Source organism: Aeromonas sp. s6 (assembly GCF_040907815.1).
GTDB lineage: Bacteria > Pseudomonadota > Gammaproteobacteria > Enterobacterales > Aeromonadaceae > Aeromonas > Aeromonas caviae.
On sequence record NZ_JBFOCN010000078.1, the window covers coordinates 1 to 52,070 of the forward strand.

The following is a 52,070-nucleotide window of genomic DNA, read 5'->3' on the forward strand; positions in this document are numbered from 1 at the left end:
GGTGTGGCTTGTTTTGTTTAGCGACTAATCAGATCGCACAAACTGGACTGAGTTCCCTTCCTCCGGTGATCTACTATTCGGAACAGCTATTTAGGGCGGAATACATCCCACCAGCACATCGACCTGTCGATTCATCAGTTCAATGTCACACCACACCACGATGGCCCCGAGATGACCAACAAGATGACAACTGTCACTCGATCTGTCCCCTCTCCCTCTGGGGAGAGGGCCAGGGTGAGGGGACGCCACCCACTCAGTCACCAGACCGGGGAATGGCTATATCTAATAGGGTCAAACAGCTCTGGATAGGCACCAAGAGAACCCATCCGTTTGCCAAGCGCATGAGGCGAGAAGCCACCCTTGCCGAACAGAAGCTGTGGCTGCAATTGCGCGACCGCCGTCTGGCCGGGGTGAAATTCCGTCGCCAGATGCCCATCGGGCCCTACATTGTCGATTTCATCTCTCTTGAGCAGAGGTTGATCATCGAGGTAGACGGGTCACAGCACAACGAACCGGCCGGACGGCAACATGATGGCGCAAGAACGGCCTACCTCAATCAGCAGGGCTTTCGGGTGATCCGGGTGTGGAATAACGATGTGTTGAGTCGGATGGAGGCCGTACTGAAACTTCTTTTGCTCTCTTTGCGCTGAGCACGAGCCCTCCACCTCATCCCCAGCCCTTCTCCCATTCTTTTGTAAATAAGTGGGAGAAGGGAGCAAACAACCCAGCGGCGTGTGGCTTCCCCCAGAAACAGCCATGGCTCCCGCAAGGGGAGAAGGGAACAAACAACCAAGCGGCGTGCGACCTCCCCCAGAAACAACCATGGCTCCCGCAAGGGGAGAAGGGGGCAAAATCCCTGCTGCGAGGGGAGTTCCCAGCAACAACAAAGGCTCCCGCGGGAGCCTTTGTTGTTTCCATCCTCGCCATCACGCCCGCAGGGCGCTCATCATCCGGGCGACGACACCGGCCAGCAGAGGGCGGTCGGGGTGGCACTGGGCGAAGGTGACCAGTCCCTGGATATGGACCTGCAAGAAGGCGGTCAGGGTGGGGATGTCCCCCTCTTTTGCCAGCTCTCCCTTCGCCTTTGCCAGGGCCAGCTGCCCGGCCAGATCTTGTTCCAGCTCGCCGTAGATGGCCTTGAAGCGAAGGTGCAGCTCCTCATCCTGCTCCGCCAGCTCCATCAGGGTGCGGGTCAGCAGGCAGGAGCCCTGCAGGGCATCGTCCACCACCTGCTCGAGGTAGGCGTGCAGCCCCGCCAGCGGGCTGGGCTGTGCCAGGCAGCGGCGGCGCAGGGCCCCCTTCTCTGCCACATAGTGATCGACCGCCGCCAGCAGCAGGCCGCGCTTGTTGCCAAAGGCGGCATAGAGGCTGCCCGGGTGCAGGCCGGTTGCGGCCACCAGCTCCTGCATGGTGGTCTTGGCATAGCCTTTGGCGCGAAAGGCTTCCATGGCGTTTCGCAAGACGGCATCCCGATCGTATTCGGCGCTGCGCATGGGGTCTCCGGTGGCAAGGTCCCGCGGGACGGAAAAAACAGGGCGGCAAGTTTACCCCAGCCTCCCCCGTCAATCCATGTTGAATGCTTGCTCAAAAAATACTTGCACACAAACCAAAAAACGTCTTGAATGCCCGTTCAAGAATCACTCCCTCAGGACAGACGATCATGAATACCCTGTTTCAGCCCTATCGCCTCAACGACACCCTCACCCTCGCGAACCGTTTCATGATGGCCCCCCTCACCCGCTGCATGGCGGGCCCGGGTCTGGTGCCCACCGAACAGATGGCCGCCTACTACGGCCGCCGCGCCGACATCGGCCTCATCATCTCCGAAGCCACCATCATCCGTCCGGACGGGCAGGGCTACCCCAATACCCCGGGGCTCTACAGCGCCGAACAGATCGCCGGCTGGAAGAAAGTGACCAGCGCCGTGCATGCCAACGGCGGCAAGATCTTCGCCCAGCTGTGGCACGTGGGCCGTCTCTCCCACCCCTTCTTCCACCACGCCGAAGTGCTGGCCCCCTCCGCCGTCGCCCATGAGGGCACGGTGCCGCGCATGCGCGAGCTGGTCTATCAGGTGCCGCGCGCCCTGACCGGGAGCGAAATCGCCCAGCTGGTCGAGGATTACGCCCAGGCCGCCGCCAACGCCATCGAAGCGGGCTTTGACGGGGTGGAGATCCACGGTGCCAACGGCTACCTCATCGATCAGTTCCTGCACCACGCCAGCAACCTGCGCACCGACAACTACGGCGGCAGCCCCGAGAACATGAGCCGCTTCGCGCTGGAGGTGGTGGATGCCATCGCCGCCCGCATCGGCGGGGATCGCACCGGCCTTCGTCTCTCCCCCGGCGCCTATGTGCACCTGGAGGGGGATGCCCGGGATCGCGCCGTGTTCGACCACCTGCTGGCCGAGCTGAACCAGCGCACTCTGGCCTATCTGCACTTGGGCATCTTCGATGACAGCCTCACCTTCGACTACCTGGACGGCCGCGCCTCCGACTACCTGCGTGCCCGCTACGACGGCCACCTGGTGGGGGTCGGCAACTACAGCGCAGAGACCGCGCTCGAGGCCATCGAGGCGGACCGCTTCGACCTCGTCGCCATCGGTCGCCCCCTCATCGCCAACCCGGACTACTTCGCCAAGGTGAAACAGGGCGACGCCCTGGTGCCCTATGCCGACACCATGCTGGCCGAGCTGGTCTAACCCTCGCCGGCGCCTTGCCTGACCAAGGATGGGATCCGCGCCCCCCGCGCGGGTTTCCAATGTTTGGGCCCTCTCCCGGGCCCTTTTTTCTGCCTGCCTTTCACCCTTTTTCACGCAAATGGTTGTCACCAACAACCAAACGATGCTATTGGTTGCGTACAACAACCAAATACCATCACTAGGAGACAACCCCATGGATCCCCGCCCCCTGCGCGCCCTGTCAAGGGAACTGGTACGCGAACTCGGCATGCTCTCCCAGCAGTGCGGCTCGCTGGCCCTGAGCCCCCTGGAGGCCCACCTGCTCATCGAGCTGGAGAACGGTCCCGCCACCAACCAGCAGCTTGCCGAGCGCCTTCGCATCGACAAATCCAACGCCAGCCGCCCCCTGGCCCGCCTCGCCGAGCGGGAGCTTATCGCCTGGCAACCCCACCCCTCTGACGGGCGCAGCAAGGAGGCGAGCCTCACCGAGCCGGGCAAGGCACAGCTTGAGGAGCTGCACCGGCAGATGGACGAGACCATGGCGGGGGCCCTGGCCCAGCTCTCCCCCGCCGAGTGCGAGCAGATCTGGGAGGGCATGCGGCTCTATCGCAGCGCCCTCTCCCGCGCCCGCCGCCAGCAGGGCTTCGTCATCCGCCCCATCACCCCGGCCGACAATCCCCGGATCGCCGCCGTGGTGCGCGCCGTCTCCGCCGAATACGGCCTCACCGCCGACAAGGGGTACGGGGTGGCGGATCCCAACCTCGATTTTCTCCACGAGACCTATCAGGGGGAGCGCAGCCGCTACTGGGTGATTGAGGGACCGGACGGCGCCATTCTCGGCGGGGGTGGCATAGCGCCGCTGGCGGGGGCAGCGGATGTGTGCGAGCTGCAGAAGATGTACTTCCTGCCCGCCCTGCGAGGGCTGGGGCTGGGACGGCGGCTGGTGTTGCAGGCGCTGGCCGAGGCTCGCGCCCTGGGTTACCAGCGCTGCTATCTGGAGACCACCGCCGTGCTGCGGGAAGCCACCGCCCTCTATGAATCCCTGGGCTTCGAACACCTGCCTGGGCCCCTTGGCTGCACGGGCCACGACGCCTGCGAGATCTGCATGGTACTGGCGCTCGACGGGAAGGAGGGGAGATGAGTGAACCAACCCGACTCTCTGTCGGCATACGAGATGTCAGCTTCGGTGAAAGGGTGAAGCTGGTTGAGCCTGTCAATCTCTACGGCTGTACCCTGGCTGACGATGTCTTTGTCGGCCCCTTCGTGGAGATACAGTCGAACGTCTCCATAGGTCGCGCAACCCGCATCCAGTCCCACAGCTTTATCTGTGAGCATGTGACCATAGGTGAGCGCTGTTTTATCGGTCACGGCGTCATGTTTGCCAATGACCTCTTTCAAAGCGGCGCCCCCGACCCGGATCCCGCCAGTTGGGGCCGAACCCACATTGGGGATGGGGTATCCATCGGTTCAAACGCCACCATTTTGCCGGTACGGATATGCCAGGGAGCCGTCATCGGTGCCGGCGCAGTGGTGACCCGGGACATCACTGTACCTGGCACCTATGCCGGCAACCCCGCCAGATTGCTGCGTACTTTCTAGCCAGAAGCGCCAATTCCCCCCTCACCCCCCCTTCTCCCGCAAGGGTAGAAGGGGGGACGGACAGGCAATCTGTCGATACCCCGCGAGCCCGATCACCCCGTATCACGACCCCAGGCTGACACCGCGCCTCCCCAGAAGAGCGCTTGCCATTCATCTCATGGACAGTGACACATAACGCCTGTCAGGCTCCAACCCGTTGGGTATAGTGATCAAAGGCGATTACCTTTTGATACCCTTCTGATTCATAAAGTAATTTTGCAGGTTGATTGGAGACAGCCGTCGCCAGTTTGACGGTCAGGGCATCTGTCTCCCTAGCAAAGCTGGCCACCCGTTTCAGCAGCGCTCTTGCCACCCCCTGCTGGCGAGCTGACTCGACGACATAAAGATCATTGAGGTACCACATCCTCTTCATCGCGACGGAAGAGAATGCCGGATACAACTGGACAAAGCCTGCACACTCTCCCGCCTCGTTGCGTGCCAGAAAGATAACTGAATCCGCCCCCTGAAGGCGTTCCCCAATGAATCGGGTTGCCTCATCACTGTCCGGCGCTTGCCCATAAAACTGCCGATAGGCATCAAACAGACGGCTGGTTTCTTCAATGTGGGCCAACGTGGCCTTGAATATCTGCATGGCATCTCCTTGTCACCCTTCCCTGCACAGCGGTGCAATAGGATGGGGCCGTATGGCAAATACAGTGTCGGGTTTAAGAGGGGAAATAGAACCAGGCGGTCTGGATAAGACCCTCCTTCACCTCGAACACCGCCACGCTCTCGATGGGCTCGGGGGAGAGGCCGTGGATCAGCTCGTGATCGAACACCTTGTTGCCCATGACAGTGCGTGACAGCAGCTCGGCCTTGAGCAGCGGGTTGTTGAATCTGTGCTGTGCATAGAAGGCCCGCAGCGCCCCCTTGCCGACTGTGCTCGGCGTCTCGGTCGGCATGCGATAGCCTTTGAAATCCGGGGCAAAGCAGGCCACGAAGGCGTCGAGATCGTGGGCATTGTAGGCGGCAAACTGCGCCTCTACGGGTTGGGTGACGGACATGTCTCTCTCCATGAGTGAAATTTAAATCACTTATCCTTTATTTTTATTCACTCATCAAGCCCCGGATGGGGATCTACGCCCCTTCCAATGAAACGCCCCATAACAAAAAACCCCGCCGAAGCGGGGTCTCTCTGGTCATCAGCCACCCGCTGGGTGCGGGCGGAGTGATCAGTGTTCGCGGGTCTGGCGGAAGTGAACGTCCGGGTGACGCTCCTGGGCCAGGCGCAGGTTGACCATGGTCGGCGCGATGTAGGTGAGGTTGTCACCGCCATCGAGGGCCAGGTTGACCTCGTTCTTGCGCTTGAACTCCTCGAACTTCTTGACGTCGCTCCCTTCCACCCAGCGGGCGGTGGCGACGTTGACCGCCTCGTAGATGGCCTCGACGTTGTACTCGCTCTTCAGACGAGAAACCACCACGTCGAACTGCAGCACACCGACCGCACCGACGATGAGATCGTTGCTGATGAGCGGACGGAACACCTGCACCGCCCCCTCCTCGGAGAGCTGCACCAACCCCTTGAGCAGTTGCTTCTGCTTGAGGGGGTCACGCAGGCGGATGCGGCGGAACAGTTCAGGTGCGAAGTTCGGGATGCCGGTGAACTTGAGATCTTCACCCTGGGTGAAGGTGTCGCCGATCTGGATGGTGCCGTGGTTGTGCAGACCGATGATGTCGCCGGCACAGGCCTCGACCGCCTGTTCGCGGTCACCGGCCATGAAGGTGACGGCGTCGGAGATGTTCACGTCCTTGCCGATGCGCACGTGGCGCATCTTCATGCCCTTGCTGTAAGTACCTGACACGATACGCATAAAGGCGATACGGTCGCGGTGTTTCGGGTCCATGTTCGCCTGGATCTTGAACACGAAACCGGAGAACTTCTCCTCGGTGGCCACCACTTCGCGGCTCTCGGCCTTGCGCGGCATGGGGGCTGGCGCCCAGTCGGTCAGGCCATCCAGCATGTGGTCGACACCGAAGTTGCCGAGGGCGGTCCCGAAGAAGACCGGGGTCATCTCGCCGGCGATGAAGGCGTCGTGATCGAACTCGGGAGAGGCGCCCTGCACCAGCTCCAGCTCGCCACGCAGCTGGGCAGCCAGATCGTCGCCGATGGCGGCATCCAGCTCGGGGTTGTTCAACCCCTTGACCACCCGCTTCTCCTGGATGGTGTGGCCCTGACCGCTCTGATAGAGATAGGTCTCGTCCTTGTAGAGGTGATAGACACCCTTGAAGGATTTGCCACAGCCAATAGGCCAGGTGATGGGGGCGCACATGATGTTGAGCTCGCGCTCCACCTCGTCCATGACCTCCATCGGGTCGCGCACTTCGCGGTCCAGCTTGTTCATGAAGGTGAGGATGGGGGTGTCGCGCAGCCGGGTCACTTCCATCAGCTTGCGGGTCCGGTCTTCAACACCCTTGGCGGCGTCGATGACCATCAGGCAGCAGTCGACCGCCGTGAGGGTACGGTAGGTATCTTCGGAGAAGTCCTCGTGACCCGGGGTATCGAGCAGGTTGACCAGGCAGTCGGCGTAGGGGAACTGCATCACGGAAGTGGTGATGGAGATACCGCGCTGCTTCTCCATCTCCATCCAGTCGGATTTGGCGTGCTGGCCCGAGCCACGGCCCTTGACGGTACCGGCGCGCTGAATGGCCTGTCCGAACAGCAGGACCTTTTCGGTGATGGTGGTTTTACCCGCATCCGGGTGCGAGATGATCGCAAAAGTGCGTCTCTTGGAGACTTCACTCAGAAATTCAGCTGACATAATTCGACGTTCTTCTATTGAGCGGCGGCCTGGAGCCACCGTGGGAAAAATGCGGGACAGCACCTTGGAATCAGGGCGCCCATGCAGACAACGACACCACGCGGGCGGGTCAGTGACCGCCGGTGGAGACAGGAGAAGCGCGTTGCATTACATGGGTCTGGCCCCGGGTCAAAGCAAAATTGCGCGGCATTATACCCGCGCGAGTGAAAAATACCCAGCCCGCTATCACGGGGGCCCGGGGTCGACCTCACCGGGCCGTCATCACCCGGTTGCGCCCCGCCAGCTTGGCCTGGTACATGGCCTCGTCGGCCCGGCGTACCAGCTCGCCCAGGTTGTCATCCTCGGGTTTGTACTGGGCGCAGCCGATGCTGATGTGGATGGGGTGATCCGCAGGCACCCCCTCAATCTCGAGGCAGGCGACGGCGAGGCGGATCCGCTCCGCCACCTCGACGGCCTCGCCCAGGAGGGTATCCGGCAGCAGCACCAGAAACTCCTCGCCGCCGTTGCGCCCCACCCTGTCGAGGCTGCGCAACTGCTCCTCGATGCACTGGGCCACGGCGGTGAGCACCCTGTCCCCCACGTGGTGGCCCAGCTGGTCGTTCACCTTCTTGAAGTGATCCACATCCAGCAGCAGCACGCACAGGGGTTTGCCCTCCTCCCGGGCCTGGGTGAACCATTTGCGCCCCTTGGCCTGGATCTGGCGCCGGTTGTGGATGCCGGTCAGTTCGTCCGTCATGGCGAGGCGCTGCATCTTGCGGGTGCGCCCGCGCTGGTGCACCACCAGGGTGCCCATCACCACCAGCAGCAGGGCCACCACCAGGTATTGCCAGTAGCGCCGCTCCTGCAACTGCTTGAGTTTCTCCGCCTGCAACTGCTGCTGGGACCTGAGGGTCTGGTTTTCCAGCTCCTTGCGGGCGAGATCGAACTCGAAACGCATCTGCAAGGAGCGCTGTTCCCGCAATCTGAGCTCGAGGGCCTGGCGGGTCTCGACATAGGTCTTGAGGCTGGTGAGGGCCGACTGGATATGCCCCTGACGCTCCAGCACCCGGGCCCGTGTCTCATGCACCCGGGCGAGGAAACGCAGGTTCTGCTCCCGGGTAAAGATGGGCTCGGCCTCGTCCAGGTGCCGCAGCGCCTCGCCGGGTCGGTTCAGGGCCTCGAGGACCTCGGCCATGACGAGGTGCCAGTGGCCCAGGGTGACGCTGTCCGCCCCCTCCCCCTGATGAAGGGAGGCTGCCGCCTGATCGAGCTTGGTCATGGCCTGGTCCGGCTTGCCCTGTTTCTGCAGGATGGTGGCCAGCTCTATCCGGCTCCAGGCCAGGACCCCTTCCTGGTTTGATCCCAGATAGTAACGCTCCGCTTCGGCCATCAGGGGCAGCGCCTTGTCGTACTCTTCGGTGTCGATGTAGAGGAGCCCCTGCTGGCTGTGAATGTCCACCAGGTACTCCTCGACCCCGAGCTGCCGGTAGTCGTGCTCCAGCTCCTTGAAATAGCTCTCGGCCCGCTCATAGAGCCCCATCCTGCGATAGGCATTGGCAATATTGGCGAGCACCTCGCGCCCCTTGGCCTCCAGCCCGAGCGCCTCGTATCGCTGGTGGGCATCGATGAGATCCATCAGCCCCTCCGCCAGCTCCCCCTGGTAGGAGTACATCTCCCCCCGCAGGCTCAGGATGTCGGCACGCTGACGCTCATCCCCGAGTCGGCGAGCCAGGGTCAGGGCGGCGTCGTAATCCTCCCCCGCCCCGGCCATGTTGCCGAGCAGTTGCCGGTGATACCCGCGGCAGGCGAGCAACCCCACCTCGGTGACCCTGTCCTTGCGGGCACGGGCCTGCGCCAGCCCCTGCTCGGCAAACGCCACCGCGCGGCGAAACTCCTCGTCTCGTTCACTCGGCTGGGCCCAGCACTGCAGCCGGGCAAGGCGGCCCTGCACCTCGGGCGGATAGTGTGCCTGTTCGGCAGTCAGGGCGGCGACGCGCTCGCGAAATACCTGCACCGGCATCGTCGACTCTTCCAGTCGCTGCAACGCCAGTTGCAACTCGTACCCAGCCAGTGGCGTCGCCTGGGCCAGGGCAACCCCCAGCAACAGACCACCTCCCATCAGGATCTTCATGCGGACATTTTCTCCTCTTCACTGGCCGGACGCCGCGCTCACCGCTGTCATCATATCCCCACAGACTCTGGGCGCACAGCCGTCAGAGGGTGGGAAAACGCCTCATATCGGACGAGAGCCTCCCCTATCCCCTTCTTTACAGAAGGAGAGAGTGCATCGACTATATATGCTTTCGAACAGGGGAAGGGATGAGGAATGACCTACGAGGAGCTGAGGGAGGCTTACGACAGGTTGTTGCTGGAGAACGAGCGTCTCAAACGCATCGCGGATGACGCGCGGGAGAAGCTGGACGCCGCTATGGACGGCACCGGCCTGTGCATCTGGCAGAACCATGTGCCCACCGGCAAACTCATCATCTTCAACCGCCGCTGGGGCTCCATGCTCGGTTACCAGCCCAAGGAGCTGTCGGCCCACTTCGACGTCTGGCGCGCCCACCTGCACCCGGAGGACAGGGAGCAGGTGCTGCAGGCCTTCTTCGACCATCTGGAGGGCAAGAGCCCGTTTTATCAGGCGATGCACCGGATGATCGGCAAGGATGGCAAGACCACCTGGGTGCTGGACCGGGGCCGGGTGGTGGAGCGGGATGATCAGGGCAACCCCGTCCGGGTGATGGGCACCCACATCGACATCACCCACGAGAAGGAGTACGAGCAGCAGCTCGCTCAGCTTGCCCACCGGGATCCCCTCACCGGCCTGTTCAACCGCACCGCGCTGCACCGCCACTTTCCCGGGGAGTACCAGGCCATCTGTTTCATCGATCTCGATGACTTCAAGCTGGTGAACGACAACCTGGGCCACCGGGCAGGTGACGAACTGCTGGTCTCCCTTGCCCAGCGCCTTCGCCACTGCTGCGCCGAGGAGGTACGGCTGGGGCGCATCGGCGGGGACGAGTTCGTGCTGCTGCTGCCCTGGGCGTGCGACGATCCCCGCACCAGCCACCTCGCCCGCCAGTGCATCGATGCCATCGCCACCCCCTTCGAGCTGCCCAACGGGGACGCCTCGGTGGGACTGAGCATGGGAATTGCGGCCATCCGGCCCCAGGACGATTTCGGCGCGGCACTGGCCCGGGCGGATCAGGCCATGTACAGGGTCAAGCGCAGCGGCAAGCGGGGTTTTTATATTGCCCAGCCAAGCGGTCAGCCGCTGCTGGATCAGGAGCAGGTCAACGAACGGGGCCTCTACCACAGGCCCACTCTCTGAGCCTGAGCACCCTCAATGGCGCTGCCAGCGCCGCAGCAGGCGTCCACGCAGGCCGCAATCGAGCAGCCAGCTGTTGTCGAACACCCGCAAAATAGCCGCCTTGGCGTGACGGGACATGGCGACCGCATGGAAGCGTGTCTGCTGCGCCCGTCGCCGGTTCATCCGCTCGAGCAGGGCGTGGGGCAGGTTCTGGGCGATGAAGTCGGAGATCACCAGCACGTCGGCCTTGGCAAAGGCGGGTTGTTCGAGCTGGGTCAGGGCCTGCTCCAGGCAGGGCACCAGATCGGTCCCCCCGTGAAAACTCATGGAGAGAAAGCGCTCCGCCTTCTCAAGCCCGGTGTCGGCGGTGATCTCCAGGGTCGCCACCTCGGTGGAGAAGAGCATCAGATAGCAGCCCCGCTTCTCCTCCATCGCCCCCTTGAGCAGGGCGAGAAACAGCGCCTTGGCACACTCCTCCGGATAGCCCCCCATGGAACCTGACGTATCGACGCAGACGATGAAAGGGCCACGCGGCTGCACCTCCTGCCCTCCCTGCTCGGGGGAGCGCAGCATCAGACGCTGGCGCGGCAGGGTGCCCCGCGACTGGTAGCTCAGCAGGCGCCGCTCCAGATAACGGCGATAGAACTCCAGTTCCAGCTCCGGCAGCGCCAGCATCACCGCCTCGCTCGGCAGGAGGCGCATCAGATCGCTGGCCGGGTGCACCCCCACCAGATCGTCGGGCACATCGTCACTTTGCACCTCCTCCAGCTCGTGCACAGGTACCGGCGGCAGCGTCCTGTCCTCGCTGCGCCGCTCCCGCTCGCTGCGCCCAAGCAGGGCGGCGATCTCCGCGAGCAGAGGCTCCTGCTGCAACATGCGGGCGTACTGCTTCACCAGCGCCAGGCTGCGCTTGTGCCAGCTCCCCTGGGCCAGATCCCAGAGCCCCCCGGCGGAGATCTGGTGCGGATCCAGGGCATCGGCCAGGGTCCGGTTGGCCAGCAGTTGATCCTCTATCTCCTGGCGCTGCTTCTCCCGCTCCGCCTCCGCTATCTGCTGCTGCAACTGCAACAGGCTGCCCACCAGGCTGGCACGCCACTTCTCGATGAAGAGCTGGCGCAGCCCCTCGGTGGGCTGGGCCACTATCTGGCGCACCAGGCTGCGGGCATCCCCCGCAAAGGGGCTGTGCTGCTCAAGGGCTTCCAGCAAGGCGGGCAGGCGCCCCACCAGCTCCGGCAGGGGCAGTTGCCGGTGGGCCTGATAGAGCAGGTATTCCCGCTCGAGGGCCACCGGCCCCGGCTTGTGACGCATCTCCTCCCCAAGCTGTTCGCTCCAGGTTTGGATGCGCTTTCTGAGCAGCTTCCCCTGCAGGGGCGAGCGCTTGAGGAACTCGGAGATCTTGGGGGTGGAGGCAAGCAGCAGCGCCATCTCCCCCGCCAGCTCCCCCTCCCCCATGAGCAGCCCCAGGTCCATCATGCCGATCTCTAGCATGGGCCACCCCGGACGTTGAGATGTGATGGAGTATCATGCTGACGAAACATGTTTTTCATCCTGTTTATTTCACCAATCCCACGTCAGGCGCGACGTCACCCCTGTGCATCGAGAAGAGGCAGACGATCCCGCCACTGCTGCAGCTCGGCCCCCAGCCGCTCAAGGTCCCGGCTCAGCACGAAGAAGCTGTCCTCCACCTGACGCAGCCAGTGGTCCCCCACGAACAGATGGGGCTGGTGACGGTCGAACAGGTTGCGCTGGCCCTTGAGGTTTTGCAGCACCCGGTTCACCTGGCCCGTCAGGTCGTCCAGGGCCGACAGCCAGGGGGCCATCACCACCTCGGGGATGGGGGTGCGCTCCACCAGCATCAAGGGCACGGGCTGGCGCTGGATATCCAGCACGTGCAGCCGCAACTGCTCGTCCAGCACCAGCTCGTAGTGCCCCTCCTTGGGGTTGCCGAGGGGCCAGCCCACCAGCGCCTCCCCGGTGGGGTGCCAGTGAGAGAGCAAGGTGCGATCGAAGGTGAGGGTGCCGGTGAGGCGTTCGGGATCACTGCCATCCAGGGGCGCCGGGGTGAGCAGCTGGAAGTGCACCAGCTTGCCGAACGGCCTGGCGTTGGCCAGCGGCAGTTCGGTGCCGCGGGCGCGGCGGCCGAACCACTGCTTGCGCTTGACAGCCTTGCAGCCGATGCGCAGGGCGACCGCCCCCTGCAACTGCTTGAACTGCTCGCGCAGGGAGAGCAGCTCCCGGGTCAGCGCCAGTTGCTGGTAACCGTAGAGGCGGGAAAACTCGCCGATCATCTCCAGCAGCGCGGTGCGGGAAGCCTCGTCGTGCCAGAGGCAATCCTTGAACAGCAGCAGATCCAGGGGAGCCACCTCGTCGCGGCCATTGAAGAAGGCGCTCGCCTTGATGAGCCGCACCGCCTTCTTCCAGCGCCGATCCGAGACATAGCAGCCGTGCCCGAGTAGACTGTCGAGCTGCTGGCGCAGCTGGTAGATGAGTTCGAAACAGGCGTCCGGCAGGCGCACCTGCTCGATGGCATCCTGCCAGGCGTCGTACTCTTCCCCCCGAATCTGCACCGAGGGGGTCAGGTTCTGATGGGACTGGCCATCGCTCGCCAGCATGGCCTGGAAGTTGGATTTCTCCTGCACCCTGTCCATCCAGACCCGCACCAGCATGCGGTCGTAGAGCGCCTCCAGCCCGCTGTCCGGGGCCGGCAGCTCGTTCGAGGCGGTGACCAGCAGCCGCATGGGAATGGGGTGCTGGCTGTCGCCGTTGCGAAACTGCCGCTCGTTGATGGCGGTGAGCAGGGTGTTGAGGATGGCGGGGCCCGCCTTCCAGATCTCGTCGAGGAAGACCACCTCGGCCTCCGGCAGGTAGCCGCTGGTCAACCGCAGGTACTTGCCATCCTCCTTGAGCGCCTGGATGGAGAGGGGGCCGAACACCTCCTCCGGCGTACTGAAACGGGTCATCAGGTATTCGAAATGGCGGGCATCCTGAAACGCCAGCTTGAGGCGCCGCGCGATCAGGCTCTTGGCGATGCCCGGGGGGCCCAGCAGAAAGACGCTCTCGCCACTCAGGGCCGCCAGCAGGCCGAGCCGCAGGGCATCCTGGCGCTCATACAGTCCCTCGCCAAGGGCGGAAAGGAGCCGTGGCAGGCGCTCATGAATGGGGGTGGCACGAACAGTATTCTGGGCTAAAGGCGGCATAGGCACAGTTCCGAAGCTGATAGGTCATCCGTGGTGACGGGGTCCGGCCTCTGGCCCCGCTCCACTCTCATTGTCTGTCATCTCTGCCCCCGGGGAGGCGCTCGTTTGCCATCGCCACAGGGCGAAAAGCGCACGTCCGGGGTGCAGCAAATCCCGCGAGAGTGTACTCTGCGCATCATTATTTACCCCAACGCAGATCAAGAGTGAGCCTTCGCCATGCAAGATCCCCTGCTGGACCCGCTGCGCCAGCGCATCCTGGCCCGCATGGGCATCCCCCTCTGGCAACAAAGAGGCCGACTCCTGGCGGGAGGCACCAGCCCCGACGGCGCCGCGCAGCCGGCAAACACGCCCGCCGACGAGGTGCTGGCCCCGCAGGAGACTGCCCCTCTGCCGACCGGCAAGCTCTGGCTGCTGGCCGAGACGCTGCCCGCGCCCTCCCTGCTCGGGGACATCTGCCGCTGGCTCGGCCTTGGCACAGACGAGGTCTCCCTGCTGTCCGAGATGCCTTCCCTGCCCGCGGGGGCCACTTCGCCCCTGCTCTGGCTGACGGCGCCGGACCCTCGCTGGCCCGATGCCCTGGTCTGCCCGCTCAAGCCCGATGGGGCGCACAAGCGCGCCCTCTGGCAGCAGTGCCGGCAGCGCCACACCCCTTGATGCTCACGACCATGGCACGGCCATGGTGTCCATCGCAAGCCTGAATCCCGTCCGGAGTGACCATGTCTGACCTCTTGCCCCACTTTCGCCCCCTGCTCGAATCGGACTTCGAAGCCATCTACCCCATCGAGCAGGCCGCCCACCAGGAGCCCTGGAGCCAGGCCAACCTGCTCTCCTGCTTCGGGCCGCGCTATCTCAACGGCCTGATGCTGGTGGACGGACGACCGGCCGGTTTCTACATCTCGGATCTGGTGGCGGGAGACAGCTCCCTGATGAACATCTGCGTGCATCCCGATTTTCAGGGCAAGGGGCTGGGGCGGGCGCTGCTCAGGGAGTACCTGGCCCGCAGCAAGGCCGGCAAGGCCGAGGCCTGGTTCCTGGAGGTCAGGGCCGGCAACCGCACCGCCATCAACCTCTACGAGAGCGAGGGGTTTGCCGAATATTGCCGCCGCGCCGACTACTATGGCACCGGGCAGGAGAGGGAGGATGCCGTGCTGATGTCCCGTCTGTTCGACTTCGGCTGACAACCCGCAGCAGACCGCCGTCAGCGGGCGCCCCCCTCTGACCTCCCTGACTCCCCCGCTTCGCTTCCCCCCTCAGGGCAGGGGCGCGTTGTCGATGGAGGGGTCTTCCAGGCTCAGGGTCACCCTCAGCACGGCCTCGAAGGCGGCTCCCGAGAGGGGCATGAAGAAGCCGCGACCATAGGTGACGCCGGGCATCCAGATCTGTTCGATATCCACCGCGATCTTGATGGGGCGAAGCGGCTCACCCGGTCGCTGGACATAGATGCCAGGGGCCGTCGCAACCTGGGGGAAGCGGCGCAGAATGTGCTCGCTGCCATCCCCCGCATCCGGGTTGAGTCGCACCTTCACCAACTTCGCCAGGGCGGATTGCATCTCGGGGGCACGCCACAGCCTGGTATTCAGCGCCTTGCAGCGTCGGCACTTGGCGCGCTCGATCACGTAGAGCAAGGGGTATCCTTCCCTCAGCGCCAGCCGCTGCGCCTGCTCATAGCCCTCGGCGCCACTCAGCCAGGGATTATCCTGCTCCCCCGCGCCCCCCAGCAAATACCAGAGGGCGCCAGCCCCCGCCAACAGCAGCAACACGCCGGTGAACAGGCTCTTGATCCCGATATTCATGGTGCAACTCCCTGAATGAATCCGATCCCTGCCCCCTATCATGCCTCACTCTCATCTGGTTGACGACTTTGTGATCCAGGACAAATGGCGCACACTTGTAAGCTGTAATGTTAGAGTTTAAACTCCAGCCCCGATTTTGGTGCCCCTGCGGGCGCACAACTGTTACTTGAGGATGCGTGAGATGTCGCAGTTTCATCTGGTTAGAGTGATGCGTGAGCGTATTGCCCGCCTTGGCAACAAGGCCGCCCTGCGCGTCCAGCAGGATGGCCAGTGGCGCGCCATCGGCTGGCGAACCCTGGGTCAGGCCATGGATTATTGCGCCCAGGGCCTGATCCGGGCGGGCCACCAGTCCGGCGAGATGGTCGGCATCTATGCCCGCAACATGCCCGAGTGGACCCAGGCCGACCTCGGCATCCTGGCCGCCCGCGGCGTCAGCGTGCCCATCTACCCCACCAGCACCCTCGATCAGCTGCGCTACATCGTCAAGGATGCCGGCATCAGGATGCTGTTCGTGGGGGAGCAGCCCCAGTTCGATCAGGCGCTGCACCTCATCGACAGCGGCGAGATAAGCCACATCGTCGCCCTGGACGGCACCGTCGATCTGCGCGGCTGCGCCTCGGCCAGCCACTTCCAGACCTTCCTCGTCTCCGGCAACCACCAACCCAGCGAGCTGGTGCTGCGCGAGCGCGAGCGCCACTACCGCATGGACGACCTGCTGACCCTCATCTACACCTCGGGCACCACGGGCGAACCCAAGGGGGTCATGCTCGATTTCGCCAACATGGCCGCCTGCTTCGAGATGCATGACGCTCGCCTCGACCTCAGCGAGCAGGATGTCTCCCTCTGCATGCTGCCGCTGAGCCATGTGTTCGAGCGAGCCTGGAGCTACTACGTGCTCTATTGCGGCGCCGAGAACGTCTACATTCGCGACCCGCAGAAGGTGATGGATGTCATCGGCGAGGTGAAGCCCACCGTGATGTGCGCCGTGCCCCGCCTCTACGAGAAGGCCTACGCCATGATCCAGGCCAAGGTCGCCCAGGCGCCGCGCCTGCGCCGCGCCCTGTTCGGCTGGGCCACCCGGGTGGGCAAACAGATGGTCGCCACCCGTCAGGCGGGCAAGTCCGCCTCTCCCCTGCTCTATGGCCAGCTCTGGCTTGCCGAGCGCCTGGTGTTTCGCAATCTGCGCGCCCGTTTCGGCGGTCGCACCCGCTTCCTGCCGGTGGCGGGCGCCCGTCTCGCGGACGAGGTGAATCTCTTCTTCCAGGCCATGGGGCTCAACCTCAAGTACGGCTACGGCATGACCGAGACCACCGCCACCGTCTGCTGCTATGAAGACACCCAGTTCAGGCTGGGCTCCATTGGCACGGCGCTAAACGGCATCGAGGTGAGACTCGGCGAGAACAACGAACTGCTGGTGCGCGCCCCCACCGTGATGCGTGGCTACTACAACAAGCCGGAGGCCACCGCCGAGGTGATGACCGAGGATGGCTTCCTGCGCACCGGCGATGCAGGCGAGCTGGATGACGAGGGCAACATCTACTTCACCGAGCGCTTGAAGGAGCTGATGAAGACCTCCAACGGCAAGTACGTGGCGCCGCAACTGGTCGAAGGGACCCTCGGCAAGGATCGCTTCATCGAGCAGATTGCCATCGTCGCCGATGCCCGCCACTTCGTGTCGGCGCTCATCGTGCCCTGCTTCGAGTCCCTGGAGGAGTACGCCCGCTCCATCAACCTGCAGTACCAGTGCAAGACCGAGCTGCTGCGCCACTCCCGAGTGATGGAGTTCTTCGAGGCTCGCATTCAGGATCTGCAAAAGGAGCTGGCCAAGTTCGAGCAGGTGAAGAAGTTCACCCTGCTGCCGAGCGCCTTCTCCATGGAGCTCGGGGAGATCACCCCCACCATGAAGCTGCGCCGCAAGATCATCGAGGCCAAGTACCAGCGCGAGATAGAAGCCATGTACAGCCACGTCTGATCGACGGGCCTGATATGAAAAAGCCGCTCATGGAGCGGCTTTTTGCTGGGCGTCTCTCCCTTATGGCAGCTTGACCAGGGGTTGCGCGCGCAGCTCGGTGGCCCGACCGCCCTGGATCTTCTCCACCTGGGCCAGGGCCTGCTTCACCTCGTCGGCATTTTGCAGCAGGCGATAGGTCAGATCGAAGGTCTTGGTCTCCCCCGGCTGGATCTTGGGGACCAGCCCGAGCGGGCGCTGGTACTTGGTGCTGTAGGCATAGCTGGTACCGGGTTCGATGCCGGTCACATAGCCCTGGGCCCGGGTGTCGGTGTTCTTCCACAGGGTCAGCACCGGCAGCTGTCTGGTGTTGTAGCCCACCGCCACTCCGGCGTTGCCGGCCCGGTTGTTCAGCACTGCCAGGGTATTGCCGTCGGCGTCGCTGTAGGGCACCAGGTTGAACACCATCTCGTCGAAGCCCTTGGTGGGCCCCAGATAGGTTTGCCAGCCCTTGAGTCCGGCCTTGGCGTAGTCATTGAACGGGGAGATCTGCTTCACCGGCGTGCTCACCCTGGCTCCCTCCTCCAGAATGGGGGCCCCGAAGTTGCCGTGATAGATGATCTGGTACTCGTTCTCGTAGTCCGCGTGGTTGGTCAGCTTGTCCTGCAGGGCAAACTCCGCCTGACCGGGCACCACGCTCAGCTGGGTCCAGGTGACCAGTTCGCTCATCTTGAAGGTGCGCTCGTCCACCCGGCCCAGCACGTGGATGGCATAGGGCGGCTCTTCGTCCACGGTCACGCTGACCACGGAGGCGGGAATGTTCTGCACCCGGCCATGCAGGCTCTTGAGGCGGCCGTCGTCATCCACCCCGGGATGACCCGTCCACTCGTAGCCGCAGCGCACCAGCATCTCGTTGAAGCCGTCGAGCCAGCCGAGGCCGCCACGGCTCTCGAGATCGATGAAGGCGGGATTGACCACCTCCTTGACCGGTGAATCCCAGCCGAGGCGCAGATCCGCCGCCTTGACCTCCTTGATCCCCATGCCGCGGGTCGGCACCAGGGTGATCTTCATGACGCCGTTGTCGACGATGAGCAGATCCACCCCTTCCTGGCGGCCGCCGTGCAGGCGTTTCTTCTCGATGGTGAAGGGAACCGGGCTCTTGATACCGAGCTTCTCGCTGGTGATCTTCCAGTCACCCACATCCAGCCCTTGCTGGGAGTCGGTCAGCAGAAATTCGGCGGCGTGACCCGCGGTGGCGCCCAGGGCGAGCAGCACGGCAATGGAGAGTTTCTTCAACATGGATTTATCCTCGTGTCTCTTGTTTTTGTGAAAGCTGAATCGTTTCAGTGATCGAAAACTAGGCGTCTGATGCCCCGGACTCAAGAGACAAAAAGAGGAAATGTGAGCCGATTGACAATAAAAACGGCTTCAGCCCTGCTGAAATGAAGGCTGACTCACAGTTATGAAAGGAGGAAAAAACAGGCGGGGCGCCGAGAGGGGCGCCCCCTCACCCCGCCCGCACCACATCAGGCAAGGGCCAGCGTCACCGCGGCTTCGGCGTGGATGGCGGTGGTGTCATAGAGAGGCACGGCGGCCTGGCACGCCCCCACCAGCAGGGCGATCTCGGTGCAACCCAGGATCACCGCCTGGGCACCGGTCTGTGCCAGATCGGCGATGATGGCCAGATACTCGGCCTGAGACGACTCGCGAATATCGCCGAGGCAGAGCTCGTCATAGATGATGCGGTGCACCCGCTCCCGTGCAGCGTCATCAGGCACCAGCACCTCCAGCCCGAAGCGCTCCTGGAGCCGCCCCTTGTAGAAATCCTGCTCCATGGTGAAGCGGGTGCCGAGCAAGCCTACCCGGGTCACCCCGTCGGCCTGGAGGCGATGGGCCGTGGCATCGGCGATGTGGAGCAGGGGAATGTCGATGGCGGCCTCGATCTCCGGCGCCACCTTGTGCATGGTGTTGGTCCCGATCAGCAGAAAATCGGCGCCACCGGCCTGGATGGCCCTGGCCTCGGCCGCCAGCAGACGGGCGGTGGCGGGCCAGTCACCGGCGTGCTGCAACCGCTCTATCCCGGCAAAATCCACGCTGCTCAGCAGCACCCGCGCCGAGTGCAGACCGCCGAGCCGCTCGCGTACCCCCCGGTTGAGGGCCTGGTAATAGCTGACGGTGGACTCCCAGCTCATGCCACCCAGCAGACCGATACATTTCATGGGATCTCCTTATGTAACCCGATGGTGCAAACCAATGCTGCAATCCCTCAGGGGGCGCGTTTGATCGCACCGCCCCGGCAATAAAAAAGGCCCCGAAGGGCCAACAAGACAGCCGGTAAAGGCTCAGGCCGAGGCCTAAACCCAGATCATCAGCACGCAGGCCGCCGTGGCGAGCCCCATGCCCAGATTGAAACGACGCCAGCCGGTGGCGGTGCGGATGAGGCGGCGCACCTGGGCACCGAACAGCACCCAGAAGGCGCCGGTATAGAGGCCGGTCACGAAGAAAATGCCGAGCACCCAGCCTGCGGACGGCCAGTAAGCCTCCCCCGCCAGGGTGAAGCCGCTGATGGCGGAGAGCGCCATCATCCAGGCCTTGGGATTGAGCAGTTGCAGCATGGCCCCCTGATGGGCCGGGATGAGCGGCCGGTTCCCCTCCGCCGGGCCACTGGCGTTGGCCACCTTCCAGGCCAGCCAGAGCAGGTAGGCCGACCCCACCAGCTTGAGGCCGTCGTGCAGCAGGGGCAGACGCTCGAACACCACCCCAAGCCCCAGGGCCGTGGCCAGGATCATCAGGTTGATGCCCCCCACCACCCCCACCAGCAGAGGCACGGAGCGGCGAAACCCCTGGGCGGCCCCGGCACTGGTGAGCAGCATGTTGTTGGGGCCCGGCGTGCCACAGGTGATAAGGGCAAAGCCCGCCAGGGGGAGCAACCAGTTCAGATCCATCTCAACCTCGTTCAGATACGGCAAGCCTCCTAATATGCAGAGCCGACGCCCTGACGACAAGGTCAGCAATGCATTTTCTTTGCATGAATAATCAAGACGCTGTTAATACCAGAGCATCACCACGCACAGGGCGGTCAAGGCACCCAGGCTGCCGTTGAGACGACGCCACCCCTTGTCCGAGTTGATCCAGCGACTGAGCTGATGGCCAAACATCACCCAGGCGAAGCAGACCGGGAACCCCGCCATGGGGAAGACACTCATGATGCCCCACATGCTCGGCCAGTAGTCGCTCCCCGGCAGGCTGAACAGACTGATGGCCGAGATCCCCATCATCCACGCCTTGGGATTGAGGAACTGGAAGCCCAATCCTTCAAGCAGAGTCAAGGGGCGGGCACGGCTGGCGGGATCTCCGGGGGCGCCTGCCACCGCGATGCGCCACGCCAGCCAGAGCAGGTAGAGGCTGCCCAGCACCTGCAGGCTCAGCTTGAGCAGGGGCCAGCGCTCGAACAGCGGATAGAAGCCGAGCGCCAGCACCAGTTGCAACACAGGCTGGCCCACCGCCACCCCGATGAGATGGGGCAGGGTGCGCCGCACGCCGAAGTTGGCGCCGGACGCCGTCAACATCAGGTTGTTCGGCCCGGGCGTGCCGCAGGTGAGCAGGGCGAAGCCAAACAGGGTGGCATACCATTCGATGGTCATGGGGAGACTCCTTTCTCGCCACATTGTACCGATACAATGTGTGCTTGTTGGTTGTGTAAAGACTGATAATCACGCTATATTGCGGACAATCTTGGATCAATGGATTTATTGTCACCATGACAATCTGGACGCCCGACCTCACCCCTTTCGAGGGGCCCCTCTACCTCAAACTGGTCAAAGCCATCGAGCAGGCCATCGCCACCGGCACCCTCTCACCCGAGACCCGGCTGCCGACCCACAGGGCTCTGGCAGACAAGCTGGGGGTCACCGTGGGCACCGTCACCCGCGCCTACACCGAGGCGGAGCGACGGGGCCTGCTGGCGGCCCGGGTCGGGCACGGCACCTGGGTCAGGGGAGCGGCGGATCCCGCCAACGAATGGGTGATCCGCAATGAAGACAGCCAGCGCATCGAGTTGTGGCAGAACCTCCCGGTCCAGCTGGACAGGGGCGCCATCATCAGGCCCCTGCTCACCGATCTGGCGCAGGGGGATCTCAACGGCCTGCTCGGTTATGACAAGGAGGCCGGACGCCCCGCACAGCGCCAGCTGTTCGTCGACTGGCTCGCCGAGCAGGGCATCACGGCGAGCGAAGATCGCCTGCTGTTCAGCCATGGTGCCCAGCACGGCATCATGCTGGCCCTGCTGGCCACCGGCTGCGTGGGAGAGACCCTGTTTTGCGAGGGACTGAGCTACCCCGGCATGCTGGGTAATGCACGCCAGCTCAAGAATCAGGTGGTGGGGCTGGCGATGGATGAGGAGGGACTGCTGCCAGAGGCGCTGGATGCCGCGTGCCGTACCCGCCGGGCCAAGCTGCTCTACCTCACCCCCACCCTGCAAAACCCCACCACGGCCACCATGAGCCTGGCGCGGCGCGACGCCATCGTCGCCATCGCCCGTCGCCACGATCTGCTGATCGTCGAGGATGACGTCAACGGCCTGCTGCCCGAAAGTGCGATCCCTCCCCTGGTCAACCTGGCACCGGAGCGGGTCATCTACCTTGGCAGTCTCGCCAAGATCGCCTGCGGCGGCCTGCGGGTCGGCTTCGTGTTGTCCCCTCCCGCCCTTCGCAACGGCTTCGCCCAGGCGATGCGGCTGTCGAGCTGGATGGTGAGTCCGCTGCTCATCGAACTGGCCTGCAAGCTGGTGAGCCAGCGCCAGATCATGCCGCTCATCGAACACCAGCGAAAAATCCTGGCGCGCCGGGGTGAGCTACTGCGCCACCTGCTGCCGGGAGCGCGCTGGCAGGCGGGGTCCATGCACGCCTGGCTGCCGCTGCCCGAGCCCTGGCGCAGCCAGGAGTTTGCGGAGGCCGCCAACGCCCTTGACGTGGGGGTCGCCAGCGGAGAACACTTCGCCGCCGGCCAGTTTGCCGCCCCGCAGGGAGTACGCCTCAGCCTGAGCCAGCCCGCCACCGACGCCCGCGTCGCCGAAGGGCTGGAGCGCCTCGCCGGGCTGCTGAGGGGCACGCCGCCCACCAATCCCCTGCTATAGTCATTGACCCTGGCACCCGAGGAGCCTTCATGTCTGCCGCCCGTCCCGCCCTGCTGATCACAACCCTGCTGCTGGGAGGCTGCGCCTCCCCGGCCCATCAACAGCTTGGCGCCGCCCTGAGCGGACTGGAGGGGGAGCTGACGCGGCTGGAGGAGGAGTTGGCAGCCATGAACGGCCTTCACTATCAAAAAGCCATCGACGCCCCGGTGGCGCTGCGCCGCTATCTCAAGGCCCCCGCACCGACGGCGGAGGGGCTGGTGCCCGTGCAGAGCCGACTGCAAGATGGCCCCCAGCTGCGCTACGACTACCGGCTGCCCGCCGGGATGACACGGCTGCCCACCGACAACCCCTGCCTGCGCTACGAGTTCGAGCTGCGCCGCCTCGGGCGCCTGGGCCAGCTCGAGCTCACCTGGCAGGGAAAGGCGGGAGCCGGGGAGCTGCGTGTCCCCCAGCGGGACTGCCCCTTCTCGGCCAGGGGGCCCGGCCTTCAGTGATGCTATCTTTGCCCCGCCCAAGGCCGGCACTGAGCCATCCCTGACCCAGGTGGGGTATTGACCCCCTCTGGCTCTCGCGGGAGAGTGGAGGCTAACTTTGAATCCAACCTCGCCACCCCCGACCGGCGAAGGAGCGTCAAAGATGCAGATCCTCCTCATCGAAGACGATGCCATGATGGGCTCGACCCTCACCCAGGGACTGAGTGATCTGGGGCTGCCCCCCACCGAGCTGTTCCACTGCAAAGAGATTGCAAGCCTGCCCGCCCTGCTGCGCCAGCACGCCTTCGATGCCATTCTTTGCCGCCAGTATCACCACCAGGCCCACGAGGGAGTCAGGCTGCTGCATGAAGCACACCACCTGGGCCTGCTCGCGCCCGGCTGCGTGCTCCTGCTGCTGGAGCAGGACGAGGACACCGGCCAGTTCCCCCCCTCCGACCTCTATTTCGCCCTGCGTCTGGCCGTGCCCTTCACCACGGAGCAGCTGGCGCACAGCCTGCAAGCGCTGCTGGCACTGACCACGGTGACCCGCCCCCTGGCCACCCCCATGGCGCTCAGGGAGTGGCGCAGCGCCTGCGCCCAGTGCGAGGATCTGCTTTACCGGCACGCCAGCCACAAGGGGCTGGAAGCACAGATGGACAGGGTAAAGGGCTACATGCTGCTGCAAGCCGGGGAACGGGTGCAGGCCGCCCAGCACTACGCCATCTGCACCACGGAGCACGATGCCTGGTGGCCACGCCAGGGACTGAACCAGGCTCTGCTCGGGCTGAACCGGGTGGAGAGCGCCCACAAGGATCTGGCCCGCAACCGGGAGCGACTGCCCCCCGTCATCCATCAGGCGCTGGTTCTCGCCTGCCAACTGCACGAGGCGCAGTGGGATCCGGCCTGGGAAACCTTGTCAGGCTTGCTGCACCGCTGCCCCTGGCAGCCGCAGTGGCGCCAGGTGGCCATTTTGCTGGCCTTGCTGCGAAGGGATGAAGGTCAGGTGCTGGCGCAGGCCAGCGATTTCATCCTGCGCTACTTCCCCAAACAGACGTTTCGCCACTCCGTTGAACGCTGCCTGCTGGATGCGACCCTGGCGGTGCTCTGGCATCCACCGGGAGAGGCCAGAGTTCATGGGCTGCAGCAGGCTCTGGAGGAGCTCGGTCAGCAGGCCGTGACCCTGCGTGCCCACGAGGAGGGGCTGCTGCGCGCCCTGATGCTGGGTCTGGATTATCGATTCGATGGCGCCTTGATGCTGCTGGCCAAGCACCCGCCGGAGGCGGCGCGGGACAATCACCTCAACCAGCTGCTCGGGGTGGCCGTCAGCCAGTTCTGCGGGCTTCCCCACCATGCCCAGCGTTATCTGGCCCAGCTCGGCCAGTATCAGGGGCCGGTGGCACAGACCCCGCTGTTGCAGGGGCTCATTTTGCAGGTGGTCGACGATCTGGCGCGGCAACTGGCGCAGCGGGAGCAGCAGCTGACCCAGCTGCGCGAGGAGCGGCAACGGGCCATGACCACGGGTCAGCTCCAGCTCGCCGTGCAGAGCGCTCTGACCCTGCAGGAGCGATTCCCGGCCCAGGCGGGGGATGCCTGGCAACTGCTGGTATTGCTGACCCAGTGCTGGCCCGCTGGCATGGCGGCCCCGGCGGTGGCCCGCCTGGTGGACAGGCTGGAGCAGCGTCTCAACCACAGTGCCGCCTTCCTGGAACACCATGGGAACGCCTATCGGGAAACCCTGCAACAGGTGAGATCTCACCTGGCCCCCAAACTGCCGCCCCTCGGTCCCCATCAGGGCCTATAGCCATCCAGGGCGGTGCATGCCGCCCTGGCAGGTGCATGCCGCCCTGGCAGGTGCATGCCGCCCTGGCAGGTGTGTTACAACAAGCCCCGCACCAGGATCCCCGCGATCAGCAGGGGGGCGACCAGCCGCCAGCACCAGAGCAGCGCACCACGCATCAGCGGCGAGAGATCCGCAGGCACAATACTGTCCCCCAGCTTCCAGCCAAGCAGCAGGGTCAGCACCAGACCGAACAGGGGCATCATCAGGTTGGAGGTGAGGTAATCCAGCAGATCGAACAGGGTTTTGCCAAACAGGGTGTAGTCCGCCCAGGGCCCGAATGACAGACTGACCGGAATGCCGCAGGCCATGATGAGCAGGGTCAGCACCCGGCAGGCATTGCGGCGCGACCAGCCCCACTCCTCGGTGGTGAAGCGCACCAGGTGCTCCAGCATGGAGATGGAGGAGGAGAGCGCCGCCACCAGCAGCAGCAGGAAGAAGATCACCGCCAGCCCCTGACCGAACGGCAGGTGGTTGAACACCGCCGGCATGGTCATGAAGGTGAGGCCGGGGCCGGCGGCAGGATCGATGCCGGTGGAGGCCAGCACCGGGAAGATCATCAGCCCCGCCAGCACCGAGATGCAGCTCGCCAGGGTGACCACCCAGACCCCGGAGCGCAGCGCCCCGTCACTGCTCGGCAGGTAGGCGCCATAGGTGGTGTGTACCCCGAGGCCAATGGAGAGGGAGAAGAACGCCAGCCCCAGGGCGTCGAGCACCCCCTGCCCCGTCAGGTGGGAAAAGTCGGGCATCAGGAACTGGCGTACCCCGGCCATGGCCCCCGGCATGGAGAGCCCGGTCACCACCAGGAGCAGCATCATCACGAACAGGGCCGGCATCATCCAGCGCAGCGCCCGCTCCACCCCTTGTTGCAGCCCTCCCTGCACGAACCACCAGGTGAGCCCGGCGAAGACGAGATGGGTGAGGGCCGGCCAGAGGGGATCGCTCACATAACCGGTAAAGAGTGCGGTGAGGGTGCTCGCCTCACTCAGGTTGAGCTCACCGCCCACGGCCAGGGCCGCATAGCCCACGGTCCAGCCCCCCACCACGCTGTAGAAGCTGTAGATGAAGAAGCCACACAGGATCCCCATGTAACCCATCCAGCGCCAGTTCGGCCCCACCAACTTGTGGAAGGCGCCGAGCACGCCGCGCTGGCTGCGGCTGCCGAGCAGGGTCTCCCCCACCAGCACCGCGACCCCCAGGGTGAAGCTGAAGAGCAGGAACACCAGCAGGAAGGCACCGCCCCCGTTGGTGGCTGTCACATAGGGAAACTTCCAGATGGCGCCAAGGCCGATCGCCGAGCCGGCGGCCGCCAGCACATGACCAATACGGGAAGACCACTGAACCTGGCTCATACAACCTCCGGGCAAGACAACATCAGTTCGATACTCCATGGCTAGACGCGGTGTGCGCCGCAACAAAAAAGGCCGCCTGAGGGCGACCTTTGCAATGAACAGTCAGACAAACGACACCTGCAAGGTCACCTCTCCAGGAAGGGGCTAAATCGGCCACAGAGAGCGATAAGGGGTGACATGGGAGGGCGACGCCTGCACGGTAAAAAGGAGCCACAGCCTAAACCATGGCAAGAGAAGTTGACAGGAAATAGTCTAAAACAGAACCAAAAACAGATTTAACCAAAACAAAATATCGAAATTACAGACCGTTACTCTATTTATTTTTAATTAACAGATTTTTATAAAGAGTCAATCCTGCCACCCCACTCCCCTGCCAGCCCGGCCGGGGAGTGGCACAGATGACCAACCCTCCCTACACCAGGCCGCGCACCAGAATGCCACCAATGAGCAGGGGAGCCAGCCAGCGCCAGCAGCCCATCAGCAGTGCCCGCCAGTGGGGAGCCAGCCCTTCGGGCAGCGCCTGGCGACCGAGCCGCCAGCCCAGCAGCAGCGTCAGGGCCAGCCCGAACAGGGGCATCATCAGGTTGGAGGTGATGAAGTCCAGCAACTCGAAGATGTTCTTGCCAAACAGGGTCAGGGTGGCCCAGGGACCGAACGACAGGCTCACCGGGATGCCACCCGCCATCACCAGGGCAATGACCAGGTTGCACGCCGTGCGGCGGGACCAGCCCAGGCTCTCGCACAGGAAGCACTGCAAGTGCTCCAGCAGGGAGATGGAGGAGGAGAGCGCCGCCACCACCAGCAGGGAGAAGAACACCACCGCCAGCCCCTGGCCGAAGGGCAGTTGCTGGAACACCGCCGGCATGGTCATGAAGGTGAGGCCCGGGCCCGAGGCCGGGTCAATACCGGTCGCCGCCAGTACCGGGAAGATCATCAGGCCCGCCAGCACGGCGATGACGCTCGCCAACAGCACTACCCAGAGGCTGGAGCGACCGACCCCTTCGCTGGAAGGCAGGTAGGCGCCATAGGTGGTGTGGATGCCAAGGCCGATGGAGAGGGAGAAAAAGGCCAGCCCCATGGCGTCCAGCACACCCGACATGCCGAGCTTGCTGAAATCGGGCATCAGGAAGTGGCGCACCCCGGCCATGGCGCCCGGCAGGGTGAGGCCGAAGGCCACCAGCAGCAGGATCATGATGAAGAGGGCCGGCATCATCCAGCGCAGGGTGCGCTCCACCCCTTGTTGCACGCCGCCCCGCACGAACCACCAGGTCAAGCCGGCAAACAGCAGGTGGGTCAGCACCGGCCAGAACGGATCACCGACGTAGTCGTTGAAACGGGCGGTCAGTGCCGCGCCGTCCCCCTGTTGCAGCTCCCCCGCCAGGGCCATGCCCGTGTACCCCAGGGTCCAGCCGCCCACCACGCTGTAGAAACAGAAGATGAGCAGGCTGCACAGCAAACCCATGGCACCGACCCAGCGCCAGCGCCTGCCCATCAGTTCACCAAAGGCTCCCACCACCCCGCGCCGGGTCAGGCTGCCGATCAGGGTCTCCCCCATCAGCACCGCCACCCCCAGGGTGAAGCTGAACAGCAGAAAGACCAGCAGGAAGGCGCCGCCACCGTTGGCGGCGGTGACATAGGGGAACTTCCAGATGGCGCCGAGACCGACCGCGGAACCTGCGGCGGCCAGGATGTAACCGAGCCGGGATGACCATTGGGACTGCTTCATAAGAACTCCACGGGAAGGGCCTGCCAGCGAGGCCCGAAATGGCGCTCAGAGTACGCCCGCGGGCGCGCAATCACTCGGCGTATATCCGATATAAAACTTAGTTTTTAGCATCATTAACCAATAAAATTCGGATAACCAACCAATCGTGCCACAAAATAAAAACCGGAGCGGGGATGCTCCGGTTTGTTGTCTGCCCGGGTCTGGCGGGATTAGATCACCCCCAGCTCCCGCAGCCGCTCCATCAGATAGCTGTGGGCGGTGTGACGCTCCGAGAGCACCACATCCGGACGGGGGTGCAGGAAGAGCGGCAAGGAGATGCGGGACTTGGCGGCACTGCCCCCGGTCGGGTTGATGACCCTGTGGGTGGTGGAGGGGTAATAGCCGCGGGAGGCCTCCTGCAGCATGTCACCGATGTTGATGATGAGGGTGCCGAAATCGCAGGGCACATCCATCCACTCCCCGTCTGAACCTTTCACCTGCAGGCCCGGCTCGTTGGAGGCGGGCAGAATGGTCAGCAGGTTGATGTCTTCATGGGCGGCGGCGCGGATGGCACCCGGCTCCTCGGTGCCGTCGAAGGGCGGGTAGTGCAGCACCCGCAGCAAGGTCTTGTGGCTCTCTTCGATCATGGAGGAGAGCGGGCAGCTGTAATGGGCGGCGATGTCGCCCGGGGTGTGTTGCTCCACCCAGCCCAGCAGCTCGGCGGCCAGATCGTTGGCCAGGCGGTAGTACTCCATCGCCTGCTCTTTTAGCTCTGCCGGCATCTGGCCCCAGGGATAGATGTGGAAGTACTCCTTGATGTCCTTCTGGCTGTGGCCCTTGGCCACCTCGGACACCGAGGGCGGGAAGTAGCCGTCCTGGGTCTCGCGATTGAACAGGAAATCCTGCTTCTGTTCGCTCATGAAGAAGCGATACCAGTTGTCATAGATGGACTGCACCAGCTCCTTCGGGATGGGGTGGTGAGTCAGCACCCCGAAGCCGGTGGTGCGCAGGGATTCGGTGAAGCGCTCGGCCGCATCGGGGGAGCGATAATCGACGGTCAGGACTTTCATTGTTTTTATGTTACATGCCAGTTAAAAGTAGGCGCAGTTTACCCTGCCTCCCCGGGCAAGAAAAGGCTGCCGGAAGCCCGTCTACAACGGCTTGAAAATACTGATAAAAACATCATGATACGGCCCCCTCGCCCGGTGCTTGTCCCGGACGGGCCTCCTCTTCTAGAATGCCCCACCCCCTTTGCTGTCGGAGCCCCCTCATGTCCCCCAAGATCCTGTTGTTGACCCTTCCCTTCCTGCTCGCCGGGTGCAGTTCCCTCTCGGAGGAGGAGTGCCGTGCCATGAGCTGGTACAACCAAGGCTATCAGGACGGGGAGCAGGGCAAGACCCGGAGCGCCACCCGCGACTATCAGAAGACCTGCGGGGAGTACGGCCTCAAGGTGGATGAGGCGGAGTGGCAGCGCGGCTACGCCAAGGGGCTGGAGCTCTATTGCATCCCCGAGCTTGCCTACAGCAAGGGACGGGAGGGGAGCGAATACCTGGGGGTCTGCCCCAACGACACCAGCTTCCTCACCCAGTTCGAGCGCGGCCGCAAGGAGTACCTGCTGGAGCAGCGCCTCGGCGAATTGCAGCAGGAGCTGGAGCGCACCGAGCGGAGCATCCACCAGCTGGATCAGCAGATCCGGGGCGAGAGCGACAGCCGCCAGCGCGACTACTACCGTGCCCAGCGCGAGCGCGCCATCCGTCACTACGAAGGAGTATACCGGGACTACAACCGGCTGCGCTTCCCGGATCGGGTGATCCAGTTCTCCTTCGGGAGCTGACAAAAAGGGGCCGACATGGCCCCTTTCTGTTTATGCCGCAGACTGTTTTTCCCCTCAGGCCGGCAGGACCCAGCGCTGCAACGCCAGGGCGATGCCATCCTCGTTGTGATCCGCGGTGACCCGGTCTGCATGGGCCTGGATCTGGGGCGCCGCATTGCCCATGGCCACCGCCAGCCCCACCTGCTCGAACATGCTGATGTCGTTGTTGTTGTCGCCAAAGGCCACCAGGTTCTCCATGGCGATCCCCTCCCTCGCGGCCCACTGGGCCAGCCGGTTGCCCTTGCTGCAACCTGGCTGCACCAGCTCCACCGCATAGGGGGCCGCCCAGTCACGGGTGAAGGGCAATCTCTCCACCACCTCCCCGACGAAACGGTGCAACCGGCCGGGATCCTGGTTGAACAACTCCAGCTTCCAGATGGGGGACTGCAACCAGGACTCGATATCCTCGGCGGGCAGCAGGGAGACCTTGAGGTGATCCGGCTGGGTTGCCGACCAGCGCCGCATCCGGCCCACGTGCTCCTCGCAGCCCAGGTAGCCGATGCCGTCCCCCAGGTGGAACAGCGCCCCCATCTGCTGGGCTTGCACCTCCTCCAGCAGGGTGGTGAGAGGCGCCACGGCCAGGGGATCCCCGGCGAGGATCCTCTCCTGCACCGGATCATAGAGGTAGGCACCGTTGCTGCAGATGATGGGGGTGTCGAGGGCCAGCTCGTGGTGGAAGGGACGGGCCGTCATGAAGTGGCGACCCGTCACCAGCAGCACCTTGATGTCGTGGGCCCGGGCCTGGGCCAGGGCCGCCCGGGTAGCGGACGAGATCTTGTGATCCCGGTTCAGCAGGGTACCGTCCATGTCCAATGCAATGGCCTGATAACGACTCATATCACCTCCAAGAATGTCGAGACGGGTGCGGCGCCATCCCTCCCGTTTCCAGTGCCATGACGACACATCTCACCGCCGGGAATGCGGACTGGGCATCGCAAGGCCCATGATGGGAGACGCGCTCGCCGGGGGGCGGGAACAGCGGAGCAAAGAGCCATACCGTCCCAGACTCGGCGCCGCGATGCAAGTCCGGCCCGCCATCCCGTCGCCGAACTGTGATCCCCGCGCCCTTCGTCAGCCCGCCTCGGCGCACCCGGCCACGGCGTTTCGCCTGTCCGCCCGTCTGCGCAATCCGTAGAAACCGAGGGCACAGATCACGCCGCAGAGGCCGGCCAGGTAGAAGGGCCACTCGGTCCCCGCCAGCAGCACCAGGCTGCCCAGCACCACCGCCAGGATCTCGCTGCCCACCGCCAGACCGCGGTAGAGCCCCATCGCCTGCCCCTGCTGGCTGGCATGGCTGCGGTTGGAGACCGCCACCGAGGTGGCCAGCTCCCCCAGACTCATGCCGATGCCGGCCGGGATGAAGGTGAGCGCGAGCCCCCACCACTGGGTCGGCAGGATGAACATCAGCATGCCCGCCGCCATCACCAGGTGGCCGACGATGCCAAGGGAGCTGCCGCGCCAGTGCCGTGCCAACTGCTCACCGATCCAGGAGCCCAGCATCATGGGCACGCTCACCAGCACGGCGGCCTGGGCCAGTTGCACCGGATCCCATGCCAGCCGCTCCACCAGCCAGACATTGAAGTAGGTGAAGTAGAGCTGTACCGCCCCATAGCTTGCCAGGGTCAGGGCAAAGTAGGGCAGGAGACGAGGTTGCAGCAGCAGTTGGCGGGTCGAGAGAGGAACCTCATCCCGGGTCGCCGGCACCGGGGGACGATTGGGCAGCAGCCAGAGCACCAGCAGCAGGTTGATCACCGTCATCCCCACCGCCAGCCAGGCCGCCAGGCTGTAATCTCCCGAGACCACGGCCGCATAGCCTCCGATCATGGGACCCACCACCCAGCCCAGGTTCATGCCGATGTTGATGCGGGCGAAGTTGCGGGCCTTGGTCCTGGCCGTGCTCATGTCCGCCGCCATCGCCTGCACGATGGCGATGTCGCCGTTGAAGAAGCCCTCCACCACCCGGCTCAGCAGCAAGAGCGGCAGGGAACGCCAGGCGATGCCGAGAGCCATCAGCACATACCCCGCCAGCACCCCCACCAGACAGAGGGTCAGCACCGGCTTGCGCCCATGGCGATCGGAGAGGCGGCCAAGCAAGGGGGCCCCCAGCAGTTGAAACAGTGGATAGAGCCCCATGATGACGCCAAGCCACACCTTGCGGCTCCAGTCCGACGCCTGTGGCGTCAACATGCCCTGGGCCGGATCCAGCAGCAGCGGCGCCAGGACGGGGGAAGGCAGGCTGAACCCCGCCACCGCCAGCGTCACCGTCATCACCAATACCCAGAGGGTCCCCTGTCCCTTGATCCCTTCCATCTTCGCCTCATTAAATAAAGTCATCGGTTTATTTATATTGTGAGGGGTCGTCCATTAAGTAAAGCAGATTGTTGATTTAAATCGCCCTGCTACCCATAATGACCTCATCCAGGCGGTCACCGCACCGATACCCACCACCGGAGCCCCCATGAACGCCAGTACCGACAAGATCCTCTATCTGCTGAAAACCCGCGGCCCCCAGAGCGCCGCCGAACTCGGCGACCAGTTGCAGATGACGTCCATGGGGGCGCGCCAGCACCTGATGGCCCTGGAGTCCGAGGGCTGGGTGGGGTTTAGCGACGAGGCCCGCGGCCGCGGTCGCCCGGTGCGCCTGTGGCACCTCACCGACCAGGCCTGGCAACGCTTCCCCGACACCCATGGCGATCTGACCCTGCAGCTGATCGACGACATCCGGCAGGTGTTTGGCGACGCGGGCATGGAGCAGCTCATCACGCGGCGGGAGCAGCAGATGCAGGCACGCTATGAATCCAGGCTGACCCAGCCGGCGCTGGCAGACAGGCTGATGACGCTCAAGGCACTGCGCACCCAGGAGGGGTATATGGCGGACATGTCGCAGGAGGAGGACGGCAGCTGGCTGTGGTGGGAGAGTCACTGCCCCATCTGCAGTGCGGCCAGAGCCTGTCGGGGCTTTTGCCGCAGCGAGCTGGCGCTGTTTCGCCGGTTGCTGGCGCCGGCCGAGGTGGAGCGGGAGCAGTATCTGCTGGAGGGGGACAGCCGCTGCCTCTATCGCATCCGGCCGCCCCGCCCCTGAGCGGGCGGAACGCAAAAACAACAAAGCAGGCGCCGGGATGCCTGCTTTGTTGCCTTCGGGGAGGGGGTGCTCTCGTTCCAGCCCGTTGTTTCCCGATAAGGTCGAACGGCTGATGGGGCTCTTGACCCGGTAAGGTCCTTCACCACAGGTGCCTGGTCGGGCGCCTGTCTTGCCACCGGAAGATGTAACCATGTTACTCCCCGCGATGCGGTGAGTGGTTGTGAAGTAGCAGGTATTTTCAGTTGTTTTTGCAATAGTTCACCCTTAATCTAGGAAAAGTGGATTAGTAATTGCGAAGAGGTACGGAGAATGCTGAAACTTGATCGTATAGACAGGCATATTCTGGAGCTGATGCAGGAAAATGGCCGCATCAGCAACCTGGAGCTGGCCGAGCTGGTCGGGCTCTCTCCTTCCCCCTGCTCGCGCCGGGTCAAGGCGCTGGAGGATGCCGGTCTCATCGATACCCATGTCACCCTGCTCAATGCCCGCCAGCTGGGGCTGACCCTCACCGCCTACATTCACATCTCCATGGACAGGCACACTCCGGAGCGGTTCGAGAACTTCGATCGCGCCGTCAAGGATCTGCCCGAGGTGCTGGAGTGCGACCTCATCACCGGCAACGATGCGGATTACCAGCTCAAGGTGGTGGTGCGGGATATGGAGCACTACCAGCACTTCCTGCTGGACAAGCTGACCCACATCTCCGGCGTGACCGGGGTGCGTTCGAGCTTCGTGCTGCGCCGCATCAAGCACAAGACCGCCCTGCCCCTCAACCACCTGGGCTGACAACCCACCCCGCATCCGGGGATGCACCAAAAGCAAGAGGAGGCCAGGGCCTCCTCTTCTTGTCTCTGCTATCAAGGGCATTCGCGGTCAACACAGCCCCCGGGCGCCCTCGCGCCGCCAGGTGGTGGACGCCTCGTCATGCCTCGACCTGGCTGACGTCCTGCACCTGCAGCAACCAGCCGCTCTGCTCCTGCAGGGGTTCGCCGCGCAGCCGCAGCCGCTCACCGGTCGACACCCACTGCCCTTTGGGCAGAGATATTTCCAGGCTCTCGCTGCCGTTGTCGAACACCCAGCGATCGGCGCCCAACGACTCCATCAAGTACCCTTCCATCTCCACTCTGGACTCGGCCTGCCAGGAGGGGGAGGCGGTATCACGGCTCTCGATGAAATCCCCCTGAACACCAAAGCTGGCCAGCCCCCACAGAATGGAGAGCCCGACGATGGATGATTGCATCTCTCTCTCCTGTTGGTTTGCTACCTTGAGGGCCAGTATGGGAAGAGAAAAATGAGTGCACCATGAACAAGGTGCCAAAGTGCTGGCAAGATCGCGAAAAAAACCGGCCCCATGGCCGGTCATGTCATTTTATGTCGTACAGGTCACACTACTTGGCCGCTTCTTCTGCCATCCGTGCAGCCCTTGGTTTATTTGTCCACATGGCCACCCCGCGGTGATCCGCACAGATCCCCTCGTCGGTGACCGCCCGCACCCGGACCCCGTCCTTGCAGATGGCCTGCCAGGCATCGGCATCGTCGATCTGCAGCTCGGAACGGGGATAGGAGGTATCGGCGCAGGCGCACAGCAGGATGGCAAACAGAGGGAGCAGGGATTGCATGGGTTTCATCGGGTCACTCCTGACGGGGAAAGGGATCAGCGCCCCAGCTGCGCCGCCACGCGATCGCAAAGCTGCTTGAGCTGGGCCAACTCAGCATCGGCCAGATCCACCTGATTGCGCAAGCTGTCCGCCAGACAGCACTCCCTGACCTCCTGCTGCAACTGGCGTCCCGCCTCGGTCAGACTGATGCACTTTTGCCGCTCATCCTCGTGGGAGACGGTTCGGGTCAGCCACCCCTTGCTCTCCAGCCGCTTGACGATGGGGGTCAGGGTGCCCGCATCCAGTCCGGTCTCCTGCCCTATCTCCTTGAGGCTGACCTCGTCCCGGGCCCAGAGCGAGAGCATCACCAGGTACTGGGTATAGGTGAGATCCAGCTTGTCCAGCAGCGGCCGATAGGCACGCATCACCGCATTGGAGGCGCTGTAGAGGGCAAAACAGACCTGCTTTTTCAATTCGCTCATGGAGGACCTCGCTGACGACAAGGGGGCAGTATACCCCATCAACTTCGGGGCTGAATAGTTTGCACACAAAACAGTTGCCAGCCCCCGTGTTCAGGACTACCCTGATTTTAGTTTGCACACAAACAAAAATACCAGGCCGCCGCCCGACGCGCGGCCCCACTGCCGGAGAATGCCCATGAATGCCATCAGCCATCAAATCCAACTGCTGCATCGCCCCACCGGTCTCCCCACCCTGGAGGACTTCGCCCTCCGGGACGTGCCCCTGCCCGCCCTGCAGGAGGGAGAGGTGCAGGTCGCCAACCAGTGGCTGTCGGTGGACCCCTACATGCGCGGCCGCATGAGCGAGGCAAAAAGCTACGTTCCTCCCTTCCCCCTCAACGGCCCCCTCGACGGCGGCGCCATCGGCACGGTACAGGCATCGCGCCACCCCGATTTCAAGGTGGGGGACAAGGTGAGCAGCATGCTGGGCTGGCGGGATGCCTTCGTGGCAAACGCCGCCCAGCTCACCCGCCTGCCCGACACCACCCTGCCGCCCCAGCGCTTCCTCGGCGCCCTCGGCATGCCGGGCATGACCGCCTGGGCGGGCCTGCACAAGGTGGCACACCTGAAGGCCGGTGAAACCCTGCTGGTCTCGGCAGCCTCCGGGGCGGTCGGCACCATGGCGGTCCAGCTCGCCAAGCAGGCGGGGGCCAGGGTCATCGGCTCCACCGGCTCGGCCGACAAGGTCGCCTACCTCAAGACCCTGGGAGCCGATGCGGTGATCAACTACCGGGAGACCCCGGATCTCGACGCCGAGCTGGCCCGCCTCGCCCCCGAAGGCATCCACGTCTACTTCGAGAACGTGGGGGGCGCCATGCTGGATGCCGCCCTTAACCACCTGGTGGTGCACGGGCGCATCGTGCTGTGCGGCCTCATCGAGCAGTACAACAGCAACGGCCAGGCCAGCGGCCCGCGCAACCTCTCCCAGGTGATCCGCAAGCGCATCCTGATGCAGGGGCTGCTGGTCTCCGATCACTGGCAACACTACGGGGCGTTCCTGGCCGAGGCCATGCCGGCCTTCGAGGCGGGCACCCTCCAGGCCGAGGAGACCGTCAGCGAGGGGCTGGCCAGCATGCCGCAAGCCTTTATCGGACTGTTCCAGGGCCGCAATACCGGCAAGATGCTGGTCAGACTGCCCTGATCCGGAGGCATTTCCCATCTATTTAACAGATAGAATATCGCCAGACCCATCCATTTAAGCGATGGAAAATCGGCATCCGATCGCCCTTGAACAGGCGGCTTGCACAACGGGCCCATCCCCCCTAAGGTGGGCCCGTTTTCCCTGGCGCACCCCGCCGTCTCAGCAAGGAGCCTCCCCTATGTCTACCCCCTATCCCCGCGTCGGTGTCGGCGTCATTCTCACCAATGGCCAGGGCCAGGTACTGCTTGGCAAGCGCAAGGGCAGCCATGCCCCCTACTGGTCCATCGCTGGCGGTCATCTGGAATTGGGGGAGACCTTCGAGTCGGCAGCCATCCGGGAGGTGGCGGAGGAGACCGGCTTCGTCATCCGCCAGCCTCGCGTCATCGCCGTCACCAACAACCTGGAGACCTGGCGCGAGAGCGGCCTGCACTACATCTCGGTCACCCTGCTGGCAGAGGTGGACGGGGAGCCGCAACTGCTGGAGCCGGAAAAATGCGAGGGCTGGATCTGGTGCGACCCGCACACTCTGCCCGAGCCTCACTTCGATGCCAGTCGCCAGTCCATCGCCTGCTGGCTGGCGGGACAATGCTACCTGCCCCAGGCACAACCTGCCCCCTGACCCTCACCGGCAGGCTGCCGCGCGTCACCCCGGTACCTCTCGTCAGCTGGCGGAGGCGACCAGCCACCCCGCCAGCCCCTGTTGATGGCAGGCAGCGCGGGAGGGCGTACCGTCACCAAACTGTCACTTTTTTGTCATATTATCCGGGCCAGGATGATGACGAGGAGGGGAAGATGGGACAGGTATTCATGCAGTTCTTGTGGCTGGGGTGCATCAGTGTTGGCGGGCCGGCCGCCCATATCGGCTATTTTCAGCGCACCTTTGTCCAGCGGCTGGGCTGGCTGAACCAGGCGGAGTTCGCCCAGTTGCTGGCCCTGTGCCAACTGCTGCCGGGTCCGGCCTCCAGCCAGCTCGGCTTTGCCATCGGTCGCCACCGTGCCGGCATCGGCGGCGCCCTGGCCGCCTTCGTCGGCTTTACCCTCCCCTCCTTTCTGCTGTTGCTGGCGGCCGCCGTCGGTCTGGGTCAGCTTGCGGGCAACCTCTGGCTGGACGCCGCCCTGCACGGCCTCAAGCTGCTGGCGCTCGTCGTGGTGGCGGATGCCGTGCTCACCATGAGCCGCCAGTTCTGCAAGACGGCGCTGCAACAGGGGGTCATGGTGGCCACCGCCGCCGCCCTCTGGTGCGCCCCCGGTCTTCTGACCCAGGTCGCCATGCTGCTCGGCGCGGCCCTGCTCTGTGCCCTGCGCGAGCCGCACCCGGGGAGTCAGGGCCCCGCGTCCACTCCGGATCGCCAGCCTCACTGGCCGACCCTGCTGCTGTTCGCCCTGCTGTTCGTCGGCCTGCCCCTGGTGGCGAGCGGCCCCGTCAGCCAGTTGCTGGCCGACTTTTACCGGGCAGGCAGCCTGGTGTTTGGCGGTGGTCACGTGGTGCTGCCCCTGTTGCAGGAGAGCCTGGGTCACCACCTGAGCGAGCAGCAGTTCCTGACCGGCTACGGCCTGGCCCAGCTGGTACCCGGCCCCATGTTCACCCTGGCCACCTACCTGGGCGCCGTGCTGTTGCCCGCCACTCCCCTCATCGGGGCGCTGCTGGCGACCCTGGCGCTCTTCCTGCCGGGTTTCTTGCTGCTCTGGGCGCTGGGCCCCTGCTGGCAGCACTGGCTGGCCCGCCCCCGTCTGGCGGGGGCCGTGGCCGGCATCAACGCCGCCGTGGTGGGGCTGCTGCTGGCGGCCCTCTATCAGCCGGTGTGGCAGAGCGCCGTGCTCTCCCCCACCGATCTGGCGCTGGCCGCCGTCGGCTTCTACCTGCTGCGGGTGCCACGGCTCCCCGTTCTGCCCCTCGCCGCCCTGCTGACGGGGGCCGCCCTGCTGCTGGCCTGACGAACCCGCGACAAGTCAGGCAGCGCCCGCCGGGCTGGCGGTCATGGCTCTTATCCCCGAGGGGAGGCAAAGAGAGCAAGATCCGTCAGGACAGCTCGGGCCCGTTGGCCGATAGTGGGCAGCACAGAGGAGAGACCATGGATCACAACCAGACAGAGGCCTACCGCCGACGCTTTCAAACGGTGACAGAGCACATCGAGCGCCATCTCGACGACGACCTGTCGCTGGAGCGGCTCAGCGCCGTGGCGCACTTTTCGCCCTTTCACTTTCATCGGCAATTTGCCGCTTACTGCGGCGTGCCGCTGGGGCGTTACATCCAGCTGCTGCGGCTGAAGCGGGCCTCTTACCGGTTGGCATTCGCGCCTCTGGACAAGGTGACTGATATCGCCCTCGATGCCGGCTTCCAGCATGGCGAATCTTTCAGTCGCGCCTTCAAGCAGACGTTCGGCCTGACGCCCAGCCAGTTCAGGCAGCACCCGGACTGGGCCAGCTGGCATCGCTGCCTGCCACGGCCCCCCACAAAGAGGATTGACCCCATGCGAGTCGACATCATCCAGTTCCCGCAGACCGCCGTCGCCGCCCTGACCCATCAGGGCCTGCCCGAGCGCATCAACGACACCGCGGCGCGCTTCATCCAGTGGCGCAAGGCCACGGGCGACTCCCCGGTCGCCACCAGCCGGACCTATGGCCTGGCGCCGGACGACCCCGCCACGACGGAGGGTGCGGCGTTTCGCTTTACCCTCTGTGGCAGCGTCGAGGCCCCCGTCGCCGAGGACAATGAGTGGGGCGTGAAGAATGCCCTCATCCCGGCCGGGCGCTGCGCCGTGGTACGCCACCACGGCTCCCACGACCTCCTGGCCGACTGTGCCCGGGCGCTCTACCGCGACTGGCTGCCCGCCAGCGGCGAAGAGCTGCGGGATTTTCCACTCTTCTTCCACTACCACAACTTTGTACACGAGGTGCCCACCCATGAGCTGGTCACCGACATCTACCTGCCGCTGGCATAGCCCGGCACCTGACAGGGGGAGATAAAAAAGCNGGGAGGCGCCGCTGGTCGTGTCGGGGATCAGGCGTCGGGCTCGAAATCCAGGCTCAGGCTGTTGACGCAGTAGCGCTGGCCGGTCTCGGTCGGCCCGTCGGGAAAGACGTGGCCGAGGTGGGAGCCGCACTGGCTGCAGGTGATCTCCACCCGCTTCATGCCGTGGCTGTTGTCCTCGGTGTAGGTCACCGTCCCCTCGATGGCCCGGTCGAACGAGGGCCAGCCGCAGCCCGCGTCGAACTTGGCTGCTGAGTGGAACAGCACCTGCTTGCAGCAGACGCAGTGGTAATCGCCGCTCTTGCGGTTGTGCAGCAGGGCACCGCTGTAGGGACGCTCGGTCCCTTTCTCCCAGCAGATGTGGAACTGCTCTGCACTCAGCTTGTCGCGCCACTGTTCAGGGTTGTTACTGCTCATTCCGGCTCCTCACCACTGATAACGGTGCCCAGCATACCCAGTCAGGGCGCCTGGCTCTACCCCGCCAGCGGGAACTGTGATCCCGTTGGCAACACGGCGACAACATCCGCTGCCACCACCCCTTCGCTCGCCAGCACCGCCGCCGGCAGGGCGACCCGCTCCAGCAGCTTGAGGGAGTGGGCACGCCCCACCGCCACCTGCCGCTTGATGTCGTCCGGCAGGAAGGGCAGGCCGTCGTTGGTGGCGGTGTCGATGGTCTGGATCCACTCCATGCCCTCCCCCGGCGGCGGCAGGCGGAACTGGATGTCATAGTCGCTGGCGTTGAACAGCACGTACCAGCGCTCCCCGGAGCAGCCAATCATGCCGATGTCCATGGCAAACGCCTGCCCCATGGGGGCGTGCCAGTCCTGATCGGTGAGCTGATGGCCGTCCGGGTGATACCAGTTCACCTGGTGACAGCTGGTCGCCTTGCCGTTCCAGCCGTCGTCGCTCAGTTGCAGGTTGGAGAAGACCCCGGACTCCGCCCGCAGCGCCATCATCTGGCGGGTGAAGGCGAGCAGCCGCTCGTCCTCCGGGCGCAGTTGCCAGTTCACCCAGCTTATCTGGTTGTCCTGACAGTAGGCGTTGTTGTTGCCGAGCTGGCTGCGGCCCATCTCGTCCCCGGCCAGAAAGTGGGGCGTCCCCTGTGACAGCAGCAGGGTGGCGATGAGGTTGCGCTTCTGCTGCTGGCGCAGGTTGTTGATGCGCGGGTCCAGGGTCGGCCCCTCCACCCCGTGGTTGCTGGAGAGGTTGTTGCCGTGGCCGTCCCGGTTGTCCTCGCCGTTGGCCTGGTTGTGGCGCTGGTTGTAGGAGACCAGGTCCTCGAGGGTGAAGCCGTCGTGATAGCAGAGGTAGTTGACGCTGGTGTGGGGGGAGCGCCAGTTCTTCGGGAAGAGATCCCGCGAGCCCACCAGACGGGTGGCAAAATCCCCCATCTTGCCCGCATCCCCGCGCCAGAAGGCGCGCACCGTGTCGCGGTAACGATCGTTGATCTCCAGCCACTGGCTCGGAAACTGGCCGAGACGATAGCCGAAGGGGCCGATGTCCCAGGGTTCGGCGATGAGCCTGACCCGCGCCAGCACGGGATCCGCCATCATGGCCTTGAAGAAGGCGCTCATGGGATCGAACTCCCCCGCTTCCCGCGCCAGGGTGACCGCCAGATCGAAGCGGAAACCGTCCACCTGCATCTCGGTGACCCAGTAGCGCAGGGCATCGAGCACCAGCCGCAGGGTGTTGGGGTGATCCAGATTGACGCTGTTGCCGCAGCCGGTGACGTTGGCGTGGCGATGGTAATCCAGACCGTGGGCACCCGACTCGAAGGCGTAGTAGCCCGCGTTGTCAAACCCCTTGAGGGAGAGCATGGGGCCGTCGAAGCCGGACTCCGCGGTGTGGTTGTAGACCACATCCAGGATCACCTCGAGCCCCGCCCGGTGCAGCTCGCGCACCATGGTCTTGAACTCGGTTACCGCATCCTTCGCCCCGTAGCGCGGTTCGGGCGCGAAGAAGGCGATGGGGTTGTAGCCCCAGTAGTTGGTGAGCCCCAGCTGCTCGAGCCTGGGCTCGGACATGAAGGCCGCCACCGGCATCAGCTGGACCGAGGTCACCCCCAGCCCCTGCAGATGCTCGATCATCAGCGGGTGGCTGATGCCCAGATAGGTGCCCTGCAACGCCTTGGGGATGCCGGGGTGCTGGCGGGTGAACCCCTTGACGTGGGTCTCGTAGAGCACGACCCGCTCCGGCGGGATGCCGGGCTTGCCGACTCCCTGCCAGTCGAAGGCATCGTCCACCACCACCGACTTGCCCACCATGGCCGCGCTGTCCCCGTCGTAGAGGGCATCGTCCCAGTGGGTGGCACGGCTGAGCGCACGGGCATAGGGGTCTATCAGCAGCTTGTCCGGGTCGAACAGCAACCCCTCCTGGGGAGAGCCATGCACCCGGTAGCCATAGCGCTGACCGGCCTTGACCCCGCGCACGTGGCCGAACCAGTACTGACCGCGCCGACCGGGCAAGGGGAGACGCGCCAGCTCCTGCTCCTCGTCGTCGAACAGGCAGAGCTCCACCTTGTCCGATTGGGGAGCCCAGACACAGAAGTGGCAGCCTGTCTCGTCCAGACGGGCGCCAAGCGGGTGATCTACCCCGTTTTCCATTTCAAACATCAGGACTCCTGTTTGATGAACAAGGTCGCGAGCGGCGGCAAGTCCAGCACCAGGCTGTGTGCCATCCCCTGCCAGGGGGTCGCCTCGGCGACGAAGACCAGACCCACATCATAGTTGCTGCCCCAGTAATGCTCGCTGTCGGTGTTGAGCACCACCCGATAGCGACCGGCAGACGGCACCCCGAGACGGTAACCGATGCGCGGCACCGGGGTGAAGTTGCAGGCCACCACCAGCGGATGGGCCCCCAGCTTGTCGGCCCGCAGCCAGGCGAAGATGCTGTTGTCGGCATCGTTGTGATCCAGCCAGCGGAAACCGGCCTGTTCATAATCCGCCTGGTACAAGGCAGGTTCATGACGATAGAGGTGGTTGAGATCCCGGATCAACCGCTGCTGGCCGCCGTGCCTGGGGTACTGCAACAGGTGCCAGGGCAGCTGGGCATCATGATTCCACTCGTTGCTCTGGGCGATCTCGGTGCCCATGAAGTTGAGCTTCTTGCCGGGGTGGGCATACATGAAGCCCATGTAGGCGCGCAGGTTGGCGGCCTGCTGCCACTCGTCCCCCGGCATCTTGTAGAGCAGGGAGTGCTTGCCGTGGACCACCTCGTCGTGGGAGAGGGACAGAATGAAGTTCTCGTCATAGTGGTACACCATGGAGAAGGTCATGTCGTTGTGGTGGTAGCGACGGTGAATGGGCTCTTTTTGCATGTAGCTGAGGGTGTCGTGCATCCAGCCCATATTCCACTTGAAGCCAAACCCCAGGCCGCCGAGGAAGGTGGGACGGGAGACCCCGGCAAAGGCGGTGGACTCCTCGGCGATGGTCATGGCGTGGGGGTACTTGCCGTACACCTCCTCGTTGGTCCACTTCAACAGGCTGATCGCCTCGTAGTTGTGGTTGCCGCCATCGACGTTGGGCACCCACTCACCGGCGTTGCGGGAATAATCCAGATAGAGCATGGAGGCGACCGCATCCACCCGCAGGCCGTCGATGTGGAACTTGTCGAGCCAGAACAGGGCGCTGGCCACCAGGAACTGGCGCACGGTGTCGCGACCGAAGTCATAGATGTAGGAGTTCCAGTCCGGGTGCCAGCCACGGCGCGGATCTTCGTACTCGTAGAGCGGCGTGCCGTCGAAGCGGGCCAGGCCGTGGGCATCGGACGGGAAGTGGGCGGGCACCCAATCCAGAATCACGCCGATCCCCGCCTGGTGGCACTGATCCACGAAGTATTTGAAATCGTCGGCCGTGCCGTAGCGACTGGTGGGGGAGAACATGCCCACCGGCTGGTAGCCCCAGGAGCCGCTGAAGGGGTGCTCGGAGACCGGCAGCAGCTCGATGTGGGTGTACTCCATCTCCTTGATGTAATCCACCAGTTCCACCGCCAGCTCGCGCCAGCTCAGGCTGTCGCCGTTGGAGTGACGCTTCCAGGAGCCCACATGCAGCTCGTAGATGGAGAGGGGCTGCTCGCGCTTGTCATTGAGCTGACTCTCGCGCCAGGCGGCGTCCTGCCACTGGTACTGGCCATGGTCATAGACCACGGAGGCGAACGAGGGGTACTGCTCGCTGTAGAAGCCCACCGGGTCGCTCTTGTGGGGCAGGCGATTGCCCGCTGGGTCCTTGAGTTCGAACTTGTAGCGATCCCCGGCCTTGAGCCCCGGCACGAACAGCACCCAGTGGCCGCACTGGCTGCGCTGCATGGGGTGACGGCGGCCATCCCAGAAGTTGAAATCGCCGATGAGGCTCACCGCCGTGGCGCTCGGCGCATAGACCGCAAAACGGACCCCTTCCACCTGCTGGCCGAGGTGCGTCACGGTGCGCAACTGGGCGCCGAGGGTGTGGTAGAGGTTTTCCGGTTGCCAGGTGAGTTCCGCCAACCCCTCCCAGGCGGCAGCCTGGAACTGATAGGGGTCGATGATGTCGGCACTGGCGTCGGCGTAGGTCGCGATGAGCTGGTAGGGGAAGGGATTCTTGCGGCGGGTGAAAACAGTTTCAAAGAGGCCCGCTTCGTCAGCGGCGGTCAGGGTGGCAACTATCTTGCCTGACTTGAGATCCCTGACCCGGACCTCGAGTGCATCGGGCAACCAGGCGGTGAGTTTCAGGCCTGGCCCATCCGGATTGGCCAGCAGGCCTAGATGGGAGAAGGGATCGGCACAGCGGGCGGCAACCAAACGTTCAACGGGCATCGACATTTCCTTTGATGGCTGAACATCCGCTTCGGCCGAAGCCGAAGCGGATGAAAGTGAGTCACATGTTGGCGTTCAAGGCTCAACGGCTGGCCTCGTCACGGGCCCGGCTCATCTTGCCCGCCAGATTCTTGAGCGCCTCGTCGGCGAAGATATCCTCCAGATCCCGGGAGAGCTTGCGACGCCAGTTGGGGTACTCGTAGCTGGTACCCGGCACGTTGACCGGCTTGTCCATCTCCAGCCAGTCTTCGAGCTGGGTGCTGAACAGGGCACAGCTGCCGCGGGACATGTGCAGTTGCAGACCGTGGTTGAGCTCGGTATTCATGCCGACCCAGTTCACGTCGTGACTGATATTGCCAGAGATGACCCCATGAGCATGCAGGCTGTCAAGGATCCGCTGCTTGGCCTGGTGGCGATCAGCATACAGGGTCTTGAGTACGTCTTCATCCGGGTACAGGCCCAGTTCGCGTCCCAGCGCCAGATCGTCGCAGTGCCAGAAGCCTTTGAGGGTCGGCATGTCGTGGGTGGTCAGGGCGGACATCGCCTGCTCGGCGTAGTGCGCCGGGGAGATGAAGCCACCATCGTCCTTGGAGCGCTCGAAGAAGAACACCTTGTAGGAGTGGACGCCGTTCTCTTTCAGGGTCACGTCGATCCCCTCCGGCACGGTCCCCAGATCCTCGCCGATCAGCAGGCACTGGTTGCGATGAGACTCGAGGGCCAGGATCCCCAGCAGATCGTTCACCGGATAATAGATGTAGGCCCCCTTGGCGGCCGACTCTCCGGGCGGCACCCACCACAGGCGCAGCAAGGCCATCACGTGGTCGATGCGCAGGGCGCCGCAGGAGCGCATGTTGGCGCGGAACAGATCCACCATGGGCTGGTAGGCGGCCTCGAACAGCTGGTTCGGGTTCATGGGGGGCAGGCCCCAGTTCTGGCCGAGGGGGCCGAGAATGTCGGGCGGCGCACCGACCGAGGCTTTCGGGCAGTAGAGATCCCGGTTTGCCCAGATCTCGGTGGAACCTTCGGAGACGCCGACCGCCAGATCCCGGTAGATCCCCATCACCATGCCGGCGGCCTTGGCGCGGGCATCGGCCCGGGCCAGCTGCTCGTCAGCCAGGAACTGCAGATAGAGATAGAAGGCCACATCCTGCTGGTGCTCGGCCATCCAGGCCGCCACTTCGGGGTTGTGGTAATCGCGCAGCGCCTCGGGCCAGACCGGCCAGCCCCAGGCATTCTCGCCTTTGGCATAGAAATGGGCCTGCAGGGCGTCAAACGCTGCCTGCTGTTGCAGGCTGTCACCGCCGGCAGCCACGAAGGCATCGAACGCAGCCTGACGCTCGGCGCTGAAGCTGGCCTGGTCGAACACCTGGCGCAGCATCCCGATCTTGGTCTGGATGACGCCGGTGTAATCCACATTGTCCTTGACCCGCAGGGAGGTGAGGTGCTGCTGGAAGGCCGGGCTCGCCACTTCCGCTTTCAGGCGATCGTTGCCCACGAATTCGGGCACCGCTTCCACATCGATATAGGCGACGTTGAGCCAGCGACGGGAAGAGGGGCTGTAAGGGCTGGCACTCTCCGGGTTCGCCGGATAGAGGGCATGAATGGGGTTGAGACCGACGAAGTGGGCTCCCCAGGCGGCGGCATTCTCAACCAGCTGGCCGAGATCGCTGAAATCGCCGATGCCCCAGTTGTGGCGGCTGCGCAGGCAGTAGAGCTGGACGCTCGGGCCCCACACCTTGCGACCATTGGCGATGGGCGCCTGCTTGTAGCAGGACTTGGGGGCGACGATGAGACGCATGGTGGCCAGCGGCTCGTCATTGCCCTCTTCCAGCAGGATGAGCTGGTGATAACCCAGCGCAGGCTGCACATCCAGGGTGACGCGATAGGCCTGACACTCCATCTCCTCGAACTCGGCCACCCCGACCAGCTCACCCTCGATGGGAGTGAGTTGACCGGACAGCACTGCACCCTGCTCCTGCTGGAGCTGCCAGGTGAGGGCATCGTTGACGAATTCGATGGGGAGGCGAACCTCAAGAGTAACGGCGTCGCCGCTGCGGACCACCATCACGGGATCCAGCGCGCGCAGCCAGTGCTGGCGGTGCTCCTGCTCAAGCTGTTCGGACAGGGCGGCCTCGTCATCGACGCGGTAGCCCATGGCGCCCAGCATGGCGGCCTTGCTCTCTTTCGATACCAGGGCCGGCTGGCCCCAGGCATCAACATACTCACTGGCAATGCCTTTGGCGGCAGCCAGCTGTTCAATCAGGGTGGTCATAGTTTGAGAATTCCCGCTGTGGATTCTGTCTACGCTATTTTGTGATTAATTTTTATGGTTGGTACTTGAACAGTGGCTCTTTGGCCATGCTAAACCGCGCACATTTTTACATATCTCCCCGGCTGGATGTGTGACCGGGCAGGCACTATTGTTGTTCTCTGCCACCGACTTTGCTGATGATGCATTCAACAAAAGTTGGTAGCCAGTTACATAAACCGAAAATAAATTTCACAGTTTTTCATGATATAGCGCAATTTCGCGCAGATTGTTGGTTGACTCGCGAGGGAGTTCTAGTAAATTTACAAACGGAATTTTCTTTGACTACTGAACAGTTAGGTAACCAATTATGACTATCAAAGTAGGTATTAACGGTTTTGGCCGTATCGGTCGTTTCGTTTTCCGTCTGGCCGCTGAGCGTGCTGACATCGAAGTGGTTGGTATCAACGACCTGATCGACGTTGACTACATGGCTTACATGCTGAAGTACGACTCCACTCACGGTCGCTTCAAGGGCACTGTTGAAGTCAAAGACGGCAACCTGATCGTCAACGGCAAAACCGTACGTGTTACCGCTGAACGTGACCCGGCCAACCTGAAATGGGGCGAAATCGGTGTTGACGTTGTTGCCGAAGCAACCGGTCTGTTCCTGACCGACGAAACCGCTCGCAAGCACATCGCTGCCGGTGCCAAGAAAGTCGTACTGACCGGTCCGTCCAAAGACGCTACCCCGATGTTCGTCATGGGCGTCAACCAGGATTCCTACGCTGGCCAGGACATCGTTTCCAACGCTTCCTGCACCACCAACTGCCTGGCCCCCATCGCCAAGGTTCTGAACGATACCTTCGGTATCGAATCCGGCCTGATGACCACCGTTCACGCTACCACTGCTACCCAGAAGACCGTTGATGGTCCGTCTGCCAAAGACTGGCGCGGTGGCCGCGGTGCGGCTCAGAACATCATCCCGTCCTCTACCGGTGCTGCCAAGGCTGTTGGCGTGGTCATCCCGGAACTGAACGGCAAGCTGACCGGCATGGCCTTCCGCGTTCCGACTCCGGACGTGTCCGTTGTTGACCTGACCGTCAACCTGAAGAAAGAAGCGTCCTACGCTGAAATCTGCCAGGCCATGAAGGCTGCCTCCGAAGGCGCCATGAAGGGCGTGCTGGGCTACACCGAAGACGAAGTGGTTTCCACCGACTTCCTGGGTGAGCGTCAGACTTCCGTGTTCGATGCCAAGGCTGGTATCCAGCTGAACAAGACCTTCGTGAAAGTCGTCTCCTGGTACGACAACGAAATGGGCTACTCCAGCAAGGTTCTGGACCTGATCGCTCACATCTCCAAGTAATTTGGGATGCGCAATCGCGTAGCTTGAAAAAAGGCGGCCAATGGCCGCCTTTTTGTATTCTGAATCACGGACCCTTTCTGAATGTCCCCGAGCACTGGAGCCTTTATGACACCGACACGTACGCTGACTGCCCACTGCACCCTGAGCCAGGATGGCCTGCCCCTGCTGACCATAGACAATGAGCACGCCAGGGCCGAGATAAGCCTGTTTGGCGCCCATGTGCTGCGTTACCAACGCCATGGTGAGCCGGCCTCTCTCTGGCTCAGCGACAAGGCGATACTGGATGGCAGCAAGCCCATTCGCGGCGGCATTCCCCTCTGCTGGCCCTGGTTCGGCCCCTCCCCCGCTCGCGTTGGCAGCGGCAAGCCGGCTCATGGCTTCGCACGCAACTGCCTGTGGACGCTGGATGGGGTCTCCGATCACGGGGATGGCACACTCGTCCACCTCTCCCTGCGTGACAACGATGCCAGCAGGACACTCTGGCCCCATGCCTTCGAGCTGGAGCTGGACGTACTGGTCGGCAAGGAGCTTTCCCTGGTGCTGACCACCCGCAACACCGGCAAGTCAGCGCTCACCTACAATGCCGCCCTGCACACCTACCTGCAGATCAGTGCGCCGGAAGCGGTGACCGTGACCGGCCTCGGCGAACCCTATCTGGACAAGCTGACCGGCCGAAACGAACTGCAACAGGGAGCGCTGACCGTCACCGCAGCCATGGATCGCATCTACCGCCAGCCCGATGCCATGGTCAGCGTGCAGGATGGTGAGCGCACCACCCGGGTGGTCAACGGCAACCACGACAGCGTGGTGGTCTGGACCCCCTGGCAGGAAGGGGCCAGCGCCATGGCCGACATGAGTGACAACGGTTATCGCACCATGCTCTGTGTCGAGGCGGCCATCACCGCCGAGGACGGGATCACCGTCCAGCCCGACGAGGAGCACAGCTTCTCCACCGTCATCATCTGACGATACAGATGACGGACAAATAAAGAGGGCTCCCGCAGGAGCCCTCTTTGCATCTTGCCATCAGAGTCAGTCAGGCGTTGCCCTGGGTCTTGAGCTTGAGCTCCGCGGCGAAATCCAGCATGCGGTCGAGCGGGACAAGCGCTTTGAGACGCAGTGCCTCATCCACATGGATCTCGTGACGCTCGGCACCGTCGGTCAGGGCCTCCTTGATGGCCACCAGGCCGTTCATCGCCATCCAGGGGCAGTGGGCGCAGCTACGGCAGGTGGCACCATCACCGCCGGTGGGCGCCTCCACCATCTCTTTCTCCGGGCAGGCCTGCTGCATCTTGTAGAAGATGCCGCGATCGGTCGCCACGATCAGTTTCTGCTGGGGCAGCTCTTTGGCGGCCTTGATGAGCTGGCTGGTGGAACCCACCGCATCCGCCAGCTCGATGACGGAGGCCGGGGACTCCGGGTGCACCAGCACGGCGGCATCCGGGTTCTGGGCCTTGAGCTCGCGCAGCGCCTTGGCCTTGAACTCGTCGTGCACGATGCAGTGACCCTGCCAGCGCAGCATCTCGGCCCCTGTCTTCTTCTCGATATAGGCGCCGAGGTGGCGGTCTGGGCCCCAGATGATCTTGTGACCCTGACTGTCCAGATGTTCGACGATCTCCAGTGCAATACTGGAGGTGACCACCCAGTCGGCCCGTGCTTTCACCGCTGCCGAGGTATTGGCATAGACCACCACGATGTGATCGGGGTGCGCATCGCAGAAGGCGGAGAACTGGTCGATGGGACAACCCAGATCAAGAGAGCACTCGGCCTCCAGCGTCGGCATCAGCACCCGCTTGTGGGGGCTCAGGATCTTGGAGGTCTCTCCCATGAAGCGCACACCGGCCACGATCAGGGTCTGGGCTGCATGGTCGCGACCGAAGCGGGCCATCTCCAGGGAGTCACCCACGAAGCCACCGGTGGCTTCTGCCAGGGCCTGGATCTCGGGATCCGTGTAGTAATGGGCAACCAGCACGGCCTGGCGCGCCTGCAGCAGCACCTTGATCTCGGCGATCAGGGTCGCCTTCTGCTCGGGAGTCAGGGGCTGTGGTTTGGCCGGGAAGGGGTAGTCCATCTCGACTACCGGCGGAATACTGCTCAGTGCATTGCTCATTGCGACTGTTCCATCAACGCTCGGGAAGGCCAAAATTATAACCAGAAGCCGTGCACAAACCCATCAACAAATCCAGTACAGTACAACTGTCAGGACCCGCTCCGACCATATCGTTGTCATTCTTGCCAAAAGGAGTTGTCGAATGAAACAACGTTCGCTCAAGACCAAGTTGTTGTTGCTCACGCTGGGACTTTTTCTCGCCAGTGGCGTCGCCATGACATGGATACAGTCCTCCTCGCTGAACGGCCTGCGCGATGACATCATGGCGCAGACCCGTGGCGCCCTGGAGCAGGAGGTTTCCCGTTCCCTGCAATTCCAGGCAGAGCGGTATGCCGTGCAGATCGAAGACCAGTTGCAGCAGGCCTATCAGATACCGCTCGGCATGGCGGCGCAGCTTGAAGGAAGCATGGCCCAGCCGGACCAGCGGCTGAGTCGCCCGCAAGTGGAGCTTCTGCTTGGCAGCCGCCTGCGCCAGGCAAACGGGATCAGCTCCATCTACGCCCAGTTCGAACCCAACGGTTACGACGAACAGGACGCCGACTGGCAGACGGGCGCCAGCCATTCGGTTGCCGGCAAGGGCAGTCTCGAGGTCTACTTCACCCGGGAACAGAACGGAAACATCGCGCAGCAGACCATAGATGCCGCCACCAGTGACGCCAAGTTCGACACCTCGCGCAATGAATTCGGCATTCGCAACAGCGAGTGGTATCTCTGCGGTCGCGAGACTCGTCGCCCCTGCCTGATGGAACCCTACCTCTACGAGATAAGCCCTGGCCAGAAGATGCTGATGACCAGCCTGACGGTGCCCGTCCTCAAGGATGGCAAGTTTGCCGGGATCACCGGGGTCGACATGAACCTGCCCATCTTCCAGCAACTGGCCGAGCACCTTGGCAAGAGCCTCTATGACAACCAGGCCGAGGTCACCCTGGTCAGCAAGGCGGGCTTCATCGTCGGCAGCAACCGCCATTCGGACAAACTGGGGCGCCCCCTGACAGAGGCCGGACTGGTTGCCCCGAATGGACACCCCGCCGATACCGACAGCGATTTCATCTTGCAGCAGCCCATACGGATCGAGGCTGCCGACAACCAGTGGTGGCTGATGATCAAGGTGCCCAAGGCCCTCGCCCTCAGCCAGGCCAACACCATCAGCCAGCAGCTCGGCAGCCTGTTGCAGGCTACCCAGCAGCAGCAGCTGGTTGCCATCGTTGTCATCACCCTGGTGGCCCTGGGCCTGCTTGTCTGGTTCATCCAGACCATCACGGCGCCCCTCTCCCTCATCAGCCGCCACGTCTCCCACCTCGCCAGCAATGAGGGCGACCTGACCCAGCAGATGCGTATCGACACCCACCAGGAGCTCATCGAGCTGGGCAGGCATCTCAATGCCTTCCTCGGCAAGCTGAGGGCCATGGTGCAGGGCAGCAAGCAGATTGGGCAACAGGTGCATCAGCAGGCCAGGGGCATGAAGCAGACGGCCGATGCCATGCGCAGCAGCCTGGATGATCAGAGCCTGGAGCTGGAGAGCGTGGTCAGCGCCATGCACGAGATGAGCACCACGGCAGTCAGCGTGGCGGGCTATGCGGAACAGGCGGCGCAGGAGTCGGAAGCGGCGACCCACCATGTCAGCACGGCCCAGCAGACCTTGAGCAGGGCCCGCAACGAGATCCATACCCTGGTCGAGGACATGCATCAGGCCGACAAGGCGGTCGCCCAGGTCGCCCAGCGCAGCACCAATATCAGCCACATCCTCGATGTGATCCGGGCCATTGCCGAACAGACCAATCTGCTGGCCCTCAACGCAGCCATCGAGGCGGCGCGGGCCGGCGACATGGGCAGGGGTTTTGCCGTCGTGGCGGACGAGGTGAGGGCGCTGGCCAACAAGACCCGCTCATCCACCGACGAGATAGGGCAGCTCATCGGCAGCCTGCAAACCGAGGTCACCAGCAGCCAGCAGTTGATGAGCACGGGGATCGCCCGCTCGGTGAGCACGGTTGAAGGCACGGAGCAGGCCTTCGAGGCACTCAATCAGGTGGTCACCCAGATCCAGCAGATCCATGATCACATCAGCCAGGTGGCGACCGCCGCCGAGCAGCAGAGTGCCGTGAGCGACACCATCAACCAGAACCTGATGCGCATCGGTGACGCCGCCACCACCCTGGGACAAGAGGCCAATGCCAGCCAGCGCCTGAGCGAGGCACTGGAACAGGCGGCCACCACCCTGGCAAGCGAGCTGGATCGACTGCGAACCTGATGGGAGACGGAAACGAAAAAGCCCGCATCGCTGCGGGCTTTTCAATATGGTGGTCGTTACTGGGCTCGAACCAGTGACCCCCTCCTTGTAAGGGAGGTGCTCTCCCAGCTGAGCTAAACGACCTGGGATATGACTGAAATGATGGTGGGTCGTGCTGGATTCGAACCAGCGACCAATTGATTAAAAGTCAACTGCTCTACCGACTGAGCTAACGACCCATCGAAATCATTTTTTAAAGCATGGTGGTCGTTACTGGGCTCGAACCAGTGACCCCCTCCTTGTAAGGGAGGTGCTCTCCCAGCTGAGCTAAACGACCTGGGA

46 protein-coding genes and 3 tRNA genes are annotated in these 52,070 nt (G+C 63.8%); 21 read left to right on the forward strand and 28 right to left on the reverse strand.

Annotated features, from left to right (window positions below; genetic code table 11):
• Window positions 1-272: 272 nt before the first annotated feature.
• A complete protein-coding gene (locus AB5Y50_RS12110; protein ID WP_080988541.1) occupies window positions 273-650 on the forward strand; it encodes an endonuclease domain-containing protein in 378 nt (125 codons plus the stop codon).
• A gap of 276 nt (window positions 651-926) precedes the next feature.
• Here the strand turns inward: AB5Y50_RS12110 and AB5Y50_RS12115 are convergent, their stop codons facing one another.
• Window positions 927-1,493, reverse strand: a complete 567-nt coding sequence (locus AB5Y50_RS12115) for a TetR/AcrR family transcriptional regulator (RefSeq protein WP_049635917.1) — start codon at window positions 1,491-1,493, stop codon at window positions 927-929.
• Between the two features lie 167 nt (window positions 1,494-1,660).
• On the opposite strand from AB5Y50_RS12115, the gene AB5Y50_RS12120 reads away from it, so the two are divergent.
• From AB5Y50_RS12120 to AB5Y50_RS12130, 3 genes are all read left to right on the forward strand, one after another.
• A complete protein-coding gene (locus AB5Y50_RS12120) occupies window positions 1,661-2,698 on the forward strand; it encodes an alkene reductase (protein WP_049635918.1) in 1,038 nt (345 codons plus the stop codon).
• Between the two features lie 193 nt (window positions 2,699-2,891).
• Window positions 2,892-3,818, forward strand: a complete 927-nt coding sequence (locus tag AB5Y50_RS12125) for a MarR family transcriptional regulator (protein WP_043155371.1) — start codon at window positions 2,892-2,894, stop codon at window positions 3,816-3,818.
• Window positions 3,815-4,276 (forward strand): acyltransferase, encoded by a 462-nt coding sequence (locus AB5Y50_RS12130; protein WP_039039413.1) that lies wholly within the window; start codon window positions 3,815-3,817, stop codon window positions 4,274-4,276. The genes AB5Y50_RS12125 and AB5Y50_RS12130 overlap by 4 nt, the downstream gene beginning before the upstream one ends.
• A 181-nt stretch (window positions 4,277-4,457) precedes the next feature.
• Here AB5Y50_RS12130 and AB5Y50_RS12135 read toward each other — a convergent pair whose 3' ends face one another.
• The 4 genes from AB5Y50_RS12135 to AB5Y50_RS12150 all read right to left on the reverse strand — a co-directional run bounded on the left by AB5Y50_RS12135 (window position 4,458) and on the right by AB5Y50_RS12150 (window position 9,184).
• Complete coding sequence (locus AB5Y50_RS12135; protein ID WP_049635919.1) at window positions 4,458-4,907, reverse strand: N-acetyltransferase; 450 nt, start codon at window positions 4,905-4,907, stop codon at window positions 4,458-4,460.
• 73 nt (window positions 4,908-4,980) lie between these two features.
• The gene (locus AB5Y50_RS12140; RefSeq protein ID WP_043155376.1) at window positions 4,981-5,319 is read right to left on the reverse strand and encodes a nuclear transport factor 2 family protein; all 339 of its coding nucleotides are present in this window, start codon (window positions 5,317-5,319) and stop codon (window positions 4,981-4,983) included.
• A gap of 168 nt (window positions 5,320-5,487) precedes the next feature.
• On the reverse strand, window positions 5,488-7,077 hold the full coding sequence (gene prfC, locus AB5Y50_RS12145; RefSeq protein ID WP_102949290.1) for a peptide chain release factor 3: 1,590 nt from the start codon (window positions 7,075-7,077) through the stop codon (window positions 5,488-5,490).
• 244 nt (window positions 7,078-7,321) lie between these two features.
• Window positions 7,322-9,184, reverse strand: a complete 1,863-nt coding sequence (locus AB5Y50_RS12150; RefSeq protein WP_049635921.1) for a diguanylate cyclase — start codon at window positions 9,182-9,184, stop codon at window positions 7,322-7,324.
• 195 nt (window positions 9,185-9,379) lie between these two features.
• Between AB5Y50_RS12150 and AB5Y50_RS12155 the strand changes: the two genes are divergently transcribed.
• Window positions 9,380-10,384, forward strand: a complete 1,005-nt coding sequence (locus AB5Y50_RS12155; RefSeq protein ID WP_049635922.1) for a sensor domain-containing diguanylate cyclase — start codon at window positions 9,380-9,382, stop codon at window positions 10,382-10,384.
• Window positions 10,385-10,396: 12 nt separating this feature from the next.
• Here AB5Y50_RS12155 and viaA read toward each other — a convergent pair whose 3' ends face one another.
• Window positions 10,397-11,851, reverse strand: coding sequence for an ATPase RavA stimulator ViaA (gene viaA / locus AB5Y50_RS12160; protein WP_368162912.1), 1,455 nt, complete (start codon window positions 11,849-11,851; stop codon window positions 10,397-10,399).
• A gap of 95 nt (window positions 11,852-11,946) precedes the next feature.
• Entirely contained in the window at window positions 11,947-13,560 is a 1,614-nt protein-coding gene (locus AB5Y50_RS12165) for an ATPase RavA domain-containing protein (protein WP_049635923.1), read from the reverse strand.
• Window positions 13,561-13,776: 216 nt separating this feature from the next.
• Here AB5Y50_RS12165 and AB5Y50_RS12170 point away from each other — a divergent pair, with 216 nt between their 5' ends.
• Window positions 13,777-14,214: a DNA polymerase III subunit psi gene (locus AB5Y50_RS12170; RefSeq protein WP_049635924.1), complete on the forward strand. Its 438-nt coding sequence runs from the start codon at window positions 13,777-13,779 to the stop codon at window positions 14,212-14,214.
• A gap of 74 nt (window positions 14,215-14,288) precedes the next feature.
• Window positions 14,289-14,738, forward strand: a complete 450-nt coding sequence (gene rimI / locus AB5Y50_RS12175) for a ribosomal protein S18-alanine N-acetyltransferase (protein WP_029313700.1) — start codon at window positions 14,289-14,291, stop codon at window positions 14,736-14,738.
• Between the two features lie 72 nt (window positions 14,739-14,810).
• Here the strand turns inward: rimI and AB5Y50_RS12180 are convergent, their stop codons facing one another.
• Window positions 14,811-15,353, reverse strand: a complete 543-nt coding sequence (locus AB5Y50_RS12180) for a hypothetical protein (RefSeq protein WP_039039406.1) — start codon at window positions 15,351-15,353, stop codon at window positions 14,811-14,813.
• A 181-nt stretch (window positions 15,354-15,534) separates the two neighbouring features.
• On the opposite strand from AB5Y50_RS12180, the gene AB5Y50_RS12185 reads away from it, so the two are divergent.
• Window positions 15,535-17,325, forward strand: a complete 1,791-nt coding sequence (locus AB5Y50_RS12185) for a long-chain fatty acid--CoA ligase (protein WP_049635925.1) — start codon at window positions 15,535-15,537, stop codon at window positions 17,323-17,325.
• A gap of 60 nt (window positions 17,326-17,385) precedes the next feature.
• On the opposite strand, the gene AB5Y50_RS12190 is transcribed toward AB5Y50_RS12185, so the two are convergent.
• The 4 genes from AB5Y50_RS12190 to AB5Y50_RS12205 form a co-directional block, all read right to left on the reverse strand.
• Complete coding sequence (locus AB5Y50_RS12190) at window positions 17,386-18,600, reverse strand: aldose 1-epimerase family protein (protein WP_049635926.1); 1,215 nt, start codon at window positions 18,598-18,600, stop codon at window positions 17,386-17,388.
• A gap of 227 nt (window positions 18,601-18,827) precedes the next feature.
• On the reverse strand, window positions 18,828-19,520 hold the full coding sequence (locus AB5Y50_RS12195; RefSeq protein WP_043155387.1) for an aspartate/glutamate racemase family protein: 693 nt from the start codon (window positions 19,518-19,520) through the stop codon (window positions 18,828-18,830).
• A 135-nt stretch (window positions 19,521-19,655) separates the two neighbouring features.
• Window positions 19,656-20,246, reverse strand: coding sequence for a LysE family translocator (locus AB5Y50_RS12200; protein WP_010672906.1), 591 nt, complete (start codon window positions 20,244-20,246; stop codon window positions 19,656-19,658).
• 102 nt (window positions 20,247-20,348) lie between these two features.
• Window positions 20,349-20,945, reverse strand: coding sequence for a LysE family translocator (locus AB5Y50_RS12205; RefSeq protein ID WP_039039402.1), 597 nt, complete (start codon window positions 20,943-20,945; stop codon window positions 20,349-20,351).
• Window positions 20,946-21,061: 116 nt separating this feature from the next.
• Between AB5Y50_RS12205 and AB5Y50_RS12210 the strand changes: the two genes are divergently transcribed.
• From AB5Y50_RS12210 to AB5Y50_RS12220, 3 genes are all read left to right on the forward strand, one after another.
• Window positions 21,062-22,435 (forward strand): PLP-dependent aminotransferase family protein, encoded by a 1,374-nt coding sequence (locus AB5Y50_RS12210; RefSeq protein ID WP_049635927.1) that lies wholly within the window; start codon window positions 21,062-21,064, stop codon window positions 22,433-22,435.
• A 29-nt stretch (window positions 22,436-22,464) separates the two neighbouring features.
• The gene (locus AB5Y50_RS12215; protein WP_049635928.1) at window positions 22,465-22,929 is read left to right on the forward strand and encodes a hypothetical protein; all 465 of its coding nucleotides are present in this window, start codon (window positions 22,465-22,467) and stop codon (window positions 22,927-22,929) included.
• 142 nt (window positions 22,930-23,071) lie between these two features.
• Window positions 23,072-24,709, forward strand: a complete 1,638-nt coding sequence (locus AB5Y50_RS12220; protein WP_049635929.1) for a hypothetical protein — start codon at window positions 23,072-23,074, stop codon at window positions 24,707-24,709.
• A 74-nt stretch (window positions 24,710-24,783) separates the two neighbouring features.
• On the opposite strand, the gene AB5Y50_RS12225 is transcribed toward AB5Y50_RS12220, so the two are convergent.
• The 3 genes from AB5Y50_RS12225 to AB5Y50_RS12235 form a co-directional block, all read right to left on the reverse strand.
• Window positions 24,784-26,097, reverse strand: coding sequence for a sodium-dependent transporter (locus tag AB5Y50_RS12225; RefSeq protein ID WP_041211033.1), 1,314 nt, complete (start codon window positions 26,095-26,097; stop codon window positions 24,784-24,786).
• A 412-nt stretch (window positions 26,098-26,509) separates the two neighbouring features.
• Window positions 26,510-27,823 carry a sodium-dependent transporter gene (locus AB5Y50_RS12230; RefSeq protein WP_049635930.1) on the reverse strand — a complete coding sequence of 438 codons (1,314 nt, stop codon included), beginning with the start codon at window positions 27,821-27,823 and terminating at the stop codon, window positions 26,510-26,512.
• A gap of 209 nt (window positions 27,824-28,032) precedes the next feature.
• Window positions 28,033-28,872: an isopenicillin N synthase family oxygenase gene (locus AB5Y50_RS12235; RefSeq protein ID WP_010672899.1), complete on the reverse strand. Its 840-nt coding sequence runs from the start codon at window positions 28,870-28,872 to the stop codon at window positions 28,033-28,035.
• 200 nt (window positions 28,873-29,072) lie between these two features.
• Between AB5Y50_RS12235 and AB5Y50_RS12240 the strand changes: the two genes are divergently transcribed.
• On the forward strand, window positions 29,073-29,636 hold the full coding sequence (locus AB5Y50_RS12240) for a DUF2799 domain-containing protein (RefSeq protein ID WP_010672898.1): 564 nt from the start codon (window positions 29,073-29,075) through the stop codon (window positions 29,634-29,636).
• 54 nt (window positions 29,637-29,690) lie between these two features.
• Here AB5Y50_RS12240 and AB5Y50_RS12245 read toward each other — a convergent pair whose 3' ends face one another.
• Together AB5Y50_RS12245 and AB5Y50_RS12250 are read right to left on the reverse strand one after the other, a co-directional pair.
• Complete coding sequence (locus AB5Y50_RS12245; protein ID WP_049635931.1) at window positions 29,691-30,512, reverse strand: Cof-type HAD-IIB family hydrolase; 822 nt, start codon at window positions 30,510-30,512, stop codon at window positions 29,691-29,693.
• Window positions 30,513-30,746: 234 nt separating this feature from the next.
• Window positions 30,747-31,985: an MFS transporter gene (locus tag AB5Y50_RS12250; protein ID WP_049635932.1), complete on the reverse strand. Its 1,239-nt coding sequence runs from the start codon at window positions 31,983-31,985 to the stop codon at window positions 30,747-30,749.
• A 148-nt stretch (window positions 31,986-32,133) separates the two neighbouring features.
• On the opposite strand from AB5Y50_RS12250, the gene AB5Y50_RS12255 reads away from it, so the two are divergent.
• Together AB5Y50_RS12255 and AB5Y50_RS12260 are read left to right on the forward strand one after the other, a co-directional pair.
• The gene (locus AB5Y50_RS12255) at window positions 32,134-32,757 is read left to right on the forward strand and encodes a metalloregulator ArsR/SmtB family transcription factor (RefSeq protein WP_041214535.1); all 624 of its coding nucleotides are present in this window, start codon (window positions 32,134-32,136) and stop codon (window positions 32,755-32,757) included.
• A 309-nt stretch (window positions 32,758-33,066) separates the two neighbouring features.
• Window positions 33,067-33,543: an Lrp/AsnC family transcriptional regulator gene (locus AB5Y50_RS12260; protein WP_010672894.1), complete on the forward strand. Its 477-nt coding sequence runs from the start codon at window positions 33,067-33,069 to the stop codon at window positions 33,541-33,543.
• A 136-nt stretch (window positions 33,544-33,679) separates the two neighbouring features.
• On the opposite strand, the gene AB5Y50_RS12265 is transcribed toward AB5Y50_RS12260, so the two are convergent.
• The 3 genes from AB5Y50_RS12265 to AB5Y50_RS12275 all read right to left on the reverse strand — a co-directional run bounded on the left by AB5Y50_RS12265 (window position 33,680) and on the right by AB5Y50_RS12275 (window position 34,837).
• On the reverse strand, window positions 33,680-33,997 hold the full coding sequence (locus AB5Y50_RS12265) for a hypothetical protein (protein WP_041211026.1): 318 nt from the start codon (window positions 33,995-33,997) through the stop codon (window positions 33,680-33,682).
• Window positions 33,998-34,145: 148 nt separating this feature from the next.
• Complete coding sequence (locus AB5Y50_RS12270) at window positions 34,146-34,376, reverse strand: hypothetical protein (protein ID WP_029313696.1); 231 nt, start codon at window positions 34,374-34,376, stop codon at window positions 34,146-34,148.
• A 35-nt stretch (window positions 34,377-34,411) separates the two neighbouring features.
• Entirely contained in the window at window positions 34,412-34,837 is a 426-nt protein-coding gene (locus AB5Y50_RS12275; RefSeq protein ID WP_029313694.1) for a MarR family winged helix-turn-helix transcriptional regulator, read from the reverse strand.
• Window positions 34,838-35,012: 175 nt separating this feature from the next.
• Here AB5Y50_RS12275 and AB5Y50_RS12280 point away from each other — a divergent pair, with 175 nt between their 5' ends.
• The 4 genes from AB5Y50_RS12280 to AB5Y50_RS12295 all read left to right on the forward strand — a co-directional run bounded on the left by AB5Y50_RS12280 (window position 35,013) and on the right by AB5Y50_RS12295 (window position 38,959).
• Window positions 35,013-36,017, forward strand: coding sequence for an NADP-dependent oxidoreductase (locus AB5Y50_RS12280; protein WP_368162916.1), 1,005 nt, complete (start codon window positions 35,013-35,015; stop codon window positions 36,015-36,017).
• Between the two features lie 178 nt (window positions 36,018-36,195).
• Window positions 36,196-36,636: an NUDIX hydrolase gene (locus tag AB5Y50_RS12285; RefSeq protein ID WP_039039391.1), complete on the forward strand. Its 441-nt coding sequence runs from the start codon at window positions 36,196-36,198 to the stop codon at window positions 36,634-36,636.
• 173 nt (window positions 36,637-36,809) lie between these two features.
• Window positions 36,810-37,952: a chromate efflux transporter gene (gene chrA / locus AB5Y50_RS12290; protein ID WP_049635934.1), complete on the forward strand. Its 1,143-nt coding sequence runs from the start codon at window positions 36,810-36,812 to the stop codon at window positions 37,950-37,952.
• Between the two features lie 137 nt (window positions 37,953-38,089).
• Window positions 38,090-38,959 carry a GyrI-like domain-containing protein gene (locus tag AB5Y50_RS12295; RefSeq protein WP_053288131.1) on the forward strand — a complete coding sequence of 290 codons (870 nt, stop codon included), beginning with the start codon at window positions 38,090-38,092 and terminating at the stop codon, window positions 38,957-38,959.
• Between the two features lie 59 nt (window positions 38,960-39,018).
• Here AB5Y50_RS12295 and msrB read toward each other — a convergent pair whose 3' ends face one another.
• From msrB to malQ, 4 genes are all read right to left on the reverse strand, one after another.
• The gene (gene msrB / locus AB5Y50_RS12300) at window positions 39,019-39,405 is read right to left on the reverse strand and encodes a peptide-methionine (R)-S-oxide reductase MsrB (RefSeq protein ID WP_049635936.1); all 387 of its coding nucleotides are present in this window, start codon (window positions 39,403-39,405) and stop codon (window positions 39,019-39,021) included.
• A 56-nt stretch (window positions 39,406-39,461) separates the two neighbouring features.
• Window positions 39,462-41,600, reverse strand: a complete 2,139-nt coding sequence (glgX, locus tag AB5Y50_RS12305; protein WP_319864354.1) for a glycogen debranching protein GlgX — start codon at window positions 41,598-41,600, stop codon at window positions 39,462-39,464.
• A complete protein-coding gene (glgB, locus tag AB5Y50_RS12310; protein WP_052816506.1) occupies window positions 41,600-43,777 on the reverse strand; it encodes a 1,4-alpha-glucan branching protein GlgB in 2,178 nt (725 codons plus the stop codon). Before glgB ends, glgX begins: the two co-directional genes overlap by 1 nt.
• A gap of 82 nt (window positions 43,778-43,859) precedes the next feature.
• Complete coding sequence (gene malQ / locus AB5Y50_RS12315; protein ID WP_319882928.1) at window positions 43,860-46,049, reverse strand: 4-alpha-glucanotransferase; 2,190 nt, start codon at window positions 46,047-46,049, stop codon at window positions 43,860-43,862.
• Window positions 46,050-46,395: 346 nt separating this feature from the next.
• On the opposite strand from malQ, the gene gap reads away from it, so the two are divergent.
• Both gap and AB5Y50_RS12325 read left to right on the forward strand, forming a co-directional pair.
• Window positions 46,396-47,391 carry a type I glyceraldehyde-3-phosphate dehydrogenase gene (gene gap, locus AB5Y50_RS12320; protein ID WP_010672882.1) on the forward strand — a complete coding sequence of 332 codons (996 nt, stop codon included), beginning with the start codon at window positions 46,396-46,398 and terminating at the stop codon, window positions 47,389-47,391.
• A gap of 105 nt (window positions 47,392-47,496) precedes the next feature.
• Complete coding sequence (locus tag AB5Y50_RS12325; RefSeq protein ID WP_049635939.1) at window positions 47,497-48,357, forward strand: D-hexose-6-phosphate mutarotase; 861 nt, start codon at window positions 47,497-47,499, stop codon at window positions 48,355-48,357.
• A 70-nt stretch (window positions 48,358-48,427) separates the two neighbouring features.
• On the opposite strand, the gene nadA is transcribed toward AB5Y50_RS12325, so the two are convergent.
• Window positions 48,428-49,501, reverse strand: coding sequence for a quinolinate synthase NadA (gene nadA, locus AB5Y50_RS12330; RefSeq protein ID WP_010672880.1), 1,074 nt, complete (start codon window positions 49,499-49,501; stop codon window positions 48,428-48,430).
• Between the two features lie 142 nt (window positions 49,502-49,643).
• Here nadA and AB5Y50_RS12335 point away from each other — a divergent pair, with 142 nt between their 5' ends.
• Complete coding sequence (locus AB5Y50_RS12335) at window positions 49,644-51,749, forward strand: methyl-accepting chemotaxis protein (protein ID WP_049635940.1); 2,106 nt, start codon at window positions 49,644-49,646, stop codon at window positions 51,747-51,749.
• A 47-nt stretch (window positions 51,750-51,796) separates the two neighbouring features.
• Here AB5Y50_RS12335 and AB5Y50_RS12340 read toward each other — a convergent pair.
• From AB5Y50_RS12340 to AB5Y50_RS12350, 3 genes are all read right to left on the reverse strand, one after another.
• A tRNA-Val gene (locus AB5Y50_RS12340) sits at window positions 51,797-51,872 on the reverse strand.
• A gap of 19 nt (window positions 51,873-51,891) precedes the next feature.
• A tRNA-Lys gene (locus AB5Y50_RS12345) sits at window positions 51,892-51,967 on the reverse strand.
• A gap of 22 nt (window positions 51,968-51,989) precedes the next feature.
• Window positions 51,990-52,065: transfer RNA gene (locus AB5Y50_RS12350), tRNA-Val, on the reverse strand.
• Window positions 52,066-52,070 lie beyond the last annotated feature (5 nt).

Excerpts from the sequence above, each read along its gene's own strand:
- AB5Y50_RS12240 (WP_010672898.1), top strand. The coding sequence starts at position 29,073 with ATGTCCCCCAAGATCCTGTTGTTGACCCTTCCCTTCCTGCTCGCCGGG.
- AB5Y50_RS12185 (WP_049635925.1), top strand. The coding sequence starts at position 15,535 with ATGTCGCAGTTTCATCTGGTTAGAGTGATGCGTGAGCGTATTGCCCGC.
- AB5Y50_RS12215 (WP_049635928.1), top strand. The coding sequence starts at position 22,465 with ATGTCTGCCGCCCGTCCCGCCCTGCTGATCACAACCCTGCTGCTGGGA.
- AB5Y50_RS12140 (WP_043155376.1), bottom strand. The coding sequence starts at position 5,319 with ATGTCCGTCACCCAACCCGTAGAGGCGCAGTTTGCCGCCTACAATGCC.
- malQ (WP_319882928.1), bottom strand. The coding sequence starts at position 46,049 with ATGACCACCCTGATTGAACAGCTGGCTGCCGCCAAAGGCATTGCCAGT.
- AB5Y50_RS12170 (WP_049635924.1), top strand. The coding sequence starts at position 13,777 with ATGCAAGATCCCCTGCTGGACCCGCTGCGCCAGCGCATCCTGGCCCGC.
- nadA (WP_010672880.1), bottom strand. The coding sequence starts at position 49,501 with ATGAGCAATGCACTGAGCAGTATTCCGCCGGTAGTCGAGATGGACTAC.
- AB5Y50_RS12200 (WP_010672906.1), bottom strand. The coding sequence starts at position 20,246 with ATGGATCTGAACTGGTTGCTCCCCCTGGCGGGCTTTGCCCTTATCACC.
- chrA (WP_049635934.1), top strand. The coding sequence starts at position 36,810 with ATGGGACAGGTATTCATGCAGTTCTTGTGGCTGGGGTGCATCAGTGTT.
- AB5Y50_RS12335 (WP_049635940.1), top strand. The coding sequence starts at position 49,644 with ATGAAACAACGTTCGCTCAAGACCAAGTTGTTGTTGCTCACGCTGGGA.
- AB5Y50_RS12110 (WP_080988541.1), top strand. The coding sequence starts at position 273 with ATGGCTATATCTAATAGGGTCAAACAGCTCTGGATAGGCACCAAGAGA.
- AB5Y50_RS12270 (WP_029313696.1), bottom strand. The coding sequence starts at position 34,376 with ATGCAATCCCTGCTCCCTCTGTTTGCCATCCTGCTGTGCGCCTGCGCC.
- AB5Y50_RS12265 (WP_041211026.1), bottom strand. The coding sequence starts at position 33,997 with ATGCAATCATCCATCGTCGGGCTCTCCATTCTGTGGGGGCTGGCCAGC.
- AB5Y50_RS12245 (WP_049635931.1), bottom strand. The coding sequence starts at position 30,512 with ATGAGTCGTTATCAGGCCATTGCATTGGACATGGACGGTACCCTGCTG.
- AB5Y50_RS12230 (WP_049635930.1), bottom strand. The coding sequence starts at position 27,823 with ATGAAGCAGTCCCAATGGTCATCCCGGCTCGGTTACATCCTGGCCGCC.
- AB5Y50_RS12325 (WP_049635939.1), top strand. The coding sequence starts at position 47,497 with ATGACACCGACACGTACGCTGACTGCCCACTGCACCCTGAGCCAGGAT.
- AB5Y50_RS12235 (WP_010672899.1), bottom strand. The coding sequence starts at position 28,872 with ATGAAAGTCCTGACCGTCGATTATCGCTCCCCCGATGCGGCCGAGCGC.
- AB5Y50_RS12205 (WP_039039402.1), bottom strand. The coding sequence starts at position 20,945 with ATGACCATCGAATGGTATGCCACCCTGTTTGGCTTCGCCCTGCTCACC.
- AB5Y50_RS12250 (WP_049635932.1), bottom strand. The coding sequence starts at position 31,985 with ATGGAAGGGATCAAGGGACAGGGGACCCTCTGGGTATTGGTGATGACG.
- viaA (WP_368162912.1), bottom strand. The coding sequence starts at position 11,851 with ATGCTAGAGATCGGCATGATGGACCTGGGGCTGCTCATGGGGGAGGGG.
- glgB (WP_052816506.1), bottom strand. The coding sequence starts at position 43,777 with ATGCCCGTTGAACGTTTGGTTGCCGCCCGCTGTGCCGATCCCTTCTCC.
- AB5Y50_RS12165 (WP_049635923.1), bottom strand. The coding sequence starts at position 13,560 with ATGCCGCCTTTAGCCCAGAATACTGTTCGTGCCACCCCCATTCATGAG.
- glgX (WP_319864354.1), bottom strand. The coding sequence starts at position 41,600 with ATGTTTGAAATGGAAAACGGGGTAGATCACCCGCTTGGCGCCCGTCTG.
- AB5Y50_RS12120 (WP_049635918.1), top strand. The coding sequence starts at position 1,661 with ATGAATACCCTGTTTCAGCCCTATCGCCTCAACGACACCCTCACCCTC.
- AB5Y50_RS12220 (WP_049635929.1), top strand. The coding sequence starts at position 23,072 with ATGCAGATCCTCCTCATCGAAGACGATGCCATGATGGGCTCGACCCTC.
- AB5Y50_RS12125 (WP_043155371.1), top strand. The coding sequence starts at position 2,892 with ATGGATCCCCGCCCCCTGCGCGCCCTGTCAAGGGAACTGGTACGCGAA.
- AB5Y50_RS12190 (WP_049635926.1), bottom strand. The coding sequence starts at position 18,600 with ATGTTGAAGAAACTCTCCATTGCCGTGCTGCTCGCCCTGGGCGCCACC.
- AB5Y50_RS12285 (WP_039039391.1), top strand. The coding sequence starts at position 36,196 with ATGTCTACCCCCTATCCCCGCGTCGGTGTCGGCGTCATTCTCACCAAT.
- AB5Y50_RS12280 (WP_368162916.1), top strand. The coding sequence starts at position 35,013 with ATGAATGCCATCAGCCATCAAATCCAACTGCTGCATCGCCCCACCGGT.
- AB5Y50_RS12130 (WP_039039413.1), top strand. The coding sequence starts at position 3,815 with ATGAGTGAACCAACCCGACTCTCTGTCGGCATACGAGATGTCAGCTTC.
- msrB (WP_049635936.1), bottom strand. The coding sequence starts at position 39,405 with ATGAGCAGTAACAACCCTGAACAGTGGCGCGACAAGCTGAGTGCAGAG.
- AB5Y50_RS12135 (WP_049635919.1), bottom strand. The coding sequence starts at position 4,907 with ATGCAGATATTCAAGGCCACGTTGGCCCACATTGAAGAAACCAGCCGT.
- AB5Y50_RS12225 (WP_041211033.1), bottom strand. The coding sequence starts at position 26,097 with ATGAGCCAGGTTCAGTGGTCTTCCCGTATTGGTCATGTGCTGGCGGCC.
- AB5Y50_RS12150 (WP_049635921.1), bottom strand. The coding sequence starts at position 9,184 with ATGAAGATCCTGATGGGAGGTGGTCTGTTGCTGGGGGTTGCCCTGGCC.
- AB5Y50_RS12115 (WP_049635917.1), bottom strand. The coding sequence starts at position 1,493 with ATGCGCAGCGCCGAATACGATCGGGATGCCGTCTTGCGAAACGCCATG.
- AB5Y50_RS12255 (WP_041214535.1), top strand. The coding sequence starts at position 32,134 with ATGAACGCCAGTACCGACAAGATCCTCTATCTGCTGAAAACCCGCGGC.
- gap (WP_010672882.1), top strand. The coding sequence starts at position 46,396 with ATGACTATCAAAGTAGGTATTAACGGTTTTGGCCGTATCGGTCGTTTC.
- AB5Y50_RS12210 (WP_049635927.1), top strand. The coding sequence starts at position 21,062 with ATGACAATCTGGACGCCCGACCTCACCCCTTTCGAGGGGCCCCTCTAC.
- AB5Y50_RS12180 (WP_039039406.1), bottom strand. The coding sequence starts at position 15,353 with ATGAATATCGGGATCAAGAGCCTGTTCACCGGCGTGTTGCTGCTGTTG.
- AB5Y50_RS12260 (WP_010672894.1), top strand. The coding sequence starts at position 33,067 with ATGCTGAAACTTGATCGTATAGACAGGCATATTCTGGAGCTGATGCAG.
- AB5Y50_RS12155 (WP_049635922.1), top strand. The coding sequence starts at position 9,380 with ATGACCTACGAGGAGCTGAGGGAGGCTTACGACAGGTTGTTGCTGGAG.
- AB5Y50_RS12195 (WP_043155387.1), bottom strand. The coding sequence starts at position 19,520 with ATGAAATGTATCGGTCTGCTGGGTGGCATGAGCTGGGAGTCCACCGTC.
- AB5Y50_RS12275 (WP_029313694.1), bottom strand. The coding sequence starts at position 34,837 with ATGAGCGAATTGAAAAAGCAGGTCTGTTTTGCCCTCTACAGCGCCTCC.
- AB5Y50_RS12295 (WP_053288131.1), top strand. The coding sequence starts at position 38,090 with ATGGATCACAACCAGACAGAGGCCTACCGCCGACGCTTTCAAACGGTG.